General features: G+C 61.0%; 54 protein-coding genes (1 of these 54 running past the window's edge). 31 read left to right on the top strand and 23 right to left on the bottom strand.

Annotation, left to right across the window (positions count from 1 at the left end):
• Positions 1–412: the end of a hypothetical protein gene (locus VGY55_20040; GenBank protein HEV2972276.1), read on the top strand. It extends 2177 nt beyond the left edge of the window; 412 of the gene's 2589 nt are visible here — the last part of the coding sequence; its start codon lies off the left edge, out of view; its stop codon occupies positions 410–412.
• 269 nt (positions 413–681) lie between these two features.
• Complete coding sequence (locus VGY55_20035) at positions 682–5493, top strand: dockerin type I domain-containing protein (GenBank protein ID HEV2972275.1); 4812 nt, start codon at positions 682–684, stop codon at positions 5491–5493.
• Here VGY55_20035 and VGY55_20030 read toward each other — a convergent pair.
• The 5 genes from VGY55_20030 to VGY55_20010 all read right to left on the bottom strand — a co-directional run bounded on the left by VGY55_20030 (position 5479) and on the right by VGY55_20010 (position 9814).
• Positions 5479–6666, bottom strand: coding sequence for an SAM-dependent methyltransferase (locus tag VGY55_20030; protein HEV2972274.1), 1188 nt, complete (start codon positions 6664–6666; stop codon positions 5479–5481). The genes VGY55_20035 and VGY55_20030 overlap by 15 nt on opposite strands.
• A 119-nt stretch (positions 6667–6785) precedes the next feature.
• Complete coding sequence (locus tag VGY55_20025) at positions 6786–7403, bottom strand: hypothetical protein (protein HEV2972273.1); 618 nt, start codon at positions 7401–7403, stop codon at positions 6786–6788.
• Positions 7404–7596: 193 nt separating this feature from the next.
• Positions 7597–8286 carry a hypothetical protein gene (locus tag VGY55_20020; protein HEV2972272.1) on the bottom strand — a complete coding sequence of 230 codons (690 nt, stop codon included), beginning with the start codon at positions 8284–8286 and terminating at the stop codon, positions 7597–7599.
• 17 nt (positions 8287–8303) lie between these two features.
• A complete protein-coding gene (locus VGY55_20015) occupies positions 8304–8993 on the bottom strand; it encodes a type II secretion system protein (GenBank protein HEV2972271.1) in 690 nt (229 codons plus the stop codon).
• A gap of 416 nt (positions 8994–9409) precedes the next feature.
• Entirely contained in the window at positions 9410–9814 is a 405-nt protein-coding gene (locus VGY55_20010; GenBank protein ID HEV2972270.1) for a hypothetical protein, read from the bottom strand.
• On the opposite strand from VGY55_20010, the gene VGY55_20005 reads away from it, so the two are divergent.
• Positions 9807–9974: a hypothetical protein gene (locus VGY55_20005; GenBank protein ID HEV2972269.1), complete on the top strand. Its 168-nt coding sequence runs from the start codon at positions 9807–9809 to the stop codon at positions 9972–9974. The genes VGY55_20010 and VGY55_20005 overlap by 8 nt on opposite strands.
• A gap of 122 nt (positions 9975–10096) precedes the next feature.
• Here VGY55_20005 and VGY55_20000 read toward each other — a convergent pair whose 3' ends face one another.
• The 3 genes from VGY55_20000 to VGY55_19990 form a co-directional block, all read right to left on the bottom strand.
• Entirely contained in the window at positions 10097–11314 is a 1218-nt protein-coding gene (locus VGY55_20000; protein ID HEV2972268.1) for a formylglycine-generating enzyme family protein, read from the bottom strand.
• Positions 11315–11495: 181 nt separating this feature from the next.
• Positions 11496–12644: a DNA topoisomerase IV subunit A gene (locus VGY55_19995; protein HEV2972267.1), complete on the bottom strand. Its 1149-nt coding sequence runs from the start codon at positions 12642–12644 to the stop codon at positions 11496–11498.
• Between the two features lie 31 nt (positions 12645–12675).
• Complete coding sequence (locus VGY55_19990) at positions 12676–14820, bottom strand: DNA topoisomerase VI subunit B (GenBank protein HEV2972266.1); 2145 nt, start codon at positions 14818–14820, stop codon at positions 12676–12678.
• Positions 14821–15365: 545 nt separating this feature from the next.
• Here VGY55_19990 and VGY55_19985 point away from each other — a divergent pair.
• On the top strand, positions 15366–15707 hold the full coding sequence (locus VGY55_19985; GenBank protein ID HEV2972265.1) for a hypothetical protein: 342 nt from the start codon (positions 15366–15368) through the stop codon (positions 15705–15707).
• A 43-nt stretch (positions 15708–15750) separates the two neighbouring features.
• Positions 15751–16116 carry a hypothetical protein gene (locus VGY55_19980; GenBank protein ID HEV2972264.1) on the top strand — a complete coding sequence of 122 codons (366 nt, stop codon included), beginning with the start codon at positions 15751–15753 and terminating at the stop codon, positions 16114–16116.
• Positions 16117–16347: 231 nt separating this feature from the next.
• Here VGY55_19980 and VGY55_19975 read toward each other — a convergent pair whose 3' ends face one another.
• Positions 16348–17238, bottom strand: coding sequence for a hypothetical protein (locus tag VGY55_19975; protein ID HEV2972263.1), 891 nt, complete (start codon positions 17236–17238; stop codon positions 16348–16350).
• Positions 17239–17636: 398 nt separating this feature from the next.
• On the opposite strand from VGY55_19975, the gene VGY55_19970 reads away from it, so the two are divergent.
• Together VGY55_19970 and VGY55_19965 are read left to right on the top strand one after the other, a co-directional pair.
• Positions 17637–18749, top strand: coding sequence for a Gfo/Idh/MocA family oxidoreductase (locus VGY55_19970; protein HEV2972262.1), 1113 nt, complete (start codon positions 17637–17639; stop codon positions 18747–18749).
• A 9-nt stretch (positions 18750–18758) separates the two neighbouring features.
• Entirely contained in the window at positions 18759–19778 is a 1020-nt protein-coding gene (locus VGY55_19965) for a beta-ketoacyl-ACP synthase III (protein HEV2972261.1), read from the top strand.
• A gap of 711 nt (positions 19779–20489) precedes the next feature.
• On the opposite strand, the gene VGY55_19960 is transcribed toward VGY55_19965, so the two are convergent.
• Both VGY55_19960 and hemE read right to left on the bottom strand, forming a co-directional pair.
• A complete protein-coding gene (locus tag VGY55_19960) occupies positions 20490–20696 on the bottom strand; it encodes a hypothetical protein (GenBank protein HEV2972260.1) in 207 nt (68 codons plus the stop codon).
• A 499-nt stretch (positions 20697–21195) separates the two neighbouring features.
• Positions 21196–23103: a uroporphyrinogen decarboxylase gene (hemE, locus tag VGY55_19955; protein ID HEV2972259.1), complete on the bottom strand. Its 1908-nt coding sequence runs from the start codon at positions 23101–23103 to the stop codon at positions 21196–21198.
• Between the two features lie 235 nt (positions 23104–23338).
• Between hemE and VGY55_19950 the strand changes: the two genes are divergently transcribed.
• Positions 23339–24499: a hypothetical protein gene (locus VGY55_19950; GenBank protein ID HEV2972258.1), complete on the top strand. Its 1161-nt coding sequence runs from the start codon at positions 23339–23341 to the stop codon at positions 24497–24499.
• Between the two features lie 126 nt (positions 24500–24625).
• On the opposite strand, the gene VGY55_19945 is transcribed toward VGY55_19950, so the two are convergent.
• Positions 24626–25558 carry a hypothetical protein gene (locus tag VGY55_19945; GenBank protein ID HEV2972257.1) on the bottom strand — a complete coding sequence of 311 codons (933 nt, stop codon included), beginning with the start codon at positions 25556–25558 and terminating at the stop codon, positions 24626–24628.
• A gap of 433 nt (positions 25559–25991) precedes the next feature.
• On the opposite strand from VGY55_19945, the gene VGY55_19940 reads away from it, so the two are divergent.
• Entirely contained in the window at positions 25992–27317 is a 1326-nt protein-coding gene (locus tag VGY55_19940; protein ID HEV2972256.1) for a BBP7 family outer membrane beta-barrel protein, read from the top strand.
• Between the two features lie 244 nt (positions 27318–27561).
• Here VGY55_19940 and VGY55_19935 read toward each other — a convergent pair whose 3' ends face one another.
• Positions 27562–27744: a hypothetical protein gene (locus tag VGY55_19935; GenBank protein HEV2972255.1), complete on the bottom strand. Its 183-nt coding sequence runs from the start codon at positions 27742–27744 to the stop codon at positions 27562–27564.
• 210 nt (positions 27745–27954) lie between these two features.
• On the opposite strand from VGY55_19935, the gene VGY55_19930 reads away from it, so the two are divergent.
• Positions 27955–29136, top strand: coding sequence for a GNAT family N-acetyltransferase (locus tag VGY55_19930; GenBank protein ID HEV2972254.1), 1182 nt, complete (start codon positions 27955–27957; stop codon positions 29134–29136).
• Positions 29121–29894 carry a glycosyltransferase gene (locus tag VGY55_19925; protein ID HEV2972253.1) on the top strand — a complete coding sequence of 258 codons (774 nt, stop codon included), beginning with the start codon at positions 29121–29123 and terminating at the stop codon, positions 29892–29894. The genes VGY55_19930 and VGY55_19925 overlap by 16 nt, the downstream gene beginning before the upstream one ends.
• Before the next feature lie 197 nt (positions 29895–30091).
• Here the strand turns inward: VGY55_19925 and VGY55_19920 are convergent, their stop codons facing one another.
• Positions 30092–30856, bottom strand: a complete 765-nt coding sequence (locus tag VGY55_19920) for an alpha/beta hydrolase-fold protein (protein ID HEV2972252.1) — start codon at positions 30854–30856, stop codon at positions 30092–30094.
• Between the two features lie 169 nt (positions 30857–31025).
• On the opposite strand from VGY55_19920, the gene hisA reads away from it, so the two are divergent.
• From hisA to VGY55_19890, 6 genes are all read left to right on the top strand, one after another.
• On the top strand, positions 31026–31754 hold the full coding sequence (gene hisA, locus VGY55_19915; protein ID HEV2972251.1) for a 1-(5-phosphoribosyl)-5-[(5-phosphoribosylamino)methylideneamino]imidazole-4-carboxamide isomerase: 729 nt from the start codon (positions 31026–31028) through the stop codon (positions 31752–31754).
• Between the two features lie 13 nt (positions 31755–31767).
• Entirely contained in the window at positions 31768–33867 is a 2100-nt protein-coding gene (locus VGY55_19910; protein HEV2972250.1) for an elongation factor G, read from the top strand.
• 440 nt (positions 33868–34307) lie between these two features.
• Positions 34308–35843 (top strand): CRTAC1 family protein, encoded by a 1536-nt coding sequence (locus VGY55_19905; GenBank protein HEV2972249.1) that lies wholly within the window; start codon positions 34308–34310, stop codon positions 35841–35843.
• A 70-nt stretch (positions 35844–35913) separates the two neighbouring features.
• Positions 35914–37095 (top strand): tetratricopeptide repeat protein, encoded by a 1182-nt coding sequence (locus VGY55_19900; GenBank protein HEV2972248.1) that lies wholly within the window; start codon positions 35914–35916, stop codon positions 37093–37095.
• Between the two features lie 3 nt (positions 37096–37098).
• Entirely contained in the window at positions 37099–37254 is a 156-nt protein-coding gene (locus tag VGY55_19895; GenBank protein HEV2972247.1) for a hypothetical protein, read from the top strand.
• Between the two features lie 47 nt (positions 37255–37301).
• Positions 37302–37715, top strand: coding sequence for a hypothetical protein (locus VGY55_19890; GenBank protein ID HEV2972246.1), 414 nt, complete (start codon positions 37302–37304; stop codon positions 37713–37715).
• 115 nt (positions 37716–37830) lie between these two features.
• Here the strand turns inward: VGY55_19890 and VGY55_19885 are convergent, their stop codons facing one another.
• The gene (locus VGY55_19885; GenBank protein HEV2972245.1) at positions 37831–38127 is read right to left on the bottom strand and encodes a hypothetical protein; all 297 of its coding nucleotides are present in this window, start codon (positions 38125–38127) and stop codon (positions 37831–37833) included.
• Positions 38128–38392: 265 nt separating this feature from the next.
• On the opposite strand from VGY55_19885, the gene groL (VGY55_19880) reads away from it, so the two are divergent.
• The 10 genes from groL (VGY55_19880) to VGY55_19835 all read left to right on the top strand — a co-directional run bounded on the left by groL (VGY55_19880) (position 38393) and on the right by VGY55_19835 (position 47770).
• Positions 38393–40099 carry a chaperonin GroEL gene (groL, locus tag VGY55_19880; protein ID HEV2972244.1) on the top strand — a complete coding sequence of 569 codons (1707 nt, stop codon included), beginning with the start codon at positions 38393–38395 and terminating at the stop codon, positions 40097–40099.
• Positions 40100–40173: 74 nt separating this feature from the next.
• Positions 40174–40473, top strand: coding sequence for a co-chaperone GroES (groES, locus tag VGY55_19875; GenBank protein HEV2972243.1), 300 nt, complete (start codon positions 40174–40176; stop codon positions 40471–40473).
• Between the two features lie 52 nt (positions 40474–40525).
• Positions 40526–42148 (top strand): chaperonin GroEL, encoded by a 1623-nt coding sequence (gene groL / locus VGY55_19870; GenBank protein HEV2972242.1) that lies wholly within the window; start codon positions 40526–40528, stop codon positions 42146–42148.
• Positions 42149–42221: 73 nt separating this feature from the next.
• A complete protein-coding gene (locus VGY55_19865; GenBank protein ID HEV2972241.1) occupies positions 42222–42986 on the top strand; it encodes a hypothetical protein in 765 nt (254 codons plus the stop codon).
• A 118-nt stretch (positions 42987–43104) separates the two neighbouring features.
• Entirely contained in the window at positions 43105–43755 is a 651-nt protein-coding gene (locus VGY55_19860; protein ID HEV2972240.1) for a hypothetical protein, read from the top strand.
• A 124-nt stretch (positions 43756–43879) separates the two neighbouring features.
• Positions 43880–45034, top strand: a complete 1155-nt coding sequence (dnaJ, locus tag VGY55_19855) for a molecular chaperone DnaJ (GenBank protein HEV2972239.1) — start codon at positions 43880–43882, stop codon at positions 45032–45034.
• Positions 45035–45036: 2 nt separating this feature from the next.
• A complete protein-coding gene (locus tag VGY55_19850) occupies positions 45037–45630 on the top strand; it encodes a nucleotide exchange factor GrpE (protein ID HEV2972238.1) in 594 nt (197 codons plus the stop codon).
• 142 nt (positions 45631–45772) lie between these two features.
• On the top strand, positions 45773–46114 hold the full coding sequence (locus VGY55_19845) for a zinc ribbon domain-containing protein (protein ID HEV2972237.1): 342 nt from the start codon (positions 45773–45775) through the stop codon (positions 46112–46114).
• 30 nt (positions 46115–46144) lie between these two features.
• Positions 46145–46330, top strand: coding sequence for a DNA gyrase inhibitor YacG (gene yacG, locus VGY55_19840; GenBank protein HEV2972236.1), 186 nt, complete (start codon positions 46145–46147; stop codon positions 46328–46330).
• A 198-nt stretch (positions 46331–46528) separates the two neighbouring features.
• Complete coding sequence (locus VGY55_19835) at positions 46529–47770, top strand: hypothetical protein (protein HEV2972235.1); 1242 nt, start codon at positions 46529–46531, stop codon at positions 47768–47770.
• Between the two features lie 146 nt (positions 47771–47916).
• On the opposite strand, the gene VGY55_19830 is transcribed toward VGY55_19835, so the two are convergent.
• From VGY55_19830 to VGY55_19805, 6 genes are all read right to left on the bottom strand, one after another.
• Positions 47917–48783: a sugar phosphate isomerase/epimerase family protein gene (locus tag VGY55_19830; GenBank protein HEV2972234.1), complete on the bottom strand. Its 867-nt coding sequence runs from the start codon at positions 48781–48783 to the stop codon at positions 47917–47919.
• Positions 48784–49336: 553 nt separating this feature from the next.
• A complete protein-coding gene (locus VGY55_19825; protein HEV2972233.1) occupies positions 49337–49582 on the bottom strand; it encodes a hypothetical protein in 246 nt (81 codons plus the stop codon).
• A 117-nt stretch (positions 49583–49699) separates the two neighbouring features.
• A complete protein-coding gene (locus tag VGY55_19820; GenBank protein HEV2972232.1) occupies positions 49700–50218 on the bottom strand; it encodes a GrpB family protein in 519 nt (172 codons plus the stop codon).
• A 61-nt stretch (positions 50219–50279) separates the two neighbouring features.
• Complete coding sequence (locus VGY55_19815; protein HEV2972231.1) at positions 50280–51176, bottom strand: CPBP family intramembrane glutamic endopeptidase; 897 nt, start codon at positions 51174–51176, stop codon at positions 50280–50282.
• A 135-nt stretch (positions 51177–51311) separates the two neighbouring features.
• Entirely contained in the window at positions 51312–51518 is a 207-nt protein-coding gene (locus VGY55_19810; protein ID HEV2972230.1) for a hypothetical protein, read from the bottom strand.
• 84 nt (positions 51519–51602) lie between these two features.
• Positions 51603–52661, bottom strand: coding sequence for a hypothetical protein (locus VGY55_19805; protein ID HEV2972229.1), 1059 nt, complete (start codon positions 52659–52661; stop codon positions 51603–51605).
• Positions 52662–52696: 35 nt separating this feature from the next.
• Between VGY55_19805 and VGY55_19800 the strand changes: the two genes are divergently transcribed.
• From VGY55_19800 to VGY55_19790, 3 genes are all read left to right on the top strand, one after another.
• The gene (locus tag VGY55_19800) at positions 52697–53032 is read left to right on the top strand and encodes a hypothetical protein (protein ID HEV2972228.1); all 336 of its coding nucleotides are present in this window, start codon (positions 52697–52699) and stop codon (positions 53030–53032) included.
• A gap of 181 nt (positions 53033–53213) precedes the next feature.
• A complete protein-coding gene (locus tag VGY55_19795; protein ID HEV2972227.1) occupies positions 53214–53576 on the top strand; it encodes a hypothetical protein in 363 nt (120 codons plus the stop codon).
• Complete coding sequence (locus VGY55_19790) at positions 53573–54019, top strand: type II toxin-antitoxin system VapC family toxin (protein HEV2972226.1); 447 nt, start codon at positions 53573–53575, stop codon at positions 54017–54019. The genes VGY55_19795 and VGY55_19790 overlap by 4 nt, the downstream gene beginning before the upstream one ends.
• Before the next feature lie 35 nt (positions 54020–54054).
• Here the strand turns inward: VGY55_19790 and VGY55_19785 are convergent, their stop codons facing one another.
• Positions 54055–55116, bottom strand: a complete 1062-nt coding sequence (locus VGY55_19785) for a peptidase (protein HEV2972225.1) — start codon at positions 55114–55116, stop codon at positions 54055–54057.
• A gap of 327 nt (positions 55117–55443) precedes the next feature.
• Here VGY55_19785 and VGY55_19780 point away from each other — a divergent pair, with 327 nt between their 5' ends.
• Complete coding sequence (locus tag VGY55_19780; GenBank protein HEV2972224.1) at positions 55444–57417, top strand: glycosyltransferase family 39 protein; 1974 nt, start codon at positions 55444–55446, stop codon at positions 57415–57417.
• A 135-nt stretch (positions 57418–57552) separates the two neighbouring features.
• Here the strand turns inward: VGY55_19780 and VGY55_19775 are convergent.
• On the bottom strand, positions 57553–57671 hold a 119-nt coding region (locus tag VGY55_19775), incomplete at its 5' end, for an IS4 family transposase (GenBank protein ID HEV2972223.1).

Below are 57671 nucleotides of genomic sequence, written 5' to 3'. Positions count from 1 at the left end.
CTTCAACACGCTTTTGAAGCAGCTTAACGGCATCGATCCCTATATCGTCGACTCCAACGCTGCCGACAAGAAAATGGCGGCTGATTTGAAGACAAAGCCGATCACTTCACAGGCCGAAATCAAGTTCGACACGTACAACGCCCTGACAAGTCTGCTGTCGTGGAAGGGGATGGGAGGCGACCCGATGCTCAAAGCCTGCCTCGCCGGAAATGACGCCGCTTACGCAAAGATGGCCGACACCCTGCTGGCCACCAAGTCCAGCTCGTTCACGCAAAACCAGGTCCGCGAATTCCTCCGCGTGGGCGGCTTCCCGAAGCTCAAAGAGCTGATGGGCACCGACTACGACCGGATCAAGGACAGCGATTTTGAGGTCCTCCGGAAAAAGCTGGACGAGCTGGTTGCACAAGAGTGAGCCGCCGAGCGATCATCGCAATTGACGCCCGCGCCGCTTTTGGTTAGGTTCAATTCAGCGGTTTTTCGGCCTTCTCGTCGCGGCTTGGCGGCATTTCAGGGGCGTCGCGCGAGCTGAAGACTTCGCTTCGGTTGACTTGGGATGCAATCCGCGAACGGGTTGTGCTGGCGCAGCATTCGCCCGCTTTGCCGGTGCCGGACTTCGCACTCTTCACAAGCTCTTCATTCGTAATGGCGTCGCCCGACCCTGGACACCATCCACCGTGTGATTTGCTCAAGCAAAACCTGCGCGGCCGCCGGCCGCGCAAGGCCGCGCCGCCGCGGCGACGCCGTTCCGCCTTTGAGCAGCTTGAATCGCGCCGCGTCTTAAGCGCGCCCGGCGCGCCGCTCGTGCACCCGACCTACGTCGTCCATCGCCATGACGGCAGCGCGACGCCGTTTTCCACGTCCGCCCCGACCGGCCTCACCCCCGCGCAGATTCGCCACGCTTATGGCTTCGATCTGATCGGCGACGGCGCCGGCCAAACGATCGCGATCATCGACGCCTACGATGATCCGACGATCGCCAGCGATCTGCACAATTTTGACGCCTACTGGACGGCCCACGGATACAATCTGCCCGATCCGCCCAGCTTCAGCAAAGTCGCCCAGGACGGCAGCACGAACTATCCAACGCCCGATCCCTCGAGTCCGGGAAACAACACTTGGGAAATCGAAACCGCCCTGGATGTCGAATGGTCGCATGCTCTGGCGCCGGGGGCCAATATCCTGCTGGTCGAGGCCAATAGCACATCCGACTCGGACTTGTTTTTGCATGCGGTCAACTATGCCCGCAGCGTGCCCGGCGTGGCCGTCGTCTCGATGAGCTTCGGCGGCGGTGAGACCTCCAGTGAGACCGCCGACGACAGCATCTTCACCACGCCCTCCGGCCACACGGGAGTGACCTTTCTGGCCTCAACGGGCGACAACGGCGCGCCGGCGGGTTACCCGGCGTACTCGCCAAATGTCGTGGCAGTCGGCGGAACAACGCTTTCGGTCGACGCCAACGGAAATCGCGTTCCCCAATCGGGCGACGGCGGAATCGGCGAAAGCGGCTGGAGCGGCAGCGGCGGCGGGGTGAGCACGGTCGAATCGCAGCCGGCGTATCAAAATGGCGTCGTGACGCAATTCAGCAGCACCATGCGCACAGCTCCCGACGTCTCGTTCGACGCCGATCCGAACAGCGGCGTGCCGCTTTTCGACTCCTGGGATTTCGGCACTTCATCCCCCTGGCTTCAAGTCGGCGGCACCAGCTTCTCCTCGCCGTCGTGGGCGGCGCTGATTGCCATCGCCGACCAGGCCCGTGTCTCGGCAAACATGACGGCGCTCGACGGAAAAACGCAAACTCTGCCGAAGCTGTATTCGATATCGGCTGCCGATTTCAACGACGTCATCCTCGGCAACAACGGTTTTGCCGCGGGCGCCGGCTACGATCTGGTCACTGGCCGCGGCACGCCCATCGCCCCGTCGATCGTGAGCGACCTGGTCGGCGCGTTTGCCGTCGCGTCCAGCACGCCCGCCAACGGCTCGACGGTCAGCACCGCGCCGACCGATTTCACCATCGCGCTTGCCAACGCTTACGATCCCAACAGCGTTCAGGCCAGCGACCTGGCCGTTAACGGAATTGCCGCGGATTCGTTCACGCTGACCAACTCCACGACGATCACATTTCATTACAATAGCAGCCCCGTCACGACGCAGGGACTGCAAACGATGTCGATCGCCGCCGGCGCAATCACCCGGCAAACGGACGGCTCCCCCGTGGCGGCCTTCAGCGCTTCGTTTCGCTACGACGTCGTGCGGATCGCCGTCACCTCGACGACGCCGGCCAATGGTTCGACCCTCACGCTGCCGCTCCCGGCGTTGACGCTGCATTTCAACGAGGCCTACGCGTCATCCAGCATCAGCGCGAGCAATCTGTCGCTCAGCCAAGGATCGGTCAGCGGCTTCACGCTCGTCGATTCGCAAACCGTCACGTATGGCTTGAGTGGGATCAATAGCGCCGGAACTTTGACGATCAACATGGCGGCCGGCGCCGTGACCGACGCGTTCGGGAATCCGGGAGCGGCTTATTCGGGCAGCCTGCTCTTGAACAAGGGCCCCGTCCCGTTCCCCACGCCGCTGGCTTCGGTCACCCCCGCCGGGTCGCTTATTTATCAGAATAGCACGTCCGGCTCGATCGCTTCCGGCACTACGGATACGTACACGCTTCCGATTGCCGCCGGGCAGGCGCTGACGATCCTCGTCACACCGTCCAGCGGCTTGCAGGCGCAGCTCAATCTGAGCGGAACGGGCGTCGCGACGTCGGCGACCTCGGCTTCCGCGGGCGGACCGGCCGTCTTGCAAACAGTCGCCATCGGCGCGACCAGCACGTACACCTTCACCGTCAACGGATTGAGCGGCACGACGGGAAGCTATTCGATTCAGGTTTATCTCAACGCCGCGCTCTCGACCGCGACGGTCGGCGGGGCAAGCAACCACTCGCTCGCAACCGCCCAGAATCTCGATCCGAGCTTTGTCGCATTGAATGGGACGGCGCAGCGCGGCGCCGCCCTGGGAACGCTCGCTGGTTCGATCGGTCCCGACGGTTTTGGGTACAGCGGTATCTCGATCGCGCCCCAGTTCGTGGACATCAGCGGCACTGGCACGGCGATCCTGGCGGGCACGGACGACGCCTTCGTGCATCTCAGAAACCTCAATGGATTTCAGTTCAAGCTCTATAACACCACCTACAGTTCGATCTACGTGAGCAGCAATGGGTTGCTCACTTTCGGCGGCGGCACCAGCAACTATCTCAACACGGACCTGACCACCGTCCCGAGCCAGGCAGCCATCGCCCCACTGTGGGACGACCTGATTTTTTTCAACAGTATTCCGCAATCGGCCGTTTATTGGCAGGTCCAAGGTTCAGGCAGCAGCCAACGGTTGATCGTTCAGTGGAACAACGCCAGCTTCTACGCCGGCAATTACACCGGCCAGGTGACCCTCGAGGCGATCCTGAACGCCAACGGCACGATGATCTTCAACTACAAGAACCTGACCAGCGGCGATGCAAATTCCGATGCGGCGAGCGCCACAGTCGGAATCAAGGATGCCGGCACGCAAGGGAGCAATCGTTTGTTGGTCTCGTATAACTCCTCCTCGAGCCCGTTTGTGGCCACGGGCAAGAGCCTGGAAATTGGAGTCGGCCTGGCCTCGAATGTAACCGATTACTACGCCTACTCGCTCGCCGCCGGGCAGACCACGACGCTCGCCGTCACCGCGCAAAAAGCCGCCAATGTCAGCGTCTCACTCCAGGATTCTCAGGGCAATACGCTGGCCACCGGCATCTCGCCGGGCAGCGGAAGCAACGTCAATTCGGCGATCGATAACTTCGTCGCGCCGGCGGCTGGCACCTACTACGCCGTCGTGACCGGCACGACCGGCGCGCCCTATAGCCTGGTTGTCAATCGCGACGCCGACTTCGACACCGAGGTCAACGGCAGCTTCGCGACCGCTCAGAACATCAGCGGCACGAAGGGGGTGCTGGGCGACATTCTCGCGGCCCCCGCCACGCCGACGGAGAATTGGTATTCGGTCAATCTGACGGCCGGCAATGAACTTTTGTTGCAGACCTTCACGCCGGGAAGCGCCAACAACCAATTCGTCAACAACCTCGCCCCGCAAATACAGCTTTATAGCCCGTCCGACGCGCTGATCGCTTCCGGTCAAGGAACCGGCAACCCATCGTTGAGCCAAGTCGCGGCGACGACGGGCGCTTACCGAATTCGGGTGCTTGGGAGCAACTCCACGAGCGGCGAGTATTTCCTCAGCACAGTGATCGACGTGGCTCCGCCCGACGTGCTGGGCGTTTATGTCAGCGGCGCCGATTGGAACTCGGGCTTTCTCAATTATTTGAACGCGAGCGGGCTGGGGACGGCGCAACTCGGCTATCGCCTGCTCGGCGGGTCGAATCAGTTGGCCCCTTTGCCTTGGTCGAATATTACGACGCTGTCCGTCGTGTTCAGCCAAGACGTAACCATCAACGCCGCGCAGTCCGGATTGGCGCTCGCGGGCTCGCCCGACTTGCCGGCGGCGCCGGCGCTCTCCGCGGCCACATTCAGCTACGACAGTTCGACCCACACCGCGCAATGGACTTTCGCCTCGCCCCTGCCGCTGGACAAGTACCTGCTGAGCATCCCGTCGGCCGCGGTGACCAACTCGGTCGGCACGGCGCTCGACGGCGAGTGGACCAACGAAACCGGCGCTTCGCCGGGAAGTCAGTTTCCTTCGGGCGACGGCGCGGCGGGGGGAGATTTCAACTTCCGCTTCAATCTGCTTCCTGGCGACGTGGACCAGAACGGCGCCGTGACCGGCGCCGACGGCAATGTCGTGCGCGGCCTCCTGTTGCAAACGACCGCCAGCACATCGTATTCCCCGCTCGCCGATCTCAATGGCGATGGCACGATCACTGGCCTCGATGGCGCGGTCGTGCGGGCCAATCTGCTGCAATCCCTACCGGCGACCGACCCGACACCGCCGAATCAGGGAGCTATGGCCCAAGGGGCAACTCAGGAGCCGGCGGTCGCAGGTCAGGCACCGGCAAATGGGAATTCGCCAAGCTTCGCTACGGCGAGCGCTCCGGCCACGACCGCGAACGGTGCTGGGTCAGCGTCTCACGGCACAGTTGCTCTTTCCGCCGCCGCGACGAGCGCCGCGTCAATGGTCAACACTGCGGCGACCAGCCATTCATTGCCGCTTCCGCTTTCTTTACCTTCCTTGCTGCCTGATGCCCGATCCCTGACCCCAGCTCTCGTTGCGGGAAATTCAGAGTCGGCAAGCGGAACACCACTCACTGGCGGCGTTCAGGATCAGGTGCAATTGCCGTCTCACGCAAACTCTGTCGCGGTGCTATCGCCGGCTGGCACGTTCAACGCCACAAAATCGACGCGTTCGGCAATCTCGCCGCCCACGGACGATCTTCAGGCGCAGTTGCACGACCTGGTCATCGAAGAATTCGCGCGCAGCCATTCCTCGTCGCTCTGGGATTTATTTTCTCCTTGAGCGGCCCTTCTGGGCGGAAACGCAGATCTCCTGGCGATTATGGTGCAACTGCCGCGCGGCGACGCGGCCGAAACCCCACGAGCGAATCCGCTCGCGATACGCCGGGATGTCCGCGGCGAGCGACCAATCGAGCAGCTTGAGCGTCAGCAGCATCCCCTGCACGTCCACGTCGGCGTGGGTCACGATCGCTTCGACGGTGTCGAGCGTGAAAGTCGGGGCGACGTTGATGTCGGCCATCAGCCAGCGGACCTTGCGAAATTCGCGCCGCCGCACGTCCGCCCCGCGCATTTTCCAATGCGCGAAAGCCGGGTGGGCGAGCACCCGCGGATCCATGTCGGCCGGATCGATGCCGATCACGTGGGCTCCGTGGCCGAGGAGCGCCTGGCTTGCGCCCCCGGGAGCGCTGCCGATCTCGGCGCACAGATCGCCCGCCGCGATCGGCAGCCCGGACCAGACCAGCGCCTCCTCCATTTTCAGCCAGGCCCGCGAGACGGCGTCCGGCGGCAATTCCGCCGAGAACAATCCTCCCTGCCAGCAGCTTGCCACGTTTCGCGCCACGTGAAAGCCGATCCACCACTCGTCCGGCTCGACCACCACGCAGTCGAGGACGAGATCGCCAGGGCGAGTCGGTTCGCCAGGCGCAAAGGCTTCGAGCGACGCTTCGCCGGTCAGACCCGCTTGTCGAATCGCGGCTTCCACGTCAGCGATGCTCGGGAACGGCTCGTGGATTTTTCCCCGATGGTCCGGGCCGACAAGATCGCGCCGCCAAACGTGCAACCGCCGAAACGGCCTCTGGCCGGCCAATTGCCACACGCTTGCCGCCCGCTCCTCGATTGTGCCGCTGCCGGCCTTGCCGAGCGAGAACCCGCTCGCGCGAGCGAACACCCCGGCAGCAAGGGGAGTCTCGGCATGGTCGCGCAAGTTCGCCGCGAGCAACGCCTCCGGCGACTTAGAGCCGATCCGAGAACCGCTTGCGGAGAGGGGGACAGTCCCCTTTTGTTCCGAAGACTTCACAAAAGGGGACAGTCCCCGGCTGCTTTCGGATAGGCTCTTGAAAGTCAAAAAGCCGGGGCGCGAGTAGGCGAACCGTAGCGCCGGCCAATCGCGGGCCACCTCAGCCTTGAGCGCCGGCTCCGCCCCGATCTGACAGGTCGCGAAGATGAAATCGGGCATGACGATGGAATCTCAAATCTGAGATTCCAAATTTTAAATGAGCGGAGCGACCCATTCTAGCCGCGATCGCCCCAGCACGCCATCGGCGCAGAATGCCCCGCTGAGGCCAATCGCCAGCGTCAGCGCCCGAAACCGGGGAGTGAAACTCCGCGCTGAGATGCGCGGGCTTGCATCAATTGTGTGTAAGTCGTCCACTGCGCGCGGACGTCGGCCGGAACCGACGACAGCATTTGATTGCGGCGCGCTGCGCGGTCGGCGGCCGAACCGTTTCCGGTGGGCCCCGCGCCGCTCGTGTTCTGGCCGGCTTGAGCATCGGCACGGCGCTTGGCAATTTCCTGCTGTATCGCCAGTGCGAAATCGATGTCTTTGTCCAACTGCGCCGTTTGCATGTCGGGCGGCATCGCGAGAACATCCGTTACGTGCTGGATGATCACTTGCTGAAACCCTGCCCCAGCGGCCTTGCGGAGATCGGGAGGGAGATTGCTCACCTTTTTGAATAGGTCGCCCAGCACGGCGAGCTTTTCTTTATTATCCTGACCTGACTGCGGTGTATGATCGGCGAGCTTGGCTTGCAACTGGCGGACTTCCGCCAGTCGCGGATTGGCGTCGAAGCAACCCAGCGCATAGGCCACGCCGGCTCCGACTGCGCCCAGGGCGACCAGCGACCCGGCCGTCCAAATCGCGAGGCGGCGTCTGGTTGTGCGATTTGCCGTCAACGTCGCGGATTGCGCGCTCATAGATTCCAGTGCTATATCGCGCCTTGTAGAGGAGTTCGCCAGAATTCCAGACCTTCCGCGGCGCGCAAGTCCGAATTCTGGCGAATTCGGCCACGACTCTGCGACCGAGCGATCAAGATTCGGCCGCCCGAATAAATTCAACAATGGCAACGTCAAGCGAGCGGCACGATGCACGTAGAACCTGGTGCCGCGCTCAACCTCCTCGCCCGCCCCCGCCGCCGCGTCCGCCGCCGCCACCCCCGCCGCCCGGCATGGTTATACCGCGCTGGTCCGCTCGGGCCTTGACAAGCTGCCGCATGATCGTTCGCTCGGCTCTCGAATCGGCAGGCGTTGAAGACAAATAGCGATCGCGCCGCGCGTTTGCCTGATTGGGATCGAAACCGCCCCTGCCGCCGCCGCCCCGTTGGCCGCCGTTGCCATTGCCATTTCCGCCGGGCGGCCCGTTCCCGCCTTGATTCGCGGCCCTATCCGCCCATTGCTTCTGCCGTTCAACCATCCGATCGAGTTCCTTGTCGATTTCCTTATTGCGGTCTGCCTCCGACATGGCAAGGAGTTTCCTGTCCCGCTCGTCCTCCTGCTTGTTTCTCTCCCTCATGCGCGCCTCGAAGTCGGGATTCGGAATCTGGCGAAGGGCGTCCCAAGCTGCCTTCCGGGCATCTTCGGTCGAGTTCTGGTCGCGCGCCTTCGCCAGCAGAGCATCGCGCGACGGGCCGCGAAACATGGCATACGCGCCAACACATAAGAAGAGCAGGATCGCGGCCAGCACTGCCCATTTCCACTTCGAGCGTTTCTTTGATCCGTTGGAATTGCGCGACGCGGCAGGCCGTCGGCTTCCGGGCGCGTTGATCGCCACCGCTTTGGTCGGCATAGGCCGACCGGCCATGACTCGTTTAGCTGGGATCATTGGTCATCCACATGTCCGTCGAGATAAAGGTAGTTTTGTGACCCGGAGGGTTCTCCCATCGGGCCGTGAAACGCTTCGTAATCGTACATGATCTGGACCGTCGTGCTGGCGAGGTCCTTTCCGCTACGGCTTTTAAGAGCTTCCGGGCGGGTCTTGCCAATTATCTGGACTACAGTTCCGGCCGGCGCGCCGACGGGCAGCGGAAGCGTGTGCGTGAAATTGCCATACGGGTAGTCATAGCTGCACTGCGTTCCCATTCCCCCCGGCACCTTATCGAAATATGTCTTGCCGATATCGTTAGACGTAATGGTCGTGCCGTTAATGTCTTGCGAGAAAACATTGTCGCCAGGACAGCGGAACACTTGCTGGTCCTTCCCAACGTAGTTGAAAAGCGTTTGGTCGATCGTCTGTAGGTTTTGCGGCAACGGCGGAGGCATCGGAACCAGCTTAAACTCCTGGCAAACCGGAAACCTCCCGCCCGATCCGGTCGATTTGCGGTCCAAATACATTAGGAACGCCAGCCCGATTTGCTTCAGGTTGGAGGCACATTGAGTGCGCCGGGCCGCATTCCGAGCGGCCTGGATCGCCGGCATCAATAAGCCGACCAGAATGCCGATGATGGCAATAACCACCAGGAGTTCCACCAAAGTGAAACCCTTCGGCTGTAAGCGATCCGACTTGCCCATCGTCGCTTCACTCCGTCTTGGATTGGTTGAAAACTGCGCCAAACTCCCTGGTCTCCGCGACCCCTAGCTGAAGGCAGCACGGGCTCTCGGGGTGCAGCCATTGGCTGATCTCTCACACCATACAACCCCGGCATGGCCGTGAGGTTTCGTCGATTCGGCAAAAAAATGGCGCACTTTCCGACGCCATTGTCGTCCGTCGCGTTTGGCAGCGGCCAATATCCCTGTAAGTGATTATGCCATTTGCACTTGCCCGATTCCATATCAAACGGCGTGAATGTTAATATGGGATGATTGAGAATGATGAGGTGCCCCTCGCCGGCGAAAGCCTGCCGCCGACCCCGGCCGAATTCATCAGGCGATTCTCGTAGCGGGTCGAGAGCCCGATTCAATCCTACGAACTGCACGTGTCGACAAGCTCAACTCTTCGGACCGAACAACGACTCCGTGCCCCGAATCAAATCTACGAACTGAATGGCGCGATTGGGATAGGACTTATAAGCGACACGGACGACATAGGCACGCAGCGCGCCGCAGAACCGATACGTCTCGACCAAGTCTGGGGCACCGCCGCGTCGGCCAGCATGAGGATCTTCGGTTTCCGTCATCAAGGCGATAATGCGCTCCGGATTCGATTCGGTCGCATCGGGCGAGTACCCCAGCAGTTTATGGACATCGTCGGTGGTGATCGGCTTGATGTCCTTGCTGATCTCCGCGCCTGTTTTTTCACCTGGCAGTTTGGCATTGAGCAGGTCGTACGCGTGGCTTTGCGGCATGCGTCCGTGGAACACATCGAACGCCAACAACAGGATGAAAATGCCCAAGATCGAAAGCAGCACGATTCGCGAAGTCGGCCAACGCGCCTTCGGGTTCGCGGGCACGCTTTGCGAAGGATCGCCGTCAGTCGGGGCAGGAGACGTGGGGAGGTTTTCAGACATCGTGCAACTCGACTTTGCGATGGGAGTCTTGATCCGCCAATCGTGAAGACAACCAAAACGCCAGTCTAATCGCGTAACGAGGGGTTGAACAGCCGGAAAGTGGCGATAGATGGCGCGGCGAGCGACGGTCAACCCGCCGGCGCAGCCGGCCCGATGCTTCCCGAGCCCCTAGCCCCTAGCCCCCAGTCCCTCTCCTACCACGCGGAAGCCGAGGTTGAAATACCGGCTCTGCGGCGTGTTGTAGTTGCGGAAGGCCGAGCGGACGTACATCGCCCAACTGTGCCACGCCCCGCCGCGGCGGACGTGCTGCCGGGCGGGCGGCGGGCCTTGCGGATCGTCGACCGGCGATTTCGCATAGTAATCTTCCGCGTACCAATCCGAGCACCACTGCCAGACGTTGCCATGCATGTCGTACAGCCCGAACGGATTGGGTTGAAAGCTGCCGACCGGAGCCGTGAACGCGAAACCGTCATCTCCCTTCAAGGCGAACTTGCTCCACTCCGGAAAAACCCTGGCGCTCGATTGATCGTAGGTGTTGGCAATCTTGACGAGCGATTCCGGATCGTCACCCGACCAATAGCGCGTGGTCGTGCCGGCGCGGCAGGCATACTCCCATTCGGCCTCAGTCGGCAGGCGATAGGTCATCGGGCCTATCCGAGAGCCGCCTGCGGAGAGGGGGACAGTCCCCTTTTTTTCCCGACCATCTGGCGATGGTGCCCGCTCCAAAAAAGGGGACAGTCCCCGGCGGTTCTCGGATAGTCCCTTGGCTTCCTTCTCGCTAAGCCATTTGCAGAACGCCACCGCGTCGTTCCAACTCACGTCCACCACCGGATGAACGTCTGTCTGCGGAAAGCCCGGATCGCGCCACGTGTGTTTCGGGTTCCGCTCGGCGTCGAGCTTGCCGGTCTCTTTGTTGTAGCCGTAGCCGCCGGGACCCGTGCGCCGCGAGTCGCCGGGCGTATCGAGTGAAGGATCGTTCCGCTCGGCGTCGGTCTTGTAATTGGTTTCGTTGACGAACTGCTGGAATTGCCCGCGCGTGACGGAATAGATCCCCATATAAAACGGCCGGGTGATCCGCACTCGGTGGACGGGATACTCATCGGTGTGATTGAACCGCCGCGGCTCGTATTGCGTGAAGGTTTTCTTCATCTCGTCGAGCGATTCATGGCTCCCCATCATGAATTCGCCGGCGGGAATCTTGATGAGCTTCAAGCCGATCGAATTGGTGATCGTCTCGGCCGCAGCCCGGATGTTTGACGTATCGTCGCGAACCGCGACGGCGCCGGGACTGGCCGGCTCGGGTTTTGCCCGGTCGGCGGACCACACCACATGCGATCCAATGGCGAAGACCATCATCGCGACGACGCTGCGAGAGACAAACCGCATCAGAAACCTCGAAACGCGCTACAATGGTTGATCGACAACGATCGAAAAGGGCCGCCAAGCGATTTGAGCCGCTGCGGAAACAAATTGCCGGGGAACGGAACGCCACGGAGGGCGTTCCCACAAAAAGGGTTTTGGGTTAACCACATTCGTAGTAAACCCTAGGAGCAACGAGCTTTCATCCCTAATCCAGCCAGTTCTGCTCGTCCAACCGAGCGGGAACGTAGGTCTCGGTGACATAGCTGATGTCTTTGGAGATCAGGGCCTCGACTTCGAGCTTAAAGCCGTTGCGGAGCATCAGCTCGATCTCTTTCTGCCAGGGTTTTTTCCCCTTGAACCAGGGGTATTCCGCGATCTGCTTGGCTCGCTTGATGTCGGTGTCGTTGAGGCTGATCTTGACGCTCGGCGAGAGTTCGCAACGCTGGAAGTCGATCGAGCGGAGGCCGAGGAATTTCGCGTCCGGGATGGCCATTCGCTTCGATTCGTAAGCCAAGTTGATCGAGCCTTGCTTGAGGACGCTGTAGATGTAGTATCCCCAGGGGTCATTGTCCAAGAGGCAGTAGACGGGCAGTTTCAGTTCGCTGTGCAGTCGATAAAGCATCCGGCGCACGCCACGCGACGGCTGGCCCCCGCCATGCGTCAGCAGGCAGTTGTATTTGCGCCAGAATTTGTCTTCGTTGAAACGTCGCCAGACGGTGTCTTTTTCGACATGCAGGATGAATTTGGCATCGCACTTGATGAATTGGATCACTTCGGGCTCGCAGATCGAGGGAATGCTATAGCCGCCGGAGCCCATCCGCGCGCAGTCGATTTCATCTCCGCTGTCGTTAAGCGTGATTGGACCGACCATCCCGCCGCGGTTCGAGGCATAAACGTGCAGTTCTTCGCGGAGGCTGTTGAGCGTCACCTCCAAGTCTTCGATCACGGGGTCGCACTCGGCCTGATCGGCGAACGTCTCTTCCTTGGTGCCCTCGATCGTGTGCTTGAGCAGATAAAACAGACCTCGGATGCTGGTAGTCTTGTCCTGATCGATGAGCGTTTTACAGCCGCTGGCCACGAGCACCGTCTGCATGTAACTTTTGGCTTGCGAAAGATTGAATAGGTGCCGGCGGTTCTTGGCGCTGCCCATCTCGATGAACCGCTTCTGCCTGTTGTACTTCACGTTCGACAGGCTGCGGGCGGGAATATCGAGATGCGGATCGCGGCGCTTGTCGGCGGCCGTGACCACGTCGTTCGCGAGGCCGACGATTTCGCCAAGTGTCTTCTTGTCGCGCGGGTTGAGCTTGCGCTTGGCGGTGGCCGTTGCAGTCGATTTGGCGGATTTATTGGCCATTGACGCACTAATTCAGGTTGAACGGTCGTTCTTACTTAGCGGGCAGTTGCGCCGGATCGGGGAGCGGTTCCGGACCGACGATCAGCACATTCTTGCCCAAATCGAGCGCCTCCCCGTCTTCGATCGGGTGGCCGCGCTCGTCGAGTTCCACGTCGGCGTCGGCCGTCTTTTTCTTGGCCACCAAAAGCAGCTTGCTGTAGAGGTCGTCGCGGTCCACGCGGCTGATGTCGCTCACCGCGGTGGCCACCTCGCCGAGATAGCGCAGGAAAATGCTCCGCCGCTCTCCTTCTTGCTTCACTCGCAGCCGGCGGCGGAGATACATGCCCAGCTTCCTCCCCACCGCCTGGAGCGCGAGCCGCAATTCCTTCTGAATCTCCGGATACGAAGCGATTGCTTCCTTCGATTCGCTAGTGAAGGGGACCCAGACGCTGGCCATGTGGACCATCACCGTCACCGGCCCGCTGGGCAACGAGCCCCGCGATTGGCTCAGCCCGTAGCTTCGCCAATTGGTGGACATGACAGTCTGCGTGATGGCGCAGCCGGCGTGCTGGAATTGCAGCGGCACGCGGTTGGCGTACCGCAGCACGTTCATCGTCTGCCCTTCGTCGAGATTGACGCTGTGCATCGCGGCGTGAAGCTGAGCGATTTCCGCTTTCTTGAGCCGGCCGGGAGAAGTTCGCGTGCCCAGCTTCGCCTCTTCGAGAATCTTGTCGGCCGCGGTCGTGCCGAGTCCGGCGAAGGTGGTGGTGAGGAACTGGCGCAGCGTTCGCGCATCGCTTTGGCCGAGCAGGTCGTGGAGTGTATCCAGCGGCACGCGCTGGGCGGTCGGCGTGCCGCCGTAAGCCAGCGCCGCCTCGATCACGAACGGATTGCCGCGATAAACGGCGGGGGGCCGCGTCGCCGCCACGTAGAACTCGCCCGGCAGAACCTGGTGCAGCCCTTTGAGCAACAGCTCCTCGCCGATCGGCGAGATGCAGTCGGTCGAAGGGGCGCTGATTCGCGTCTGTTGAATAGCTTCGTAGAGGGCCTGCGCTTCTTGCCGGCCGATTTTGGCCGTGTTCATCCGGGTGCTGAGCTTCGCGGTCTCGCACAGCTTCCTGGCCACGGCCGGCGTAACTCGAGAGAACGCGGTCGTGAGAAACTGAGTGAGCGTCGAGGATTTGTCGTCCTTGAGCATCGCCAGCAGCCGGCCCAACTCGACGCCGTAGGGATGCGGCTTGATCTCCTTCGGCTCCGGCGGCAAATGATTCGTCGAGCGCTCGAACGTGCGCAATTCTCCCTCGGGATCGAGGTAGTGCAGCCGGACGTGCGGATTGGCGATCGCCGTTTGCTCGAGATACTCGTCGACGCTGCCGCGGCCGTGCTGAAAGCGCCCTTCGAGTTCGATCGTCACCCGGGTGCCATGGACGACCTCTTCCGCGCGATCGTTGACGGGAATCCATTCGATGCCGTGCGCCGCGATGTACTTGGTGCCCGGATCCCCCGAGGGAATATCGACCCCGTCGCCGCGGCCATTCAAGATCTCCGGCTTGTTCTTCTTGGTGTCGATCTGGATCTCATAGTAGTGCATCGGGGAGCGCTTGGATATCTTGGAGATGATCTTCACCGGCTTCCCAGTGGTCAGCACGCCGTACATGCCGGCGGCGCTGATGCCGATCCCCTGCTGGCCGCGGCTCATCCGCAGCCGATGGAATTTCGAGCCGTAGAGCAGCTTGCCGAAGATGAGCGGGATTTGCTTCTTGAGTATCCCCGGCCCGTTGTCCTGGACGCCGATCTTGTAACAGTTCGTGCCGGCCGCCTCGATGTGAACCCAAACCTCAGGCAGAATCCCAGCCTCTTCGCAGGCATCGAGCGAATTGTCGACCGCTTCCTTTACCGTGGTGAGCAGCGCCTTCCGCGGGTTGTCGAAGCCCAGCAGATGGCGGTTCTTCGCGAAGAACTCGCTGACGCTAATATCGCGCTGATCGGCGGCCATCGATTGGGCAGTTGCCCGGCGGCGGCGATGCCCGTGCGCGGCGCCGTGGCCGGAAGGTCCGGGGGCGACGCCGTTCAGCGAATGCTCGACATGCTCTTCGTCGAGCGCTGACGAATCTTCCGCCGAGCCGTTGACGCCCGGCACCGCGCCGTTATCGTTCGGGATGCGCGTGGGCCTTGCCGCGGCTTGAACGGCTACCACGGCTTTGATTTTTAGCGATCGCTTACGGGAGACTCGAATCAAGGTGCGAACTCCAGTTTGGAGGTAGAAGCGGTGTCCCGGTGCTTGAACTCACGCGGCCAGATGCCGCGTTCACTAGTGCGATGCCAATGTAGCCCGTCGGATTGGCGTGAGGCAACGCCGATCCGCCGGACCATTCTGGTTGATAACAAATGTTCAGTATTTTGAGGATGCCGTTGGCGAGGATCGCGTTAGCGCCAAGCCGCTGCCGAGCATTGCCGGCCGACTGCCAACGTCTGAGCGCAACTCTCATGGCTACAAAGAGATAAGAGATTACAACTACGGCAACTTTGCCAATTATAACGGTTATCCGGCACTCCGCTAGACCGTCCCGATCGTCAATCCCGGCACTCTAGGACGATCTGGCATATCCCGCACATAAAGATTCACCGGCCTCACCGGCACAGGTCGAGACACACATGGACGGATGCGTTGGTTCGGGCAGCGATGAGCAGAAAGCTCGCGGCGCCCGACTTGGATATATGCCTGAAAGAGGAGCTAGACCCATGCTCAAATTGCTTCGTTCGTCGGTCAGCGCGGTGGCGGTAATCGTCGCCTTGAATTGGCTGGGCGCCCGCACGGCGTCGGCCCAGGACTATTGCAGCCGCGGGTTCACGCCGGACCTGTTCTACAACTACTACGTCGCACCGGTCACCTGCGGTTGTGCCGGCGCGATGGGCGCGCAGTTGTATGTTTCGCCGCGGCCGGTGCCGCCCTTGGTGGGACACACCTACATTACCTACCAACCACTGTTGCCGCAGGAATTCCTCTACCCGCACAAGCGCGTGTACTACACGCCCAATGGTCCGTACGCACCGGTCACTAAGACCCACGTGTGGTGGTACTGAATTCAAAGTACGAAGTAAAAAGTACGAAACCTAGGAACGTCCCATGAAGAAGCTACTGCTTTGCGGCGTCGCCGCGGTTGCTCTCTCGCTGTGCGGCCTGACGGGCATGTCGTCGGCCGAGGTTCCCTTTCCATACATCTACCGGCACAGTCTCTATATGCCGTGGCATGGTCCATATGCCGACGCGGAGTACGGCGAGCCGATCGCGCTGGTCGTGCCGCCAACCGCCGCGTTCAAGACCGAATACCATTGGGGCGTCGGCGGCAAGCGCGTCGTGCCGATCTACCATCAATTTGGAAGGCCCTATCCGGGGCCGATCGGCTATGTAGGCAACGGCTTCCTGCCAACGCCAGCGTGGCCCAGCGACACGACACAGTTCGGCGTGTATCCCATTCGCGGACCGTGGTAGGCGACCGGATGTGACGCCGAGCGAGCGTGCGTGGCATCTGGCCAAGTGCGTTTGGCATTGGCCGAGCGGGTGTGGCCCTGGCCAGCGCAGTCGGCCAGTGCCTGGGCAGCCGTCCGAAAACAGGGGCGCGCCGGTCTGAAAAAGAATTTCCAGACCAGTGGGCCGAAGCCGCAAGCCGGCAATGGCCGACGTTGCTGGCCAGTGGCACACTGCATAAGTGTTTCCCAGTCGCTACTTCGTCGTATCGGCCTTGTCCTTGTCGGCCGTCTTGGCGTCGTCGGGCTTCTTGTCCTCGGCCGGTTTGGGATCAGGCGTCTTGGCAGTTTTGTCGGGTTTCTTGGCATCGGTCGTGGCGGCGTCGGCGCCGACCGACGATTTGTCGGCGGACTTCGCGGCGTGCAGCGGGGCCTTCTTCTTTGGCCCGGTCAGCGGATTGGCCATTTCGACCGTGACCTCGGAGGCGTATGCGTTTTGTTCCCGTCCCTTCAGAAACCAGCCTTTGACTTCCATCTTGTCGCCCGGCGAGGCGAACGACAGATCGGCGACATTGACCTTGATCTTCGCATCCTGAGCGACCTCGGCATGGACCGTCATACCGGGGCAGGCCACGATGATCGCGCCCTTCTTGATCGCCGAAATGCGACCGGCAATATCGTAGGGACTGGGAACCACGGAGGGGGCCTTTTTCGCCCCCGACGTTTCAAGAGCGTTGCCCGTCGGCGTGGCGCCAAGCGGGTCATTTTCGCTGGGCGTGAAGATTTCCAGCTCCTTCACCTGTTCGGCGGCCTTACCCTTTTTATCGATGTCCCCTTTGAATTTGACGAACAACCCCGGCATGAGGAAATCGGCGGTCGCACTCCCCTTCACCATCACTTTCGCGTTTTTTTCAAGTTTGATGAGCCAAGGATCGCCATCCAGCACCGCTTTGAAAACGCCATTTCCGACGGCTTCAACTTCTCCTTTGCCGCGCAATTCTTGCTTCAATTGTTGCTGTTGTTGCTGCTGTTGTTTGTTGGGGCGCAAACTGTAACCGCCGCCGATTTGCTGCGCCTGCGCCGCGGACGAAATCACCGCCGCCCAGGTCAACGCCACAACCAATCCAAACCATGAACGCGCGGCCATATGAACACCCTTTGCCTTTTTTCCGAGAGGTTTTGGAGAGGAAAGTCGCTGGCGGGCGCAACGGCTGCGACAAACGAGCAGCCCGAAGATGCCTCTTCCGTCGTGCCGCCTCACCGTTTCAGCATAGCCGCCTGCCCCGGAAAAAACTAGCGTTTTTGCCTGTTCGTCGGGGGGCAGCCGAATTGGGAGAGTGCAAGTCGAAGCGCGAAACGGCGCTCGGCCGCTCTTGTCGAGGGCCGCGAAAACACGTAACTTAGAACGCCTAACAAATCCGGCGGGCACTGTCCCCTTTTTGCGCAGTCCGCGGAGCAAAACGGGGACTGTCCCCTTCTCCCAGCCGGATTTTGTTAGGCGTTCCGACGAGCTTTAACATTGGCCCGCCAGGTTTTCTTGACGATATGTCGCGCGAGTCCGTCGTTCCCGTTCGAGTCGCTCTGATTGGCGCCGGACGCGTTTGCGATTACCACCACGTGCCGGCCCTGCGGCTCGATCCCCGAGCGCGGCTGGTCGCGGCTTGCGATGCGGACCAATCGTTGCTGCAACAGCGGCGCGGCGAGTGGGATCTGAAGAAGATCACGACGCGATTCGAGGAACTTAGTGATGATCCCGAGATCGACGCCCTGGTGATCGCGACCCCCAACGCCAGCCACCGGCCGATCGCGCTGGCGGCCGCTCGGGCCGGTAAGCACGTCATGTGCGAAAAGCCGCTGGGGCTGAACGCCGGCGAGGTGCGCGAGATGCACCACGCCGCGCGCGACGCGGGCATTGTTCACATGACGGCCTTCACCTATCGCTTCGCGCCCGCGATGCGCTATCTCAAGCACTTGGTCGCCAGCGGCGCGCTCGGCCAGCCCCGGCACTTTCGCAGCCAGCGATTCCTCGATTGGCCGGAAACGAGCTGGGGCTGGCGGCAATACAAATCGTCGGCGGGCGCCGGCGATCTCTATGATATGACGATCCACCGCATCGATTTCGCGATGGACCTACTCGGCCCAATCCGGCGCGTTTGCGGTGCGCTGGCTCGGTTCGCCGAGCGCATCAAGACACCCGACGGGCGGAGTTGCCCGCCGTCGGACGTCGACGACTGGTCATGCCTGATCGGCGAGTTCGCCTGTGGAGCGACCGGCGTTTGGGAGGGAACGACGCTGGCCAAGGGCTACGGCCGCGGCGGCTTTGGCCACGAGTGGGCCGAGATCAACGGCTCGGAAGGTTCGGCCGTTTATCAACTGCATCAGCCGAATACGATACTGTTGGGGAAGACGGGCAGCGATCTGGCGCCGATCGAAGTGCCGAAGGAGTTTCTCAAACCGGCCGGCAGTCCGAGAGACCCGGCGGTCGGCGAGCCGGCCACCGTGTTCCGCTATGATTTAATGTGGGAGTTTATCTCGGCAATCGTCGAGCGGCGGCCGGCGGTGCCGAGCTTCGTCGATGGCCTGAATGCTCAAATTGTCGCTGACGCAGTGATCCAGTCGTTTGAAAGCCGAGCTTGGGTCGAACTGAATGCAGAATGAAGAACGAGCATGACTGATTTCTCAGAGCAGAACCTGCATGCTCCTGTGCGGCGACTAACCGGCGTTCGGGTCGTCGGAGTTGGAAGCTACGTTCCCGAGAAAATCGTCCGGAACGAAGACCTGGTCCACTTCGGTTGCGACCCGGAATGGATACTTCGCCGCACCGGCATTCACGAGCGGCGGCACGCGCCCCCCGAGATGGCCACGAGCGATTTAGCGGCGATCGCCGCCGAGCGCTGTATCGCGCGGGCCGGCCTCGCAAAGGACGACATCGATCTGATCGTGCTCGGCACTTTCACGCCCGATATGACGATGCCCGCGACGGCTTGCCTGGTGCAACATAAGATGGGAATCTGCGCTCCCGCGATGGATGTGCAGGCGGCATGCGCGGGCTTCTTTTACGCCCTGGCCACGGCGATGCAATTCGTCGCCACCGGGTGCAGCAAGTTGGCTTTGGCGATCGGGGCCGATTGCAACTCGCGCGTGATCGATCCCCAAGACGTGAAGACGTATCCGCTCTTCGGCGACGGCGCCGGCGCCGTGCTGCTGGCGGCCGGCCAGCCGACGCAAGGCTTCGCCGCCTATGCGATGGGGGCCGACGGCTCGGGCTTCGATCTGCTCAATTGCCCGATGGGCGGCTCGCGGCTGCCGGCGAGCGCCGAGCGGGTCGAACAGCGATTGCAATACCTCAAGATGTACGGCAAGCCCGTGTTCAAGTGGGCCGTGCGCCTGCTCGCCTACAGCATTCGCGAGGTGCTCAGCGCCGCGAAGATGACGATCGGCGACGTCGATCTGTTTCTGCTGCACCAAGCCAACGCCCGCATCCTCGACGCGGTGGCCGAGGAACTCAAGATCGACCCCGCCAAGATGCCGATCAACCTCGACCGCTATGGCAACACCTCATCCGGCAGCATCCCGCTGGCTCTCGACGAATGCCTTCAACAAGACCGCATCCACCCCGGCAGCAATCTGCTGATCAGCGGCTTCGGCGGCGGGCTGGCTTGGGGGACGGGGCTGTTCCGCTGGTGAGGATCGCGTGAGTAACTATGGCGGAGTTACTCTACGAGTCGGAGGCGGCCGGGACCAGTTGAGCTTTATTCGATCGCAGCCAGTCGCCGAGATCCTCATACGACGCAGCAAGAAATCTGCGAGCTGGTCGTCAGAAATCCGGTCGATGGCCGCCAAGAACATTTCATACGGCGTCGATTAGTTATGAACGACCGACTGGAGTTCGCTTGCGTCCAACAATCGGAGAGCTTGGTTGAAACGGCAAAAATCGCAGCATTCGACAATATCAAAGAGGTTTCTGTCTGCTCTGTCTTTCTCGTTGTCAAGGAGAGCGCAAAGATGGCTCTTGACCAATTCGCCTAGACGATCATAGCCTGACTTGGTGATGCGCCAGTCTACCCTGCTGAAACCAGTAAGTAAGCCGGCCTCCCGCAACTTTTTTCTGGCCCATTCTATCCAGTTGCGAAACTTGTCTTGTCCGTTTTTCGTCGTTCCCCAGTTCTGCGAGTTGGTTCCGAGGAGTTTTTCAAGTTAGGCGGTAACATCGTTCAGGTCTGAGCTACGGCGATCCACCTCGATCCGCCCATTGCGGATTGCAATTTCTAACAGCAATGGAAGACAAAAATCAACTTGTCGAATTGTTCTCATAGCACCAAATCCTCTCAGTTCAGGGGATATGGCCGCACCGCATCAGTTGATCTCGCGGCGTAGTGAGCCAGGAATCAACAATCATCAGCGCTTTCTCTTCGCCTTGATCTCCGTGGCGATCTCGTCGAGCGACAAGTTATCGAACAATTGTGCGCGCTCCTTGGTGTAGTTCCCGGAGCCGGTCTGAAATTGACTGAGAAAGCGCAATGTATCCACTACGCCAATCTCACGGACCAGGATATCGGTGGCCTGCTGATTTACTTCAGCTAACGGCCGTATTACGGGGGTCATGGCGCGATCTCCACAAGCAGTTCAACCGGGGACACGATTATCGTGGCGAGCCACTTCAACTGTTTGCTTTTCTTGATCAGTCCGTCGTCGCACGTGCAAAAGTAATCAGTTTTCGTCGCGGACGCTGATGCGATGTGTAATGCGTCCAATGGTTTCAGGCCAGCTTTCACGAGCGACTCGGCGAGAGCCTCGATTTCGTCGCTCAACTCTACAACGCGACTAGCCAAGCTCAAAACGTCGCCGACACGCCGCTTCCGTTCGGTGTGCGGAATTCGATCCACCTCGAATTGGACGACCTCTGACGATATCAATTCTATCCCGCCCGATCCAACCAAGCGCAAAATCGCAAGGACGGCTTCCGCCTCGATGTTGATGCGTAATTGCGAGCGGTCATCAAGCGGTCGCTGAAGGCAGCAGACATCCAAGTAGACTCGCATGGGTCCATCTTACTTTACGAAACATATCGGCAACAATGTGTCATCAACGAGATCCCAGCGATTTACGCCCGTGCGCTGAACTCATGCACCGCGTCGACGAGTGCGATCGCGTTATCCGGCGGCGTTTGCGGGAGCACGCCGTGGCCGAGGTTGAAGATGTGGCCTGGGCGGCCGGCGGCTTGACGGAGGACGTGTTCCGCGCGACGGCGAATCTCGCTGCGGTCGGCCAGGAGCACCGCCGGGTCGAGATTTCCTTGGATGGCTTTGTTCGCGCCGATCGCGCGCCAGGCGTCGTTGAGTTCGATCCGCCAATCGGCGCCGATCACCTGGCCGCCCGCCTCTGAGAGCAGCGGCAAGAGGGCTGGGTTGCCGGTGGCGAAGTTGATTACCGGCACGCCGGCCTGAATGCCATCGATCACGGCCTTCGTGTGCGGCAAGACATGCTGCCGGTAGTCATCCGGACCGAGGCAGCCGACCCAACTGTCGAACAATTGGACCGCCTGGGCACCGGCGGCAATTTGGGCATTCAAGTAGCGTGTCGTCGCTCGCACCAGCCGGCTCATCAGCGCGCTCCACGCGCCGGCGTCTCGATGCATCAGCGTCTTGGTATGCAGGTAGTTGCGGCTGGCTCCTCCTTCGATCACGTAGCTGGCGAGTGTGAACGGCGCTCCGGCGAAGCCCAACAGCGGAATCTCCGGCGACAAGCCGGCCCGAGTGAGCCGAACCGCCTCCATCACGAACTCGAGCGATGCCACGCCATCGAGTTCCAGCACGCGATCGACGTCGCGCGATTCGCGCACCGGATTGTGAATCACCGGGCCTTCGCCGCGCGTGAATTCCAGTTCCATTCCCATCGGTTCCAGAATCGGCAGCAGATCGGCAAAGATGATCGCCGCATCCACGCCGAGCCGCCGCACCGCCGCGATCATCACCTCGGCGCACAACGCGGGATTCTTGCACAGCTCGAGGAACGAGGTCTTCTCGCGGATCGCGCGATACTCCGGCAGATAGCGCCCGGCCTGACGCATCAGCCAAACGGGTGTGCGTTCGGTCGGTTCGAGTCGGCAGGCCTTCATAAACGGGCTGTCATACCATGGCTGCCCCTGACCGCGCGGCGCGAGCGACACGCCCGGCTCGGAGACAATCGGATTTCCGACCGGCCCGGTCGCAGATGCCAGCGGCACGTTGAAAATCGCCTTGCGGCGTTTGCGCGTTAGCAGTTCGCCCGAGCGCGACGCGGCCACGACCAACTGCCCCATGCCGGAATGTTCCGGCTCCAGATCGACGGAAAATCCATATTGCCGCAACGTCTCGCTCGTGTCGGGACCGATCGAAGCGATCACCGCTTGCGACAAGCCGAATCGCAGCGAATCGGTCAGCCCCAGCCGCTCGGCCATCAGCAACAAGTTCGTCACCTGATGACTGGACGTGAAGAGCGCGACATCGATCAAACCGTCAGCGATGGCCCGGATGTTGTTCTCGAGCGGGCCGGTGTCCTCGGGCAAATCCCAGCGGTAGACCTTGAGCTTGAGGACGATCGCCCCGCGCGCCTCCAAGCCGGCGACGAGGCTCGTATTCGGTTGGCCATATTCCACGAGCGCTACCGTTTGGTTGGCTACCGGCGCGCGCTGGTCAATCACGGCCAACACCTCGCGCCACGTGTTCGGCTCCTCGGTGCGATGAGTCGGAGTGAGGCCGAATTCCTTGAGCACGGCGGTCGGCTTCGGGCCGCGAGCGATTGTGACCACGTCGGAGATCGCTTCCAGAAACCGCTTTCGATTGACGTGCCGCTCGACCTGGCCGATGAGATGCCGCACGCCGACGCCCGTCATGAAGATGATCCCATCGACCTGTCCGGTCAGCAGCCGGTTGGCAAAATCGATCGCCTCGGGATTGCGCTCCAGCGCCACTTCGCGCATCGACGGGCTGATCGACGGCGCGCCCCCCATCCGCGAAATGAGGGCAGCCATTTCCTCCGCTCGCCGGCTTTCGAATGCGGCGACGCGCAGCCCCGCGAAATTGGGTTCATCCGACTTCATGCGCTTATCGTAGCGTAAGCGCGGGCCGGACCGAAAGGGCGACGGGCGTAAGTAGACTCCTCATGCTCCGCGCGATGAATGTCCTCACGCGGAGCGCGATGAGTACACTCGCCACGCACGGCTCGAATGATAGCCGCGTCGCAATGCCGATGTTACGATGGTCAATATGCCGGCGACACCATTTGACGAACTCGAATCCGACCTTACGACCGGCGGGGCGGAAAGCGCGCTGGAGCGGCTGGCCGCGCGATTTCGCGACGACGGGGACTATCATAGCCTATTCGACACGCGGCTGATGCAGGCCCGGCGGCGGCTCGGATTGCCGATCATCTTGACCACTCCGCTCGAGGAATTGGAGGAGCCGATGCGGGGGGAAGTCGAGCGCGCCTATCTCGACGCCTGCCGCGAGGCCGGGTGGCTGCTCTGGAAGGCTGGAAAACTCCGCGAGGCCTGGATGTATCTGCGGCCGCTCGGGGAAAATAGCGCGGTGGCCGCGGCGATCTCCCAGGTTGACGCCAACGAGGAGAATCTCGCGTCGCTCGTCGAAATCGCCTTGCGCGAAGGGGTGGCGCCGGCAAATGGCTTCGAGCTGGTTCTCCGCCAATACGGCGTCTGCAATGCCATCACGGCCTTTGATTCTGAAATGGGCCAACACAGCCGTGCGCAGCAACAGATCGCGGCGGGACTCTTGGTTCGGCAGCTTCATTCCGACCTGTTCGCGAATCTGCGGGCGGATATCGCTCGCCGCGCGGAAGGCGCGCCGGAGCAAGGCACGTTGCCGGAGCTACTGTCAGGCCGCGATTCACTTTTCGCTGACAACAATTATCACATCGATACCTCGCATCTTTCGGCGACCGTGCGGATCGCGCGGATTGTCGAAGACCCCGAAATCTTGGGCCTGGCCTGGGAACTGACCGAGTACGGCCGGCGGCTCTCTGTGACTTTTCAATTGACCGGGGACGAACCGTTCGAAGACGTCTACCGCAGCCACGGGCTATTCTTCGCAGCCCAACTAGGACGAGAGATCGAAGCCGCAGTGGCCTATTTCCGCAACAAGGCGGACAACGCCAACCCCGACGAAATGGGAACGGCGACGGCGGAGGTATATGTGGTTCTGCTCATCCGGCTGCGGCGATTTAGCGACGCTTTCGAAGAGCATGTCCGCCTGATGCCAGCGGGCGTGCGCACAACCGGCTTCGCTCCGACGGTGCTAGAGCTAGCGAGGCTATCGGGCAACTACGATCGATTGCTCGCTATCTGCCGCCAGCGCGGCGATTTACTAGGCTTCGCCGCTGGGCTGCTGGAAATGAAGAAGGCCGATCGATAAGCTTTGGGCGCCATGTCCACGGCTCGGCGTGGGCATGGCCTGTGTTGCCGCATGGCCACTCAGAGCAGTGGCCATGGCACCCATCAAACCAGGTTTGAACCTCCACCACTTAACGATAAGTGCCTTCTATTTCGCCGGCAGCCGCAGATTCCAGGCCTCGAGCCACCTTTCATCCGCGCGCTTCAGGCCGAAATCGGCGATCAGATGCTTTTCCATGTCGGAAAGGTGCCCGGCGCCGTAGAAGATGGCAAGCGTCTTCTTGCCGCTCTTGATTTGGTCGGCCAATACCTTGAGCGCCGCTTGATTTCGAGCGCTGATCAGCGTCGAGCCCTTTGGGCCCTCGAGCGCGAGCATCACCCCGTCCATGCTTTCCATCTGGTCGGCCATGAAACGCTTCATTTGGATCGCCCGATTCTTGTCGAACAGGGCCATGATGAGATCCAGGTCGGAGTTGTTGGAAGCCCCGCTCTGCTGCGCCATCCCGGCGGCCATCATCCGAAGCATCATCGACCAGATGCTTTCGCCCCGCTCGGCCATCGATTTGGCCATTTCATCGGGTGACATATCCGCATGGACGAAATTCCGCTTCGTATAGTCGACGTCATCGAGCTGAAAGTCCAAATCGAGGAAATTCTTCATCGCGACCTGAATGGCCGAGACAGGGCTGCCGCTCCTTCGGCCTGCCTTGGGCACCGTGTTCTTGTCGGCGACGAGTTCAAAAAGCAGCGAGTCGTATTTCTCGAACGCTTTATTAAGTTGGTCGTAATAGGATTTCTCGGCCACGTGAACCGCCCCGACCAGATCGACCGAGAGCCCGGGCCGGTCCCCATCCTTCGCCGGCACATAACGAACGATCGCCGTCTCCATGGCCTGCGGATCGCCGTGACTGTCGCGGACCAGACGAATGAACTTATGGTCGGGACTATCCAATTTGCCAAGTTTCTGAGCAGTGGCCGGCGTAACCGGCGGCTCGGCGGCTAACAACCGGCAGAAGCCGAGCAAAACCGCCAAGCCTCCGGCCAAAACGAAAAAAATCGAGTCCCGATATGGCTTTGGCATAACGCCACACTCCCGAAATCGACGGATAGAGTCCAAACGAATGCGACTGATACACAGAGTATACGCCGCTAGCAGTTTGCCGACAACGACGGGATAGCGGTGGCAAGGCGACGAGGCGACATGGTGACATGCTGGAAAGTTGGCAAGCCAGTCGAAAGTTCCGCCTGCGCGTTTTGCCTTGTCACCCCTTCGCCTTGCCACCTTGTCATCTTCACGTGGCAGGTCCGCTGCAAAAGGCGGCCATCGCCGCTCCGCCATTCTACCCAGTTTATCATCGGCCGCCCGGCACGCTCGGCATTTTCGTTACACTTTACCGTTCTTACTCAACTGTCGCGACTGGCACGGCCGATACTACCGTCACATCCAATGCGCCGGCTCTTCGCAGGGAAGGGCACGCGCGGACCAAAAGAGCAGCTCAGAGCGGACCTAAAACATGCATTTCCATCGCACTAGGTCGTGGCTGGTCGTCTTCGCGGTAGCCCTTGGCGCGGCGGCCAGCGCGCGGGCTCAGGTTCCAGAGCCCGATCATGCTCAAATCTTTCAGCCGTTCGGCCCCGTCGATGGGGGCGACCTGGCAGACATGCAGCCCTTCGCTCCGATCGAGTCCGGCAGCCAGGACTACTTTCCTAAGGGGGCCGTCGGGCCATTCTTCCGATACGAGCGCCTCTATTGGTCAATCCATCAGCCCTCGTTCGGCCTGATCGGCAGCACCGACCCTACGTTGGTCGCCCTGGGCCTCAGCGACAACACGAACCAGTTCATCTCCCCGAATTTCGTTTGGGGCAACCGCTTCGACATCGGCTACCGGCAAGACGACGGCTCCGGTTGGATGACCAGCATCGTCAAGAGCAACACGCAATTCAACTCGGCCGGGGTCGGGAATTCGACGAGCGTAGGCTTTTTGGACACGACGGGCGTGCTTCCGGCAAACGCGATACTCGCCTTGATCGGCACCGACACAACAGGTGTTCCCTTTCCGCCAAATCCGGCATTCGACTTCATACAATACCAGCCGCTTACGATCGTTAACAACAGCCGGTTCGTGGGCGTCGAGTTGGATAAGTCGATCCGCTTCGAACCCGAGCATCATGGCGGAGTCTGGGAATTCTTTTTGGGGCCGCGGTTCTTTCAATTTCATGACCGATTCGATGTTTCAGGTACGACGAACCCTGAATTCGGCACCTTCCCCGATGGCACGATCATTTTGCCTCAGAACCCTCCTAACATTGTCAGCATCGCCAGGGTCTTGTCTGTCCCGTCGGCGCCCAATTTCTGGGACCTTGGAATCGACAACAACATCGTCGGCCCGCAAATCGGGACCCGTTGGACACTGGAGCGCGAGCACTGGACCTTCTCGGCCGATTTCCGCGCCCTTCTCGGATTCAACTTCCAGAACGAATATATGAGCGGTGCGACGAGCGCCGGCTATACGACGCACATCATTCGTCTTGACAACGGAGCGACTATACCGGGAACCACGGTGCAAGTCGGCGTGCTAAACTCGGCCCTCTTCACCTTCAACAGCGCTGGACACAATGTGACATTCTCGCCGTTAGGTGAAGCGCGCTTCGACGCGATCTACAAGGTGTCGAAAAACGTCAGTCTCGAGGTCGGTTATACCGGCCTCCTCGTGTCCGGGATCAGCCGAGCCAGCGACCGCATCGTCTACACCGTTCCCAACATGAGCATCGCCCAGGGCGCCGACAAGCAACACGTCTATATCAACGGCGTGAACGTCGGCTTCAACGTCAACTATTGATGCGGCAGGCCAGCGCCGGCAAGGTCGGGAACGCTCGTCGCGGCGGGGTGTACCGCAGCGGCGCGATTGACGCGACGCTGCCAACGCCGGCAAGCGCACCGAGCCGATACCTCAATGCGTCCGGCTGAGAATCTATACGGCCGCAAGCCTAGTGAGACACACCAGCCCGACGCGCGAGCGAGGGAAATCGACCGCGATTCCCTCGCTCGCGCTTCGGGCTAGTGGAGTTCGCCGACAGCCTCTTTCAGCGGTTTGCAAGAGCGATCCGTCGCAATTCTTCCAACTCGCAATTCAAACGGTGCCGCAACGGGCTTTCCGGGCGAAGCTCTTTGAGCAGGGCCTCGGCCTTCGACAGATCCTCGTCGCTGATCGCGGTCCCTTTGAACAGAGTCCGCCAACTCTTCGAGACTTCTTTTTCAGTAAGCAATCGTCACCTCTGCCAGAAAACTAGGTGAATCGAATCCTCTTCACCTATTTTATTCCCACGGGGGCTTTCCGCAATAGTGGGCGGATCGTAAATCGTAATTGCCGTTAGTCGTCGCGAGCCTTATGCTGTAGGCAGTCGTACTTCTAAACCGTAGCTGAACTCGCAAGGATTCAGCCTCGCAACACAGGGCCATCCGGAGGGCCCGCGAACGTGTCGACGCAAATCATCCGCCCAGCGATTCGCGCCGATCGTCGGATTGACGTCCGCCCGGCCGTCTCGCGGTACGACCGCCGACAGTTTCTGCGGTTCCCGTGGCGAGTCTATGCCGATGACCCCGTTTGGATCGCGCCGCTGCTGATCGAGCGCAAAGATTTCATCAATCCGCGGAAGCATCCGTTCTACCAGCATGGCGCCGCGGTCCCATTCGTCGCGTACCGGCACGGCCAGGCGATCGGACGGATTCTGGCCAGTGACGATCCCTTGTTCAACGCCCATCACGAGGACAATGCGGGCTGCTTCGGGATGTTCGAATCGATCGACGAGCCGGACGTCGCCCATGCTCTGCTCGACGCTGCCGCCGAGTGGCTCGCGCGCCGGGGCCGCACGCGGATGATGGGACCGATCGACTACTCGATGAACTACGGCTGCGGCTTGCTGATCGAGGGTTTCGAGACACCGCCGCGGGTGATGATGAACCACAATCCGCCCTATTACCGACCGCTGCTGGAAAGTTGGGGCTTGACGAAGGCCAAGGATCTTTACGCCTGGTGGTTCGACAGCGACAATCGAATCGACCGCTGGCGGCCGCGCGTCGAGCGGGCGGTAGCCCGCAGCGGCGTGACAGTCCGTCCGCTGCGCCGCAAGGACCTGCCGGCGGAGATTCTCCGTTGCCGCGCGATTTACAACGAGGCCTGGCGAGACAACTGGGGAGACGTTCCCATGACGCTGGCCGAGTTCGAGTATCTGGCCAAGTTTCTTCTGCACCTGGCGATCCCCGACTTGCTGCTGATGGCGGAGGTCAAGGGGCGGCCGGTGGCCTTTTCGATGACGCTGCCGGATTTCAACGAAGCGGCCCGCTCGCTCAACGGCCGATTGTTTCACTACGGTCTGCCGATCGGGTTGGTGAGATTCTGGCGCAATTTGAAGCGCGTGAAGACGGCCCGGCTCTTGGCGCTAGGCGTGGTTCCCGAATATCGGCGGCGCGGGATCGCGGAACTTTTGATCTTGCGCACATTCGACTACGGCGCGAAACAAATGGGCGTGACCGGCGCCGAATTGAGTTGGACGTTGGAAGACAACGCGCTCATCAACCGGACGATCGAAGCCGTCGGCGGCCGACGATACAAGACCTATCGCATTTTCGAGCGATCGATTCCATGCTCTCATTCGTGATCCCGGCTCATAACGAAGAGCAGCACTTGGGAGCGACGCTGGCCGCGATCGGTGTGGCCGCGCGTGAGATCGGCGAGCCGTTCGAGATGATCGTGGCGGACGATGCCTCGACCGATCAGACCAGCTTGATTGCGGAGCATTCGGGAGCACGAGTCATCCGCGTTCAGAATCGCCAAATCGCCGCCACGCGAAACGCCGGGGCGCGAGCGGCCAAGGGAGACGTGCTGTTTTTCGTCGATGCCGACACGCTGGCGAATGCCACGGCGGTTCGGGCCTGCCTCGACGAACTGCGCCGCGGCGCGATCGGCGGCGGCTGCGTGTTTCGCTTCGACGGCGAGCTGCCGGCCTGGGCGCGGGTCTTGTATCCGTTGGCCGTCGTTCTATCGCGATCGCTCAAACTGGTCGGCGGCTGCTTTCTATTCTGCAAGCGCGAGGCGTTCGAGGATTTCGGCGGATTCGACGAGCGCTATTTCGCCGGCGAAGAAATCCTGTTCATCGCCGCGCTCAAGCGCCGCGGCCGATTCGCGGTTCCCCGACCCACCGTCGTGACCTCCGGCCGCAAGCTACGGGCGCACTCATTCTGGCAGATCATCGGCGAGGCCTGGCGATGGGCCCTTCGCGGACCAAAGGCGTACCAACGCCGCGACGGTCTCGATATCTGGTATGGAGCCCGAGCGGCTGACGATCACGGTCCGTCGAGCATGAACGCGCCCGTGGCCGACGCTGCCAGTGTCGGCGCGGGTGCTGATCCCAAGTAGAGTCAAGCAACCGGTTGTAGCACGGTCTCCTGACCGTGCTACCGGTTCGACCGAAGGTCTCCTGATGCGCCGGAGACCTTCGGTCGCGCATCGTGTCGTGGTCGGGAGACCGCGACACAATGCAGTTCTCACGACGGAGCGTGAGGACTACACTCGTCGCTCGCCGCCGTTCGTACTTCGTACTTGGTACTTCGTACTTATTTCCTCTGCTCGAACATCCACGGGATCGCGCCGTCCGGGTCGGTATAGGCTTTGGTCCAACTGTCGTGGCCGACGCCGGGCAGCTCGGTGTACTTGGGATTGCCGCCGGCTTTCTTGATCGCCACGATCATTTCCCGCGAACGTTGGATGGGTACGGCCGGATCGGCGTCGCCGTGCCAGCACCAGAGCGGAACATTCACTAACCGGTCGGCTTTCGTATCGTCGCCGCCACCGCAAATCGGCACGACCGCCGCGAACCGCTCGGGCATTCGCACGGCCAGGTCCCACGTGCCGTAGCCACCCATCGAAAGCCCCGTGAGGTAGACGCGGCTCGTGTCAATCGGTTCGGTCCTGATCACTTCATCGAGAATCTCGACGGCGAGCTTCATCGAGTCTGACATTTCCTTCGGCAGAGGCTGCGAGGTCTTCTTGTCCCACGGAGAGTTCACCCATTTGGCGTCGCTCGGCGCCTGCGGGGCGATCAGGAAGCACGGATACGCCGCCCGCATCTTTGGCTCAGCCATCCAAGTCGGCAAATACTTGAGCTGCGCCTTGTTGTCGTCGCCGCGTTCGCCGGCCCCGTGCAAGAAGAGCACGAGCGGATATTTCTTTCCCGGCTCGATTTTCTCCGGCGCGAGCAAGCGATACTTGAACGTGCGGCTTGCCCCGTCGTCTGATTTGTAGTGGTGCTCTCGTTCTTGAATGGTATCGGTCACCGCTCCCACCTCCAGCGCGAGAATTGCCAACAGCAGGGCATTCACGATGTGGTCTCCTGTGATGATTGAGTCAGTCCGCGGATTGTAGCTGGTGAAGTCGCGAGTTGCGAGTGGATTCCCTCGTCCCTCGCCTCTTGCCCCTCGCCCCTTTCTGTGCCATATTCACCGTTTCCCCTTCTCCGAAGCAGTCGCGTTCTGGGGAGTCTCGCTTCCCATGCAGATTTGGCCGGCCATCGACCTGCGCGGCGGAAAATGCGTCCGCCTCGTGCAAGGCGACTATCGCCGCGAGTTGGTCTTCAGCGAAGACCCGGCCGCGATGGCCCGGCGGCTGGTCGAGCAAGGGGCGGAACGCTTGCATCTTGTCGATCTCGACGGAGCGCGCGACGGCAAGCCGGTCAATCTGGCGAGCGTGCAAAACATCCTCGCTGCCGTCGATGTTCCGTGCGAACTCGGCGGCGGCATTCGCGACGAAGCGACGATCGGCCGATTGCTGAAATTGGGCCTGTCGCGGTTAGTGATCGGCACCCGCGCGCTTCGCGATCCCGACTGGTTCCGCGGCGTCGTGCGACGCTATCCCGGCAAGCTCGTTTTGGGGATCGACGCCCGCGATGGCAACGTCGCCACCGATGGATGGCTCGAAACGAGCAGCCAGCGCGCGACCGAACTGGCCCAGCAGTTCGAGAGCGAGCCGCTGGCTGCGATCATCTACACCGACATCGCCAAAGACGGGATGCTCGAAGGCCCGAATCTTCCGGCGATGCGGGAAATGCAGCGAGCGGTTCGGCTGCCCGTGATCGCCTCGGGCGGAGTGACGACGGCCGCCGACGTCGCCGCGCTGGCCGCCGCGGGGATGGCCGGCTGCATCATCGGCCGGGCGTTGTACGAAGAAAAACTTACCCTAGCCGAGGCGCTCGAAGCAGCCGCCTCGGCGCATATCGCCTGAGGGAACAATCACTATGTCTAAGCACAAGGTCGAGGACATTCGCAACATTGCCCTATGCGGACACGGATCGTCCGGAAAGACAACCCTGATCGATAAGATGCTCAACCTCAGCGGCGCGGTCACCCGCCCGGCGAGCGTAGACGACGGCACGAGCGTCTGCGATTTCGACGAAGTGGAAAAGGCCCATAAGTATTCAATCGAATCGGCCGTCACGCATTTCGAGCATGCGGGCAAGCGATTCAACGTGATCGACACGCCCGGCTATCCCGACTTCATCGGCCAGGCGATCGGCGCGTTTCAGGCGGTCGAGACGGCCGCGATCGTGGTCAACGCCCATTCGGGGATCGAAGTGAACACGCGCCGCGTGTTTCACGAAGCGGGCAAGGCCGGCTGCGGGCGGATCATCGTTATCAGCAAGATGGATTCGGAGAATATCGGCTTTCCCGCCCTGCTCGAATCAATCCAGTCGATGTTCGGCAAGGCCTGCATTCCGCTGAATGTGCCGATCGGCTCGGGCCACGATTTCAAAGGGGTCGTCAGCACGCTCAAAGTGTCCGGCGGCACGCCGGGCGCTTTGATCGATCCAGCCGAGATCAATCAATCGCTGATCGAATCGATCGTCGAGATGGACGAAGAAGTGATGAGCCGGTATTTCGAGGGAACACTGCCGACCGACGAAGAGCTGCCGAGATTGTTCGATGAAGCGATCGCACACGGCAGCTTGATCCCGATCGTTTGCGTGGCGGGAAAATCCGGGATCGGGCTGAAGGAGTTGCTCGACGCCTTCGCTCTTTGCGGCCTGCCGCCCAATGAGTTGCACCGCAAGGCGATCGACGAGGCGGGGAAAGAAGTCCCCATCTCGCTCGACGCGACCGGCCCGCTGGTGGCCCAAGTGTTCAAGACGCGCATCGATCCGTTCGTGCAGAAGCTCAGCTATATCCGAGTGTTCGGCGGCATGCTCAAGAAGGACGAAAGCGTGCATGTCTCCGGCGGGCGGAAGAACGTCAAGATCGGGCCGCTGTTGGAAATTCAAGGGAGCGAATCGCATCCGGTCGATTCGGCCGGCCCCGGCGACATCGTGGCGATCGCCAAGACGGAAGATCTGCACACCGGCACGACGCTCGGTAACTTCACGATGCCGCCGGTGAAGTATCCCACGCCGATGGTCGGCCTGGCCGCCACGCCCAAGAGCCGCGGCGACGAGGCGAAGCTCTCCGGCGCGCTGCACAAGGTGGTCGAGGAAGATCCGACCTTCCGCATCGACCGCGATCCGCAGACGAAAGAACTCGTCATGACCGGAATGAGCGAATTGCACTTGATGGTCGTTCGCGAGCGGCTCAAGAAGCGCGACAAGGTCGAGATCGACACCAAGGAGCCGAAGATTCCCTATCGCGAAACGATCCAAGCCAAGGCCGAGGGGAGTTATCGCCATAAGAAGCAAACCGGCGGCCGCGGGCAATTCGGCGAAGTCCATATCCGGATGTTCCCGTTCCCGTCCGGCACCGATCCCGAAGCGTTTGCCACGAAACAGCGGTTCCCCTCGATGCGGCAATTCCATCACGATCCCAAGAGCAATTTCCTGTGGGTGGATTCGATCGTCGGCGGCACGATCCCGAACAACTTCCTTCCCGCGGTGGAAAAGGGATTCAAGGAGCGGCTCGAGCGCGGCGTGATCGCCGGCTACCACGTGCAGGATGTGGGGGTCGAGGTGCATTTCGGCAAATATCACGACGTCGATAGCTCGGAAGCGGCCTTCAAGACGGCCGGCTCGATGGCCTTCCGCAATGTGTTTCAAGAGGCCAAGCCGTCGCTCCTCGAACCGATTGTCACGCTGCACATCACCGTCCCGAACGAGAAACTGGGGGACATCACGAGTGACCTCTCGGGCCGCCGCGGCCGCGTGGCCGGCATGGAATCGGCCGGCGGCGATTTGCAAACCGTCACTGCCGTCGTCCCGCTAGCCGAAGTGACCACGTATGCCCGCAGCCTCTCGAGCATGACCGGCGGGCAAGGAAGCTACACGATGGAATTCAACCACTACGAAGTGGTGCCGGGCAACGTGCAGAAAGAAATCATCGACAAGGCCGTGCTGCATCCGGAGGAGGAGGAATAGGAGCAGGGAGCAGGGAGCTGGGAGCACGGGGCAATGGAGTACCATGAAAATCCTCCATTGACTGGGGGAATTTCATGGTACGGCTCGACCTGCTGCTGTTCAAAGGCGGCCGGCGGATCGGCGTCGAATGCAAGCGCACGAGCGCTCCGATTCAGTCGGACGAACGATTCACGAAGAAGATCAAGTGATACATAAAGCCCATCGTCATGGTGCAGTCGCGAAGGAACGGGCTCAGTGCGAAAATGCCAATCTCTGTAAGGTGGCGTGTTCACCTCGTCCTCTTTGGGCTGGTTTTCGGCCTTACCGCCGCCTGCACCCAATCGCCTTCCGCCAAGCCGAATGAGGTTCGGACTAGCCAGCCGCCCTGGTTTATGGACGTAACTCAGGAGGTCGGGCTTGATTTCATTCATGACCCCGGCCCGATTGACGGCTCATACTTTATGCCTCAATGCATTGGTTCGGGGGCTGCTCTATTTGATTTCGACAACGACGGACGGCTCGGCATCTACCTACTACAGAATGGCGGGCCACACTCGCCCTCCAAAAATCGGTTGTTCCGGCAACAGCCCGACGGGCGTTTTAAGGACGTCAGTGCCGGCTCGGGGCTCGATTTCGCCGGTCACTGCATGGGCGTGGCCGTCGGGGACGTGAATAACGACGGTCTGCCCGACGTCTACGTCAGCGAATACATGGGGGGCCGGCTCTTCCTCAATCGGGGCCAAGGCCACTTCGAGGAAGTGACCGCCAGCGGCATCGACAAGCAAATCTGGGGCACGGCCGTCAGCTTTCTGGATTTCGATCGTGACGGTTGGCTCGACCTGGTCATTGTGAATTACGTGGCCCTGGACCCGACCTATCCCTGCATCCGGCTGAACGGCGACGGTCGCGACTATTGCCATCCTTCTAACTTCAAAGGAACCCAGACCCATCTCTACCACAATCGCGGCAAGGACGCGAACGGAGTTTGGCTTGGATTCGAGGATCGCACCGATGCCGCCGGCTTGGGCCGCACGATCGGCCCGGGTTTGGGAGTGCTCTGCGCGGATTTCAACGGCGACGGTTGGCCCGACATCTTCGTGGCCAACGACAACGAGGCCAACCGCCTGTGGATCAACCAGAAAAACGGCACGTTCCGCGAGGAGGCGGTTCAACGTAATGTCGCGTTCAACTCCGGCGGGGAGGCCCAGGGCAACATGGGTGTGGCCTTTGGCGACGTGAATGGCACGGGCTTGCCGAGCCTTTTCGTCACCCACCTCACCTCCGAATTTCCAGGTCTGTGGAAACAGGGACCGTGCGGCTTTTTCCAAGAACGGGCCACCGAGTCCGGCCTTACAAAGATGGCCTGGCGCGGCACTGGCTTCGGCGCCGTCCTCGGGGACTTCGACCAGGACGGCGCACTCGATTTGGCCCTGGTCAATGGCCGCGTCTCTCGCACCACTCCGGCCACCAAACTGCATTGGGACGCCTACGCCGAGCGCAATCAGCTATTCGCCAACGACGGCGCCGGCAAGTTCCGCGATATTTCCTACGACAACCCCGCTCTGTGTGGCCAGCCCAACGTCGCGCGCGGCTTGGCGGTTGGCGACCTCAATGGCGACGGCGCTCTGGATCTGTTGGTAACAACCGTCGGCGGCAAGGCCCGCATCCTACGGAATGTCGCCCCCAATCGCGGGCACTGGTTGATGGTCCGCGCCGTCGAACCAGCCTGCGGCCGCGACGCGATTGGCGCCGACGTGCAAATCGTGGCCGGCGCGCGCCGCTGGCGGCGTTTAATCCAGCCGAGCCAGAGTTTTTTAAGCAGCAATGATCCGCGCGCCCATTTCGGCTTGGGCGCCGTTCAGCACGTGGATGCCGTCGAGGTCTCTTGGCCGGATGGTTCGGAAGAGATTTTTTCATGTCCGTCCGTGGATCGTTTGGTCGAGGTGCGACGTGGCAAGGGCCAACCCGTCAAGGAAAAAGAAGCCAGATGGCCGTGAACGGCCCGCTTACCGAGCGCCCGCACAATTCGGGCCCCCCAGGGGACACCTGCGCGCCCTCGTCGCAATAATGGTGGTCCTGTTGTGCGCGTTGATCGGCCGTTGGGTTTACCAAGGTTGGACTGGCCCGTTGCCCGAGCTGCCGTTTCTGGCCCTGGACGGCATCGATCCGGAGGTGGCCGAGGTCCTGACCAAACAGCGGGCGGCCGTCGAGCGGGCGCCGCGTTCGGCTGATGCGTGGGGCACGCTGGCGATGCTTTTACATGCCCACCAATTCGCGGATGAAGCCATCATTTGCTACGGCGCCGCGGCGACGCTGGAAAAGACGAACCCGAATTGGCCCTATTTCCAGGGATATCTTTTGGAAAAGGGCGCTCATCCGGACCAAGCCCTTCCATGCTTGGAAAGGGCCGCCGCCCTGGCCCCAAACGATTTGCCGGTCCCCAGGTTTCGATTGGCCGATCTGCTTTTGAGCTTGGGCCGCATCGAAGACGCCGAAACAGAGTATCGGAAGGTGCTCGCCACGAAGAGCGACAATAAGTACGTGCACTTCTACTCTCAATTCGGCTTGGCACAGGTCATGATCGCCCGCCAAAACTATCAGGACGCCCTCTCTCTTCTGCAAGCCATCGCGGACGATCCGTACACTCGAAAACGGGCCTGCGCATTGCGCGCTGCGGTTTACGAGCGGCTCGGCAAGCGCCCGGAATCCGACCGGGAACACGTCCGCTTCGCTACGTTGCCTGAGGACCAATCCTGGCCCGATGGCACCGCGCAAATCCGCCTACTGCGGGTCGGCTGGCACGGCCGCATCTTGAGGGCCAACGCGATGCAGAACGACAACCAACCGGCCGACGCTTTACAACTCATGATTGAAACGGTCGAAAAATATCCTCATACCGACCAGGTTTGGGCCGCCTTGGGAGTGGCCAAGGAAAACATGAAGGATTTCGCCGGCGCCGAAGAGGCCTATCGTAAGAGCATTGTCTTGGCCCCCGACCGAGCCGACCATCGCTTTGAGTTCGGCGATTTCCTGCAAGCGCGCAAACGCTATAAGGAGGCCGCCGCCGTTTTCCGCGAAGCCATTGAACTGCGTCCATTCGATGCCGCCACCCAATTCCGACTTGGCGCCTGTTTGCAATCCCTGGGCGATAATCCCGGCGCCGCCGACGCCTACCGCAACGCTCTTCGCTACAACCCCGACCTCAACGATGCCCGCCAAGGTCTGGAAATGGTGACGACCAAGAAATGAGTCATGGGACCGGCGCCGACCCTCACGCCCTTGATGCGGATTGCCCTGCACGATTTGAAACTGGCCGCACTGTACGTCGTGTATCCGGGCGAGAAACGCTACAATCTCTCGAAGAAGGTTGAGGCTGTGCCATTGGCGCGGATCGTGAATGCCCAATAGCGCAGTCCGCTTTAGGGGCTATAGCTTAACTCTAGCGTTAGACCTGTATGAGAGAAGGTTGGTTCAACGACGATTATTGGATATTGTGCGAAGACCAAAAAGAGGCCGAACTTCTTACGGCGACTTATGGGATCAAAGAATATCTACCGGGCTACTTTATCGTCGGGTTGAAGGGTTGGGACGACTTTATTCTCGTCGATCATGAGTCCCGATACTTCTCAGTTCCGACCATCCCGTTAGAGCGAGCGAGCCTCGCGCCATTCCCGTTTCCATCGGGGACGCTGCGACTTGAGTCAGACGAACGATTCACGACGAAGATCAAGTGGTACGTGAAGCCTATTCGGTTCGGCGGTGATCCGAGCGCAACGGAGAATATGGCGTGGTTGTCGCTAGATGAGCACGTGCAGGCTGTTAAGTGGTGGAACAAGTTCTACTATGATTCATTCGCGAAGCAGCGGTAGGTCTGACAGGCCCGTTGCAGTCAACTGCATTTGGGAGCAAATGGGCGGCTGTTGCTGACCTCGTTGACACCGAAAAAGTCTTCGGCGAGTCTTGTGCAGCGCCGGCCAAACGTTGCTATCGGCCAGCTTCATGTTGCCAAGTCACTTCCTGAGCCAGGAGGATATTGGCCACGTGCGCCGGCGTAACTTCCTCGGCTGGAGACGTGGAGCTTTTGCACTCGATCACGGGCAATCTCGATTTCCGATCCTTGCTGACCACGGTCGCCAGGGCAATAGGCTCCGGTTTCTTGGCAGCGGCCAGACCTTTGCGAAGCAAGTCAGCAACTTCATCCTTGAGCTTCCGGCCGTCGCGCAAGGCGCGGAGTTTCACCTGCTTCAGAAGCGCGTCCGGAAGATCGACTGTTGTCTTCATACGGCCATTTTGCTGGATCCCTAGTCCTACGGCAAATCTCGCGTCGAGACGCCGGCTGTCATATTGGCACTTGCCGGCCGGATTCGGAATATCAGATTTCAAATCGAAAACCGTCCATACTTACGACAAATGTTGTCTTCGTAAAGACTTATGGCAATCCGACCCTCCCGCGGCACGTTGGTTGCTTTACACGGCTCATTATTGGCCGGCGGCTGCCAAATGAGGCCGCGTTGTTGTCTTGCAAGGCATTAGGAGGGAATTGAACGTGGCAAAGCAAATCGTGTTTGACGACGAAGCCCGGCAGCCCTTGATGGCCGGCGTGTCGAAATTGGCGAAGGCCGTCCGCAGCACGCTCGGCCCCCGCGGCCGCAATGCCGTGCTCGACAAGGGTTGGGGTTCTCCGAAGGTGACAAAAGACGGCGTGACCGTCGCGGAAGATATCGAGCTGGACGACCCGTTCGAAAATCTCGGCGCCCAGTTGGTCAAAGAGGCCGCCAGCAAGACGAATGACGTAGCCGGCGACAGCACCACGACCGCCACCGTGTTGGCCGAGGCGATCTTCAAGGAAGGCTTGAAGATGATCGCCGCGGGCGCCGATCCGATGGCCCTATCGCGCGGCATCGCCAAGGCGACCGAAGCCGTCTGCGCGGCCGTCTCGAAAATGGCCACGCCGATCAACGACAAGAACAAGAAAGAAATCATGCAGGTGGCCACGATCGCGGGCAACAACGACCCGTCGATCGGCAACGTGCTCTCCGACGCCTTCCTCAAGGTCGGCAAGGACGGCGTGATCACGGTCGAAGAAGGAAAGCAATCCGAAACGACCGTCGAAGTGGTCGAAGGGATGCAGTTCGACCGCGGCTTCCTCTCGCCGCATTTCGTCACCAATCAAGACGAGCAAAAGGTCGAGTTGGAAAACTGCTCTATTCTGATCTACGAGGAAAAGATCTCTAGCGCCAAGAATCTCGTGCCGCTGTTGGAAGCGGTGAGCAAGGCGAACAAGCCGCTGTTGATCATTGCCGAGGATGTCGAAGGGGAGGCGCTCGCCACCTTGGTCGTCAACAAGATGCGCGGCATCTTGAACGTCTGCGCAGTAAAGGCCCCCGGCTACGGCGACCGGCGCAAGGCGATCCTGGGCGATCTGGCCGCCGTGACCGGTGGGACGGCCATCTTCAAGGACCTGGGCATCCAGCTCGATTCGGTCAAGCTCTCCGATCTGGGCCGGGCCAAGAAGATCATCATCTCGAGCGAAGAGACGACGATTGTCAGCGGGGCCGGAAAGAAAGAGCAGATCGACGGCCGGGTTGAGCAAATCCGCCGGGAGATCGACGCGACCGACAGCGACTACGATCGTGAGAAGCTCCAGGAGCGGCTGGCAAAGTTGGCCGGTGGCGTGGCCCAGATCAACGTCGGGGCCGCTACCGAAACCGAGATGAAGGAGCGCAAAGCACTGTTGGAAGACGCCAAGGCAGCCACTCAGGCGGCGCTCGAAGAAGGGATCGTTCCCGGCGGCGGCGTGGCTCTGATCCGGGCCGAGAAGTCGCTCGACAAGCTCGATGTTTCGGGCGATGAGAAGCTCGGCGCCGATATCATCAAGCAAGTGCTCGACTATCCGCTGCGTTTTATCGCCGAGAACGCCGGGCACGACGGAGCGGTCGTCGTCAATCGCGTCAAGCAGATGAAGGGGAAGAACGACGGCTACGATGCCGACAAGGACAGCTACTGCGATCTCGCGGCTGCGGGGATCATCGATCCTGCCAAGGTGGTTCGCGTGGCGCTTCAGAACGCCGCCAGCGTGGCCTCGCTGCTGTTGACCACTGAGTCGCTTGTGACTGAGATTCCTTCCGAGGAAAAGGAAGGGGATCACGACGCACACGACCACGGCATGGGCGGTGGAATGGGTGGAGGCATGGGTGGAATGGGTGGCATGGGCGGCGGTATGGGTGGCATGGGCGGCATGGGGATGATGTGACATTCGTCATTCGCATCAGTCATTGAACTGATGCTTGGCTATTTAACAACATCAAAGTACGGGGGAACCAAGATATGGCGAAGGACATGAAGCTGCGTCCGTTGGACGATCGAGTGGTGGTGGAGCCGGTCGAGGCGGAAGAGCGGACTGCCGGGGGAATCGTGCTCCCAGACACGGCGAAGGAAAAACCGCAGCGCGGCACCGTGATCGCCATCGGGCCGGGCAAGCTGCTGGATAACGGCAAGCGCGGCGACCTGTCCGTGTCGGTTGGCGACGTCGTCATCTACGGCAAATACTCCGGCACCGACATCGAAGTCAGCGGCAACGACGTCAAGATCGTCCGCGAGTCGGATATTCTGGCGAAGGTGCTTTGATTCCTCGCGATTCAAGATCAAACAAGACTTTCTCAAATAGGAACCCGTCACCGTGGCTGCAAAACAATTGCTGTTTCAGGATCAAGCCCGAGCGAAAATGCTCAAGGGAGTCGAAAAGCTGGCCGATGCAGTGGCGATCACGATGGGCCCCACCGGCCGCAACGTAATCATCGCCAAGTCGTTCGGCGGCCCGACCGTCACCAAGGACGGCGTGACCGTCAGCAAAGAAGTCGAGCTGGAAGACCGGTTCGAGAACATGGGGGCCAAGCTCGTGAACGAGGTGGCCACGAAGACCTCCGACATCGCGGGCGACGGCACGACGACGGCCACTGTTCTGGCCCGAGCCATTTTCAAGGAAGGCACGCGGAACATCGCCGCCGGCAGCAATCCGATGGCAGTCCGCCGCGGGATCGAGAAAGCCGTCGAAGCGGCGGTCGAGCATCTGAAGGAAATGGGCCGGCCGGTGCAGAACCCGCAGGAGGTCGCTCAGGTCGGCGCGATCAGCGCCAACAACGACATGACCATCGGCAAGCTGCTGGCCGAAGCCCTGGAGAAGGTCGGCAAGGACGGCGTGATCACCGTCGAGGAAGGCAAGACGATGGAGACGACCGTCCGCTTTGTGGACGGGATGCAATTCGACAAGGGCTTCATCTCGCCGTACTTCATCAATCGCCCGGCCGAGATGGATTGCCTGCTCGAAGACGCGTTGATCCTGATTCACGAAAAGAAGATCGCGAATTTGCGCGAGTTGGTTCCGATCCTCGAAAAGGTGGCCCAGACGGGCAAGCCGCTATTGATCGTCGCCGAAGAAGTTGAGGGTGAAGCGCTGACGGCGCTGGTGGTCAACAAGCTTCGCGGCGTGCTGAATATCTGCGCCGTCAAGGCCCCCGGCTTCGGCGATCGCCGCAAGGCCATGCTCGGCGACATTGCCACCCTGACCGGCGGCACGCTCATTAGCGAAGACCTCGGGATCAAGCTCGAAAACTTGACGCTCGAGCACATGGGCCGGGCCAAGAAGATCACGGTCGACCGCAACGAAACGACGATCGTGCAAGGGGCCGGCAAGCAAGCCGACGTGCAGAATCGAATCCAGCAGATTCGCAATCAGATCGAGGCATCCGACAGCGAATACGATCGCGAAAAGTATCAGGAGCGATTGGCGAAGCTGACCGGCGGCGTGGCAATCATCTCCGTCGGGGCCGGCACCGAGTCGGACATGAAGCAGAAGAAGGCCCGCGTCGAGGATGCTCTGCACGCCACTCGCGCCGCGGTCGAGGAGGGGATTCTTCCGGGTGGCGGCGTGGCCCTGCTCCGCTGCACGGAGGCGGTCGAGAAGGTCCGCGCCTCGGCCAAGGGAGACGAAAAAATCGGAGTCGATATCATCCTGCATTCGCTCTCCGCTCCGATCCGTCAAATTGCTGACAACGGCGGAATCGACGGCTCGGTAGTGGCCGACGAGGTGAGCCAGAAAGCGACGAACGTCGGCTTCGACGCCAACACCCGGCAGTATGTCGATATGCTGAAGGCGGGGATCATCGACCCCGTCAAGGTCGTCCGCGCGGCGCTAACGAATGCCGCCAGCATCTCCGGCCTGATGCTCACGACCGAAGCGCTGGTTACGACGCTCGACAAGGACGACAAGGACAAGAGCCGCGTCGAGGGAAGCATTCGGTAGGTGGTCTCGATCGAGGAAAGTCCGTCCTACAACTGATTGCAGCCATATTCGCCGATGCGTTTGGGCGCCAGCCATGAGCAGCGACGTCGATCGCATTCCGGCCGAGGTTGCCGATAAGCTCGGCTATTACGTGTATCTACTGGTGGACCCGCGCGACGGACACCCTTTCTATGTCGGCAAGGGAAAGGGTAGCCGTGTGATATCGCACCTCCGCTCGGCTGGCGAGTCAAGGAAAAACCAGAAGTTAGCTGACCTCGCCTCGCATCGTCTCAAACCGCGCCTTGAGATCATTTCGCACGGCCTGGAGTCAGAGGTGACTGCGTTTCGAGTTGAGGCGGCGGTTATCGATGCGATACCGAATCTCACAAACCAAATCCGCGGGATCGTTCATGGAATCGATAGCGTTAAGATCGGAAGGTTGCCACTCGAGGATGTTATTTGCTATTACGGGGCAAAAGAGGTTTCGATCGACGATCCGGTGATCCTCCTTCGTATTAACCACCTCTACTACCATGGAATAACTGACGACGAACTGTACGATGCGATGCGACGCGACGCGCGTGGCGTCTCAGCAAGAGGCGTTGCCGAGCGGCGAAGTACGTTCTTGCGGTTTTCCAGGGAGTCGTGCGTGAAGTTTATGAGGTCGAAGAGGATGGATGGGATCCGGAAGGCACGACCCCCGATATTTCCGAAATTCATCCCGCTCCACCAGATCGCAAGAGCGGACGACTTGAGTTTCGGGGAAAGCCTGCGGCTGAGACGATTCGAGAGAAATACCGATTCAAATCCGTGCGCGGCTACCTGCCCAAAGGCTCGCAGTTTCCGGCCCGGTACGTGAATTGTTAGGCCACTTTGCCGGCCGTTCACCGCAGGCGCGACCGCCAACGGATGCATTGAGCGCTTTCGTGAGTACAATACTGATGTGGTACGATATTACATCTTTAATGCAGTGAATCATGCGAAGCCTTGCCGACGGACTTCCTCCTGAGATCGCCAGCCAGGTTCATCCTGATTGGTATAAGAACGAGAAATCCTATTGGTCCGCACGCGAGCGGTTACTCGATCAATATGAAGATCAATGGGTCGCATTCGCTGACGGCGCTGTGATCGCGTCGAGCAAAAGCGCTGTCGAGGTATCTACGGCCGCGCACCTGTCCGGGAAACATCCGTTCGTAATCCGGGTCGGACATGAGAATGAGCCGAGCCGCGTCCGCAGTGCGGTGTTCCAATACGACCAAGACTATGGCACCGAGGCGCTCCCCGTTCTGGAAGTTGAATTTCGACCGGCGAGCGGCACGCCGGGAATTATCCTGGATCGGGTCATCCCTGACACCGGCGCGGATATGAGCCTGATTCCGTGGGCCGATTGCCAACGACTTCAACTTGAGCCGGCGATCGGTGCGCCAAGCATGTTGCAGGGCGTGGGCGGTGGAACTCCGGTGGAGACGCTTGCGTTCACCGTTTGGGTCTCAATCGACGGCCAAGAAATTGATTGTCGACTTCACGCCGACTTTCATGGCCGCGAGCGAATCCTCGGGCGCGACGTTCTAAACCGCCTGAATGTTCTCTTTCGCGGGCCGGCGGGCGAGGTCGTCATCAATCCATGATTTCGAGCCCTTCGCGACAATCGCGACAATTGCCGCCAAAACTTGGCGCATCCGGCTATCGCCTTGCGACGTAGAATTGGTTGTCACAGACCTTCACGAACACGATCCTCTTGCCATGGAAACAATGGCAGCCAAGCGAGACTACTACGAGGTCCTGGGAGTCGCCAAGAGCGCCGCGCCCAAGGAAATTGCCGACGCCTATCGCAAGCTGGCGATCAAGCATCACCCGGACAAGAATCCGGGAGACGCCGAGGCCGTGCTGAAATTCAAGGAGGCGGCCGAGGCCTTCGAGGTGCTGCACGATGCCGATAAGCGCAGCCGCTACGATCGCTTTGGCCACGCCGGGGTCGATGGTCCAGGCGCCCACCAGTTCAATGATGTCAGCGACATCATGGAGGCCTTCGGCGATATTCTCGGGGGCGGGCTGTTCGGCGATTTCTTCGGCGGCGGCACGCGGCGCGGACGGCGGCAGGTCCACAAAGGGAGCGACGTCGGCTGCGAAGTGCGATTGGACCTTATCGAAGCGGCCCGCGGCGTCACCAAAACGGTCGAGTTCGAGCGGCACGAAAAATGCGCGGATTGTGATGGCTCTGGTGCGAAGCCAGGCACCAAGCCGCAGACGTGCAGTTATTGCGGCGGGCGGGGGCAAGTGGTGCAAGCCTCGGGCTTCATCCGCGTGCAAACGACCTGTCCGGCCTGTCGCGGCGCGGGATCGGTCGTCAAGGAGCCGTGCCCCAAGTGTCGAGGAGCGGCGTATGTGGTCCGTCGCGTCAAGCGCGAGGTGATCGTGCCCGCTGGGATCGACGACGAGATGCGGATTCGTCTGGCCGGCGAAGGAGACCCCAGCCCGGACGGAGGGCCGTCGGGGGATTGTTATTGCATCGTGCACGTGGCCGAGCATCCGCTCTTTCAGCGCGACGGGCAGGATTTGATCGTGCGGGTGCCGATCGCCTATTCGCAAGCGGCCCTGGGTGCGACGGTCGAAGTGCCGACGCTCGAAGGCCGCGAGCCGCTCGAGGTCCCGGCCGGCACTCAGCCGGGCGAGGTCTTCAAACTCCGTGGCCGCGGCATGCCGGACCCGCGACGCCGCGTCCGCGGCAATTTGCTGGTGGAAGTGAATATCGAAGTGCCGAAGCACCTCACGACACGTCAGGAAACGCTGCTCCGCGATCTGGCGGCCGAGGAGCGAACGCACGTCAGCCCGCATCGCAAGCGGTTCTTCGAAAAGCTCAAGCAGTATTTTGTTTCCGAGGAAGAGACAGGGCAGAAAGAGAAATAGTCATGGCAGAGAACGACATACCAAGAGGCGCCGAGGACGTTGATCGCCAGCCGGATCCGACGCAGAGCCAACAAGAGGGCGCCGGCGTGGGCGCTCAAGTCGCAGATCCGCTCGCCGAATCCCAGTCCGTGCGGTCGCGGCTGGCCGAAGCGCAAGACAAGCTGCTCCGCACTCAAGCGGAATTGGAAAACTATCGCAAGCGGGCGCGGCGCGAGCTGGAGGACGAGCGGCGCTATGCCGAGATCAATCTACTGCGTGATCTGTTGCCGATCGTCGATAACGTGAGCCGGGCGATCGAGGCGGCTGAAAAGAAGGCCGACGCCGCCAAATTGCTCGAAGGGCTCAAAATGATGCTGCAACAGTTCGAGACCGTTTTCCCCCAACACCATGCCAAGCTGATTACCGCCGGCGCCGTCGTTGGCGAGCCGTTCGACCCGAACCGTCATGAAGCGATCTTGCAGCAACCGAGCGAAGAGCACCCGGAGCACACCGTGCTCGGCGTCACTCGCCCCGGCCTCGAGCTGCACGATCGGATCGTCCGCCCCGCGCAGGTGATCGTTTCGAAAAGGGGCGAGGGGCGAGAGGCGAGGGACTAGGGGACGCGCAATCGCTATCCAGAGGTCAACTGCAATGAATATGTTCATATTGCTTCCGGCCCAATCGCCGATCCGCGCGTCGGTCGCCGCCAAAGGCGAAGTTTTTTCCCTCGCCCCTCGCACCTAGTCCCTCGCCCCTCTCATGCCTACTTACGATTACGTCTGCGATGCGTGCGACCACAAGTTTGAGTTGTTCCAATCGATGATGGCGCCGGTCAAGCGGAAATGTCCCAAGTGTGGAAAGCAGAAGCTGCGGCGGCTGATCGGCATGGGGGCCGCGATCATGTTCAAGGGATCGGGATTCTACAAGACCGACTACCGCAGCGAAGGTTACAAGAAGCAGGCCGCCGCCGACAAGCCTAGCGACTCGACCGAGTCGAAGCCCAGCGGCGAGGAAAGCAAATCGTCCGCCGCCGCAGACACCAAGCCGAGCGGTGGCTCGGAGAGCAAAGCCGAAACGAGCAAACCGCGGAAGAAGAAGTAGGCGGCATCCGGAGTTCAGCGAGACGGGTAGATGGCACTTTCAATCTGTCCTGTCTGCGGCGCGTCGTTCGACCCTCAGCAATCGAGCTGCCTGCCGTTTTGCAACGAGCGTTGCCGCCTGATCGACCTGAAGCGCTGGCTCGGCGAGGAGTATGGCGTTCCCCATCAGCCGTCCGAACCGGATGAGGAAGCCGAGCCGCCCGCCGAGAGCGACTAGAAGCCGGCTTCAGCGCGTGCTCCCTCTCCCTCTGGGAAAGGGCCGGGGTGAGGGGAATCTGCAATTGCTTTCTCCGTCTCTAACGCGGCTCTGAGGCCGAAGCGTCTTGAAGCTGGCACTGCTATCGCCGGGCGCGACCCGTGCTTATAATGGCGACGACTTGGTCTGATTAATTGAACGCGGATGAGGAACCGACGCATGGCGGAAGACCGTGGCGTTCTGCGGGAAATTGCTTGGCGCGAGGTTTTTCCCTGGCTGGGGATCGTGCGGTGCGTCCGCTTGGCGCTCGCGCCGCGGCTGTTGCTCCTGGCGGCCCTCGGCTTGGTCGCCACTTCCGTCGGCTGGCGGATGATCGGAGGCATTTATTCCGACTCGGACGACTTGCATAAGCTCCACTGGATCGCGGCAGACAGCGAGTGGCCCTGGCGGGCTCAACTGCAGAGCGTACCTTCGCTGTCGTTCAACGGTCTCGATCCGAGCGTCAGCCCGGTGCTGCAAACCGGACAATGGCTGACCGCTCCTTTTCGCCGCATGTTTCTGGCTCCCAGCCCGGACGCCGTCGTCGGCATCGTGCCGTTCACGTATACGTTGCTGTGCGGGCTGTGGGAGCTGGCGGTCTGGGCCTTGATCGGCGGTGCGATCACGCGGATTGCCGCGTTGGCCCTGGCCCGCGAGAGCCGGCTGAGCCTGACCGACGGCCTGCGGTTTGGCACGGTGAAGTGGCTGCAATACTTTCTCGCCGCGCTGTTTCCGCTGTTAGGCGTGATCGTGCTGAGCCTAGTGGCCGGCGTCGTGTTCGGGCTGATCATGCGGGCCGATTTCGGTTTCCTGGTGATGAGCTTCTTCTGGCCGCTGATGCTCTTGGCCGGCTTGGTGATGGCGATCCTGCTATTGGGCCTGGTCTTCGGTTGGGCCCTGATGTGGCCGACGGTGAGCGTCGAGGGGACCGATTCGTTCGACGCATTGAGCCGCTCTTATTCCTACACGTTCCAACGGCCGTTTCACTATCTGTTCTATGCGATCGTGGCCGGAGTACTCGGCCTGCTGGCGGCGCACGTGGTCATTTATTTCGTCGCCTGGACCAATTGGCTGGCGCTTTGGTCGGCAAGTTGGGGAAGTGGTGCGGCGCGAGCGAAAGAAATTGGAAACCTTCTCAGAACTGCGCCGCTTCCCGAAGACACTCCCTGGTCAGTATCGACCGGCGTGAAAGTCCTCAACTTTTGGACCGATTGCGTGATGCTGTTGGGCGCCGCGTATCTTTACAGCTTTTTGTGGACCGCCGCGACCGCCGTTTATTATCTGCTGCGGCAGAGCGTCGACGGCACGGAGCCGGACGAAGTCGCCGTCGAACGCGAAGAAGAAACCTTCAGCCTGCCGCCGCTCAAGAGCGACGAATCCGGCATGCCGCAAGTCGCGGATCCGAAGAACGGCGGTAAGTGACGAACACGGCTAAATGCTTTTTGAAGTCGATATAGAACTGCGGGTGCCATGGCCACTGCCCTGAGTGGCCATGCTCCCAAGCAGTCCATGCCCACGCCGAGCCGTGGGCATGGCACCCAAAGTATCAGATCAGCTTCGAAGTCCGACTAGCGCGCTTCGATCTGAATCTCGAGCTGCCCCGCCACGCCCATCAAATACTCGCGGGCCTCGCGGGCGGCGGCGTCCGGATTGTCGATGTACGGATACAACTCGACCGTGATCCAGCCCTGGTATTCGGTCTTGGCGATTTCGGCGAGCGTGGCGGCGAAGTCGATTGCTCCGCGACCGGGGATCAGATGCTTGTGTACTCGGTCGGCGGCGATGTCTTCGAGATGATAGTGTCGCGTGAAGGGGGCCATCGTCCGCACCCATTCCTCGGGGTTCTCGCCGACGCAATAGGCATGGCCGATATCGAAATTCAGCCCGACGCTCGGCGACTTGATCCGCCGCATGAATTGCAAGTGCTGGCCGAACGTCTCGATCATCAAATGCGGCTCCGGCTCGATCAGAAGCTGCACGCCAAGCTGCTCGGCCACGTCGACGCAGGGCATCAGCTCATCATAAAAGACTTGCGCCGCCTGCTCCCACGTCTGTCCGTCGTTGAGCGGCCCCCCCGGCTCGGTCGTGAGACAGGGCGCGCCCAGCTCATGCGCCAGCCGCAGCGCCCGCTTCGTGTGCTCGCGGCGGATGGCCCGATAGTGCGGGGCTGGATCGATCCAGCTCGGATGCCAGTACGGCTGCCGCGGATCGGCCACGGCATTCATCATGAACGCGTTGACGTTCGAGATCTTCAGATGGTGCCGATCGAGCGCGGCACGGATCGACTGCTTCCGCTCCTCGAGCAACCCCGCCGGCCAGGCATGCGGCACGTCGGCCAGAATCTCGATCCCCGTATACCCCGCATCCGCAATCCGCGCAATGGCATCCTCGATCGAGAAATTGAGATACGCATTGCTGCTGAAGGCGAGTTTCATGGGGCGGAAGCGCGGAGTGGTGGCGATTGATGACGGCGAACTGAGGTGGCGAACATCCATTGTAGTTCAGGGGCCAAGCGGGCGAAACGCAGGAAGGTTTGCCGGCGAGACGCTTGGCTCGTCCCATCGGGTGCCACTGCTGGCTTGCCAGCAGTGCAACGCGTCAGCAGTTGACTTGCCCATTCGGGCGCCAATCGAGCGGCGACGATCAAGTGATTTGCAGTGTTCCGTCACTGCTGGACAAGCCATAGCAAATCTGCGATTACACGTCATGCGAGCCGTGCATGACCGGCGACGGTAAATGCCCCGACGGGCTTCGTCCTCCAGCCCAAGGGTTGCCCGCCGGTGGCGGGCTACCCTTGGGCTGGAGGGCGCAACCCCCTTAAGCATTTTCAGTAAGTCAAGTCGGCGCTGGTTCTTACGTGTTGGTTCGGGCGATTCCGCTGAAATCGCTAGCAGCAGTCACTCTGGCGATGCCGTGAAAACATTGGAAATCTCGATAAACTGCGGTACTTCCCGTCGCATAATACTTAACGGCGTTGCCCGTTGGGGTTCATTCCGCCAAGAATGGCTTGCGCGAGCCGGCCTTCGACCTCGATACCAGTGCCTGAAATCTTGGGTTGGACTGGAGCAATTCGTCAATCAGCCCATCATCCTCCCCCGGATCGAGAGGTTGAATCGTCAAGAGGTTTTTGTCCGGCATCTCGACAACCACAGTCTCTCCCGTTTCGACGCACTCATTCAGCGTCCTTGTGAGATCCGTTTCCAGGCGGCTGAGCGGAATGGTCTTGATGGCCATGAAACGCCTCTCCTTCGCTCGTTCTTCCTAAATCGAATCATAGCGAGCATCCATCAATTTGCCACGGTTTCTAACCGTGTGTTCGCAATCTTCGCTCTCGGAATTCTAGCGAATTCGCTACGACTTCTCGCACTGCCGTGCCGCTTCAGCCTCCACGCTCCGGATGAAATCGGTCTTGGCGTCAGCGTATTCGTTCATGTCTTGCCAATCGCGCGCGGCCAAGGTGTGTTTGAGCGCGGCGTATTGGGCCGCGGTTTCGGGATGCGTGCGGAGATAGTCGCGGAATCGGAGATGTCGCTGCCAGAAGTCCGTGCCGATGGCGACCATGTGGATGTGATGGGTTCTGACGCCGGATTGCTCTTTCCGGAAGAAGCGGCGGAACGGCATTTCCGTTTCGTATTGCGGGACGTATTCGTAGCCCAATTGCTCGATGCGCGGCACGAACGAATTGGCTTGGGCGAAATCCGCGAGGCCGATCAGGATGTCGATCACCGGCTTGGCCGCCAGGCCGGGCACGGCCGTGCTGCCGATATGTTCGATGACCGCGGAGCCCGGCAGTTGACGGGCTAGCAGCGCCGCCTCGTCGTCAAATATCTTGGGCCAAAGCGGCGAGTATTCGGAGATTGCGATTCGCATAACTTGGCACGCGATGATAATCTTGCGGCCTCCTCCGCCCATTCAGTGCGGCATGCCCGCCTCACGGCAAGAGTGCGGGAATGCTTCCCAACATATCAGTCAATCCGTGATACACGCCTCCGGCGACAACGCTCTTCGTCCTTTCTCTCAGGAAGCCGAAAAACAGGCCGCTGGCAGTGTTGGGCAGCCACCATAACCAGGCGAAGACGTATTGCCCGTTGAAATAGTCAACCGTATTCAGCACGTGAATGGATCCGAACAGCACGGATGACACGATCAGCCCCACGCCGAAATCGACGTTCATCCAACGAAACGGACGACCGAAGGCCTGATTGACGCGCGACTGAATGTATCCGCGGAAGAAGATTTCTTCACCGAACCCGGCCCCGAAAAACAGCCACATCGAATTCAGAGTCGCCTTGAGAACCGGCCGATGGAAGCTCATCGCAAGGATGGTCGGTGCCGAAAGCAATCCGAGCAAGACAAGTAGGCTGACCCAAACTGGAATTCTCCGCATCGCGCCGCCGCCGCGCGAGAGAAACAAGAGCAGCAGAAACGCGCCGACGAGTTCGCCGATCGTCGCGGCAACCGAACGCTTCACGTCGGGCGGATGGAGCGGATCGAAATGGATCTGGGCAATCCGAATGACCACGACCGCCGCGGCGGCGAACAACAGGCCCCAGAACAACCCGATGTTCAAGTTCGTTTTCCATCCGTTGAGCGTCAGCCCGTACTGCTCGAAACTCCTTCGACAGACCAACAGAATTGCAACCGTGAACAGGATCATCGCCGCGCCGGCCGAAAAGTTCAGGCCCTGATCGCCTTCGAGCCTGCCAAGCGCTGTGAAATGCTTGAACGCCCGATAGGTCACGTGGACCAGTGCGAAGGCGACGAGGACCTCCACGACGGCGATGCACCGGTCGAATACACTTCGAGAGCGAACCAGATCGGAAGTCATGTCTACCCGCGCGTTGAGACGGCTTGTTCGTGGCCACATTGTACCAGCGCATAAAAACCCCCGCGGGGTGCGCGGGGCAACTGATTTTCAATCAGTCAGCGGCAGCAGATCAAAAAAGGAGCGAGAGGAGGACCTTTACCGGATTGGTCGAATCGCTGCGATCGCCGTCGCGCGGGCCGCGATTGCCGGGGCCGTCCGATGAGGGACCACCGCGACCTCGGCCAGCGCCGTCCGGGCCGCCGCGATCTGGATTTCCGCGGTCCGCACTGTCTCGATTCGGCCTGCCGCGAGGCGGGCGACCGCCGTCGTCGCTCGGGCCGTCGGTTCCTCGACGCGGGCCATCCGCTGAGGGACCGCCGCGGCCGTCCGGTCCGCCGAAGCGGAAGGCGGCCGGAGTGCGACGTCCGTCGGCCGATCCGTCGCGATTCATGCCTGCCCCACCGGGGCCAAAATCGCCGCCACCGGGACCACCGAAACCGAATCCGCGCGGCGGGCCGCCGAACTGCGGTCGAGCGTCGTCGTCGTTACGTCCACCGTCGCCGTCGCGTTGACCTCGGGCGCCATTCCATTGACCCCATTGGCCGAAGCTCTGGCTACCGAAGTTCCGGCCACCGAAACTTTGGTTACCGAAGCCGCGACCACCGCCGCCCTCGCCGCCGAATCGCGGCCCACTGGAACGGTCATCGTCCCACGGTCCGCCCGCGAACCCGCGCGGCCCGTTGCCACCGAATCCTTGGCCGCCGTCACGCTGACCACCGAATTCCTGACGGCCGAAGCGCTGCCCTCCAAATCCTGGTCCGCCCCATGGTCCGCCGCCAAAATCGCGCGGCCCATTGCCTCCAAATCCTGGCCCACCGAAGCGCTGTCCTCCGAATCCGCGACTACCAAAACCCGGTCCGCCCCACTGTCCACCGCTGTATCCGCGCGGCCCATTGCCGAAGCCGCGGCCCCCGCCGCCGGGTCCACCCATGCCACTGCCGCCCCAACCACGGCCGGGTCCGCCCCAACCGCCGCCCCATTGGTCGAAGCGACCGCCCGGCCCGCCTTGCCCCCAACCACCAAATCCACGATTGTTAAATCCCATCGGGCCGCGACCGCCGGATCCGCCGCGATGACCATATCGGCCATGCTGCCCACGACCGCCAGGCATTCCGTGACGGCCATAATGCCCATACATTGCGCCGCGCCCGCCGCCAAATCCGCGCCCGCTGCGGTAGCCCCACTGACCATGCGCCCAGCCGCCGCGTCCGCGATACATTCCGCCGCGGCCGTGACGCCCGTGCATACCTTGGTGCCCATGCATCGCGCCGCGCATGCCAAAATGCCCGCGGCCGCCAAAACCGCGCCCTCGACCGCCGTGAGCTGAATGGGCACGACCGTGACCACGATATCCGTGGCGGCGCGCTGCATTCGCGTGACCATGCTTGCCATGCCGCCCCTTGTGCCCGTGTCCACCTTTGTGATTGTGGCGAGCACGTGCCGCATGCCCCTTGCCGCGCAGTGATTTATGGTGCGGGGCCTTGCCGCTCTTTGCCGATTTGCCCTTCGTTTTGTCGCTCTCTTTCTTCTCGCCGTGTTTCTTCTCGCCGTCGGATTTCTTCCCATCTTCCTTCTCAGCCTTTTCACTTTTCTCAGCCTTCTCACCCCTGTCAGAAGATTTCTTCTCGACATGCGACTTCTTCTGGGCGTCCTTGTCGCCATCGTCGTCCGCCAAGCTGGGCCGCGCCGCGCAAAACGCCACGCCGACGATCGCCGCCATGAGAATCCGCCACATACGAGCATCCTTACCGGCAAAAGAAGAGAATGCGGTCAGAGCGACGCGACGCCGCTGCCGTGAATCCGCCTATCTCGGATAAGGGATATTAACCCTGTAGCCCGCTCTAGGTATCGGTGAGTCGGCGGACGACGGCTCAATCGCGTCGGATGCGCGGACCAGTGCCTCTGGGGCGAATGACCACGATCGTTTAACCCGGAGCCTACGGCGACGGCGCCATCTCGGCAACTACGAATCGACCAAAGTTCTCGGGGCATGGAATAATGACGCCGCGAATGACCTTCCTAGCAATGTCGTTTTTCTGGCCATTCTGCCGCCGCTTCTCGGCAATCGCCGGGATGGTTATCATGCAGCATAGGGAGTCGCATATGAATCTGATTTTGAATCTACCGCCCGAAACGGAAGCAAGGCTTCGCGAAGCTGCGATGCAAGCGGGAAAGCCGCCCGAAGTGCTAGCTCTCGAAGCCCTCGACGAAAAGCTCTCGATGGCTGATGACCCAGCAGACCAGCTCTCGTTAGATCGGTGGCAAGAAAAATTTCGCGACGCGCTAACCGCCCTTCCACGCTCCGCGGCAACGACCGTCGACGACAGCCGCGAAAGCATCTATGAAGGCCGCGGCGAATGAGGATCCTCATCGACACGAATGTGCTGGTGAGGCTCGCGCATTTAGGTGATCCTGACCAACCGGTAGCGGACAAGGCGCTCAACTCGCTCCGAACGCAGCAGCACGCGCTCCGTCTCGTTCCCCAAGTGATATATGAGTTTTGGTCCGTGGCGTCGCGCCCTGTCGACCGGAACGGCTTGGACCTGCCCGTCGGCTCGATCAACACTTTGGTTAACGAGTGGAAAGTGCTCTTTCCGGTATTGCGCGACGAGCGCGCCATTTTGGAAATATGGCAGCACTTGGCTCTCCAATACCGGGTACGGGGCAAGCAAGCCCACGATGCGCGGCTCGTCGCCGCGATGCAACGCCACGGCCTCACGCACATCCTTACGTTCAATCCCGCCGACTTTCAGCGCTATGCTGACATCACGATTCTCGATCCGCAAAATGTGGCGGCGTCATAATACTTTCATGGGTGATCGTTGTTCCGTTTTTACCCTTAACTCACCTTTCGCAGCATCGTCACTCGCCCAGTCTCGACCCATTCGGTGACGAAGATGTTGCCGTCTTTGTCGAAGCAGGCGTCGTGCGGGTGGACGAATTTGCCCGCCTGCCAGCGGCTGGGGTCTTTGCGAATTTGCATCTTCTTCACGTCCGCGATCCAGGCCGCGTCGTCGCCGAGATGCACGATCAGCTTGTTGTCGCGACCGAAAAGCGAGACGCGGGCATAGAGGTCGGGCACAAGCAGCACGTCGCCGCGGATATCGAAATGGGCGGGGAACAGCACGTCGTGGATCATGCTCAGCGGCTTGCCTTCGAGCGATAGGTATTGCAGCCGGGCGTTGGCCCGATCGGCTACCACGAGCGACGGCTCGCGCCCCGGCCGGTCATCGAGCCAGAGGCCGTGCGGCGTTTTGAATTTCCCCGGCTCGGTCCCTTCGCCGCCGAAGGTGCGAATCCAGCGGGCGTCTTTGTCGAATTGATGGATATAGTGCGAGCCGTAGCCATCGCCGACGTAGAACCCGCCGTCCGGATGAAAGGCCACGTTCGTCGGCTTGAACTTGCCGAACTGCTTGTACACGTGCGGAATCTTGAGATAGCCGAATTTCCAGACCAGCTCTCCTTTGAGATTGGTCTTCGACACCGTGCAGTGGTCGATATCGCACAGATAGAGGAATTCCTCTCCGTCTTCCTTGCGGATGTCGATGCCGTGGCCGCCGGGGTAGTATTCTCGGCCGAAGGAGCGGACGAACTTTCCAGTCGGATCGAACACAACGATCGTGTCCATGCCGTCCTTCGGGTTCTTGCTATGCCCTTGATGCTTGATGTAGATGAACCCGGCCTCGTCGATCGTCACGCCGTGCGTGGTTTCCCACTTGATGTGTTTGGGCAATTCGCCCCAGTCGTGCAAGCATTCGTAGCGAAACTCGCCTTGGCCGATAACGGCGTTCTTCGAGCCGGCCTTATCTTCCGTGCCGAGGAGCAAGGGAGCGGTCGCGGAAGCGGCGGCGATGGCGCCCGCGGCGGTAGCGGTTTGCTTGAGAAAAGTGCGGCGTTGCATGGCGAGGGTCTCCGGTGGGCTCGGTGGGTGGCGAGTGAGGTGCGGGCGAATCGACGACTACTACTCTAGCCGAACGGTCTGTCTGTTTTCAATCCTTCGCCATTTCGCCGCGCCTACCTCGTGTGTCGCGGACGGTGAGTCAAACCTTGACCGCTGCCAGCGAAATCCCTATAGTCCGCCGCCCCTCGGAAGGTTGGGCAAGGAAACCGCCGGGGACTGTCCCCTTTTGCGGAGCGGGCACCATCGCCGCGATGGTCAGGAACAAAAGGGGACTGTCCCTCTCTCCGCAGGCGGTTTTCAGGAAGGCTCGTCGAGGACTGGTCGTTCATGCGCGCACGAATCCAACACCAACTCTGCATACTCGCCGCAGCGCTCGTGGTGTTCTTCACGAATCTCGGCGGTCCCCGGCTGTGGGACGACGACGAGCCGAGGAACGCCACCTGTGCGCGCGAGATGCTCGCCCGCGGCGATTGGATCGTGCCGACGTTCAATTCCGAGCTTCGCACCGACAAGCCCGCGCTGCTCTATTGGCTGATGATGGGCTCGTATTCGCTGTTCGGGGCGACGGAGTTCGCCGCTCGATTTCCCTCGGCGCTCTTGGCCGTGGGGACGGCGCTCATGACCTATCATCTGGGCCGGCTTTTGTTTCGCCCGCAGGTGGGGCTTTGGGCTGGCATGATCATGGCCACGAATCTCATGTTCGCGGTCTCGGCACGAGCGGCGACGCCCGACTCGACGCTGATCTTTTTCACGACGCTGGCGCTATTGATTTATGTGTGGAGCATGACCGGCGGGCGCGAGGGAGCGTTTCTCGGTGCGTCCTGCAAATCCGGCTGGGAGAAGGGGACAGTCCCCATTTTGCCCGACCAATGTCTGCAAGCCGCATCCGAGTCCGAATTGCATCGGGCAAAATGGGGACAGTCCCCTCCGGATTTTCGCGCATCCATGCCGGCGTGGCCAGCACTTGCGGCGATGTATGCGGCGATGGGCTTGGCCGTGCTCGCCAAGGGCCCGGTCGGCACGCTGCTGCCGTGCGCGGCGATCGGGCTGTTTCTCACGCTGCGCTGCATGAGGCCGAGCGTGCGCATCGCGCCGCCTGAGCACGCAACGCTGCTCAATAATATCAAATGCTGGCTGCGCGGCTTGGTGGCCGGGCTGCCGGAATTCATAAGACAGCTTCCGCGGGCGGTTTGGGCGATGCGGCCGATTCTTTTCGTGGCAATCGTATTGGCAGTTTCCCTGCCTTGGTACTTGCTGGTTGGCCTGAAGACCGACTGGCAATGGACGAGCGGCTTTTTTCTCAAACACAATCTCGAGCGGTTCATGGAGCCGCTTGGCGGGCATCGCGGGACGATCCTATTCCATCCGCTGATTCTGATCGCCTGTTTCTTTCCGTGGTCGTTTCTGCTGCCAGCCGGAGCGTTGCAACTCGTGCGGAAGGTACGGTCGGGCGATCCTCGGAGCGCGGCGTATTTGCTGATGGGAACCTGGATCTTCGTGTGGTTTGCCGTTTTTTCACTGGCCGGGACGAAGCTGCCCAGCTATGTGCTGCCCGCCTATCCGGCCCTGGCCGTCGTTTGCGGCGCCTGGGCGGCCGATTGGATCGCCTCCCCGGCACAGCGCTCCGCGCATCGCTGGGTGTCCGCCGGTTTGATCGCGCTGGCCGCAGCCGGCGTCGGATTGGCGATCGGCTTTAGCCTGGCGATGCCGCGATGGTTTCCGGGCGTGCCGAGTTTTGGCTGGATCGGTGCGATCGCGATTGCCGGAGCGGGAGTGGGCTGGTTCTTCCATCGGCGGAAGCAGCCTGCCATGTCGCTCGGATCGCTGGCGGTCACTGCGATCTTGCTGGCCGTGGCGGCATTCGCGATCGCCGCCGTTCCAATCAGCCGCCTGCAAAACGGGGCCCGGTTCGCCGAAATGTTGCGGCAAATCGAGGGCAAGCCGGATGGGATCGGGATGTTCCATGTGGCCACGACCGGTGTTATCTACTACGCCGACCCGCCGCTTCACGATTTCAAGGAAGATCGCCAGGGCGTGCAAACGTTCTTCGCTCGCGCGGAATGCCCGGTCCTGGTGACCGACGCGGAGGGTTACAACGCGATCCGCCCGCTGCTCCCTCCAGACGCCCGGATCATCGACCGCCAGCCGCGGTTCTTGAAGCGCGGCGAGATGGTGGTGATCGGCCGCGCGCCGTCGGCGAATCTCGCGGCCCAGCGCCGCGCGACCGCCAATGATGACGCCACGTCGCTCGAAGCCCTTCGAACCAACGACACCACAACACATGACTCGCTGCGGCGCTAATTCTTCATCGGATTTGTTTGATGCCTAACGGAACTTCAAAGCTGATTCGTTGGGTGCCATGGCCACTGCTCTGAGTGGCCATGCGCCGACTCAGACACATGCCCACGCAAAGCCGCTCATCGTTACCCGCAATATTCATGGTCCGCGGGGGAGTCGGTAGCCTATGACCAAGTCAGTGAGCCGACGCCAGCCACGCCAGAGAGTTTTTACACCGGGTTGACCATCATGACGACGGCCGAGAAATCCTCCCAGTT

This window comes from Pirellulales bacterium (assembly GCA_035939775.1).
GTDB lineage: Bacteria > Planctomycetota > Planctomycetia > Pirellulales > DATAWG01 > DASZFO01.
This window is presented reverse-complemented; position numbering and strand designations above follow the sequence as displayed.

Coding starts and splice junctions, on each gene's coding strand:
- VGY55_19835 (HEV2972235.1), top strand. CDS start 46,529: ATGGCGGAAGACCGTGGCGTTCTGCGGGAAATTGCTTGGCGCGAGGTT.
- VGY55_19975 (HEV2972263.1), bottom strand. CDS start 17,238: ATGGCCGCGCGTTCATGGTTTGGATTGGTTGTGGCGTTGACCTGGGCG.
- VGY55_19905 (HEV2972249.1), top strand. CDS start 34,308: ATGCCTCAATGCATTGGTTCGGGGGCTGCTCTATTTGATTTCGACAAC.
- VGY55_19945 (HEV2972257.1), bottom strand. CDS start 25,558: ATGCCAAAGCCATATCGGGACTCGATTTTTTTCGTTTTGGCCGGAGGC.
- VGY55_19940 (HEV2972256.1), top strand. CDS start 25,992: ATGCATTTCCATCGCACTAGGTCGTGGCTGGTCGTCTTCGCGGTAGCC.
- VGY55_19980 (HEV2972264.1), top strand. CDS start 15,751: ATGAAGAAGCTACTGCTTTGCGGCGTCGCCGCGGTTGCTCTCTCGCTG.
- VGY55_19805 (HEV2972229.1), bottom strand. CDS start 52,661: ATGCGGCACGTGCTCGCCACAATCACAAAGGTGGACACGGGCACAAGG.
- VGY55_19925 (HEV2972253.1), top strand. CDS start 29,121: ATGCTCTCATTCGTGATCCCGGCTCATAACGAAGAGCAGCACTTGGGA.
- VGY55_20020 (HEV2972272.1), bottom strand. CDS start 8,286: ATGGCCGGTCGGCCTATGCCGACCAAAGCGGTGGCGATCAACGCGCCC.
- VGY55_19860 (HEV2972240.1), top strand. CDS start 43,105: ATGCGAAGCCTTGCCGACGGACTTCCTCCTGAGATCGCCAGCCAGGTT.
- VGY55_19790 (HEV2972226.1), top strand. CDS start 53,573: ATGAGGATCCTCATCGACACGAATGTGCTGGTGAGGCTCGCGCATTTA.
- hisA (HEV2972251.1), top strand. CDS start 31,026: ATGCAGATTTGGCCGGCCATCGACCTGCGCGGCGGAAAATGCGTCCGC.
- VGY55_20000 (HEV2972268.1), bottom strand. CDS start 11,314: ATGCGGTTTGTCTCTCGCAGCGTCGTCGCGATGATGGTCTTCGCCATT.
- VGY55_19850 (HEV2972238.1), top strand. CDS start 45,037: ATGGCAGAGAACGACATACCAAGAGGCGCCGAGGACGTTGATCGCCAG.
- VGY55_19815 (HEV2972231.1), bottom strand. CDS start 51,176: ATGACTTCCGATCTGGTTCGCTCTCGAAGTGTATTCGACCGGTGCATC.
- VGY55_19885 (HEV2972245.1), bottom strand. CDS start 38,127: ATGAAGACAACAGTCGATCTTCCGGACGCGCTTCTGAAGCAGGTGAAA.
- groES (HEV2972243.1), top strand. CDS start 40,174: ATGGCGAAGGACATGAAGCTGCGTCCGTTGGACGATCGAGTGGTGGTG.
- VGY55_19810 (HEV2972230.1), bottom strand. CDS start 51,518: ATGGCCCGCGTCGAGGAACCGACGGCCCGAGCGACGACGGCGGTCGCC.
- VGY55_19970 (HEV2972262.1), top strand. CDS start 17,637: ATGTCGCGCGAGTCCGTCGTTCCCGTTCGAGTCGCTCTGATTGGCGCC.
- VGY55_19820 (HEV2972232.1), bottom strand. CDS start 50,218: ATGCGAATCGCAATCTCCGAATACTCGCCGCTTTGGCCCAAGATATTT.
- dnaJ (HEV2972239.1), top strand. CDS start 43,880: ATGGCAGCCAAGCGAGACTACTACGAGGTCCTGGGAGTCGCCAAGAGC.
- VGY55_19900 (HEV2972248.1), top strand. CDS start 35,914: ATGGTGGTCCTGTTGTGCGCGTTGATCGGCCGTTGGGTTTACCAAGGT.
- VGY55_19890 (HEV2972246.1), top strand. CDS start 37,302: ATGAGAGAAGGTTGGTTCAACGACGATTATTGGATATTGTGCGAAGAC.
- yacG (HEV2972236.1), top strand. CDS start 46,145: ATGGCACTTTCAATCTGTCCTGTCTGCGGCGCGTCGTTCGACCCTCAG.
- VGY55_20015 (HEV2972271.1), bottom strand. CDS start 8,993: ATGGGCAAGTCGGATCGCTTACAGCCGAAGGGTTTCACTTTGGTGGAA.
- VGY55_19785 (HEV2972225.1), bottom strand. CDS start 55,116: ATGCAACGCCGCACTTTTCTCAAGCAAACCGCTACCGCCGCGGGCGCC.
- VGY55_19985 (HEV2972265.1), top strand. CDS start 15,366: ATGCTCAAATTGCTTCGTTCGTCGGTCAGCGCGGTGGCGGTAATCGTC.
- VGY55_19795 (HEV2972227.1), top strand. CDS start 53,214: ATGACGCCGCGAATGACCTTCCTAGCAATGTCGTTTTTCTGGCCATTC.
- VGY55_19865 (HEV2972241.1), top strand. CDS start 42,222: ATGAGCAGCGACGTCGATCGCATTCCGGCCGAGGTTGCCGATAAGCTC.
- VGY55_19960 (HEV2972260.1), bottom strand. CDS start 20,696: ATGACCCCCGTAATACGGCCGTTAGCTGAAGTAAATCAGCAGGCCACC.
- VGY55_19830 (HEV2972234.1), bottom strand. CDS start 48,783: ATGAAACTCGCCTTCAGCAGCAATGCGTATCTCAATTTCTCGATCGAG.
- VGY55_19910 (HEV2972250.1), top strand. CDS start 31,768: ATGTCTAAGCACAAGGTCGAGGACATTCGCAACATTGCCCTATGCGGA.
- VGY55_19895 (HEV2972247.1), top strand. CDS start 37,099: ATGGGACCGGCGCCGACCCTCACGCCCTTGATGCGGATTGCCCTGCAC.
- hemE (HEV2972259.1), bottom strand. CDS start 23,103: ATGGCTGCCCTCATTTCGCGGATGGGGGGCGCGCCGTCGATCAGCCCG.
- VGY55_19995 (HEV2972267.1), bottom strand. CDS start 12,644: ATGGCCAATAAATCCGCCAAATCGACTGCAACGGCCACCGCCAAGCGC.
- VGY55_20025 (HEV2972273.1), bottom strand. CDS start 7,403: ATGAGCGCGCAATCCGCGACGTTGACGGCAAATCGCACAACCAGACGC.
- VGY55_19825 (HEV2972233.1), bottom strand. CDS start 49,582: ATGGCCATCAAGACCATTCCGCTCAGCCGCCTGGAAACGGATCTCACA.
- VGY55_19950 (HEV2972258.1), top strand. CDS start 23,339: ATGCCGGCGACACCATTTGACGAACTCGAATCCGACCTTACGACCGGC.
- VGY55_20030 (HEV2972274.1), bottom strand. CDS start 6,666: ATGCCCGATTTCATCTTCGCGACCTGTCAGATCGGGGCGGAGCCGGCG.
- VGY55_19845 (HEV2972237.1), top strand. CDS start 45,773: ATGCCTACTTACGATTACGTCTGCGATGCGTGCGACCACAAGTTTGAG.
- VGY55_20005 (HEV2972269.1), top strand. CDS start 9,807: ATGCCCAAGATCGAAAGCAGCACGATTCGCGAAGTCGGCCAACGCGCC.
- VGY55_19780 (HEV2972224.1), top strand. CDS start 55,444: ATGCGCGCACGAATCCAACACCAACTCTGCATACTCGCCGCAGCGCTC.
- VGY55_19965 (HEV2972261.1), top strand. CDS start 18,759: ATGACTGATTTCTCAGAGCAGAACCTGCATGCTCCTGTGCGGCGACTA.